This is a genomic window from Streptomyces sp. NPDC001868 (genome assembly GCF_040297125.1).
Taxonomy (GTDB): domain Bacteria; phylum Actinomycetota; class Actinomycetes; order Streptomycetales; family Streptomycetaceae; genus Streptomyces.
The window spans coordinates 1-49724 of sequence record NZ_JBEOYO010000065.1 but is presented as its reverse complement, the minus strand read 5'-3'; the positions used below and the strand labels follow the sequence as shown (position 1 = coordinate 49724).

Genomic DNA, 49724 nt, shown 5'->3' with positions numbered 1-49724 from the left:
CCCCTGAAGGGGCGCGGGGAACTGCGCGGCCGGCCCCCACCCACGCGCACCCGACAACGCACCCATGGGACGGGTAGGGGCGGCGGGGGGCGAGGGGTGTCAGGCGTCGGTGAAGCGCTCGCCCCTCTCCGCCATCTCCACCAGCAGCGCCGGCGGGGCGAACCGCTCGCCGTAGTGGTCGGCCAGTTCCCGCGCGCGGGTGACGAAGCCCGGAAGCCCGCCGTCGTAGCCGTTGATGTACTGGAGGACGCCGCCGGTCCAGCCGGGGAAGCCGATGCCGAAGAGGGAGCCGATGTTGGCGTCGGCGACGGACGTCAGGACGCCTTCCTCCAGCAGCCGGACGGTGTCCAGGGCCTCCGAGAAGAGCATCCGTTCCTGCATGTCCCGGAAGGGAATCCGGTGGCCGGGCCGAGTGAAGTGCTCGCGGAGGCCGGGCCAGAGCCTGGCGCGGCGGCCGTCGGGGGCGTAGTCGTAGAAGCCGGCACCCCCGCTGCGGCCCGGGCGGGCGAACTCGTCGACCATGCGGTCGATGACCGCTTCGGCCGGGTGCTCCACCCACGTACCGCCCGCCTCCTCCACGGCCCGCCGGGACTCGGCGCGGATCTTGCGGGGCAGGGTGAGGGTCAGCTCGTCCATGAGGGAGAGGACCTTCGCGGGGTAGCCGGCCTGGGCCGCCGCCTGTTCGACGGAGGCGGGCTCGATGCCCTCGCCCACCATCGCGACGCCCTCGTTGATGAAGTGGCCGATGACCCGGGAGGTGAAGAAGCCGCGGGAGTCGTTGACGACGATCGGGGTCTTCTTGATCTGGCGGACGAGGTCGAAGGCACGGGCCAGGGCCTCGTCGCCCGTCTGCTCGCCCTTGATGATCTCGACGAGCGGCATCTTGTCGACGGGCGAGAAGAAGTGCAGGCCGATGAAGTCGGACCGGCGGACGACGCCCTCGGCCAGCTCGGTGATGGGGAGGGTCGAGGTGTTGGAGCAGAGCAGGGCGTCCGGTGCCACGATCCCCTCGATCTCCTGGAAGACCTTGTGCTTCAGCTCCGTCTTCTCGAACACGGCCTCGATGACGGCGTCACAGCCCGCGAGGTCCGCCGGTTCGGCGGTGGGGGTGATGCGGGCGAGGAGCGCGTCGGCCTTCTCCTGGGTGGTGCGGCCCTTGGCGACCGCCTTGGCGCAGAGCTTCTCCGAGTAGCCCTTGCCCTTCGCGGCGGCTTCGGGCGTCACGTCCTTCAGGACGACGTCGATGCCCGCGCGGGCGCAGGAGTACGCGATGCCGGCGCCCATCATGCCGGCGCCGAGGACGGCGACCTTGCGGACCGGGCGGGGCTCGATGCCCTTGGGGCGGTTCGCCCCGGAGTTGACGGCCTGGAGGTCGAAGAAGAAGGCCTGGATCATGTTCTTGGAGGTCTGGCCCGCCGCCAGCTCCACGAAGTAGCGCGCCTCGATGATCTGTGCGGTCTCGAAGTCGACCTGGGCGCCCTCGACGGCGGCGGCGAGGATGCGGCGCGGTGCCGGGTAGGGCGCGCCGTTGGTCTGCTTGCGCAGGGTGGCGGGGAAGGCGGGCAGGTTCGCCGCGAACTTCGGGTGCGCGGGGGTGCCGCCGGGGATGCGGTAGCCGGGCTTGTCCCAGGGCTGCTGCGACTCGGGGTTGGCGTCGATGAACGCGCGCGCCTTGTCCATCAACTCGTCCTGGGTGGCGGCCACTTCGTGGATCAGGCCGTTCTCCAGGGCGCGCCGCGGGGTGTACTGGGTGCCCTGGAGCAGCACCTTCAGCAGGGCGTCGGTGATGCCCAGCAGCCGTACGGTACGGGCGACGCCGCCGCCTCCGGGCAGCAGGCCGAGGGTGACCTCGGGGCAGCCGATCTTCGAGCCGGGGGCGTCGAGGGCGACGCGGTGGTGGCAGGCGAGGGCCAGTTCGTAACCGCCGCCGAGGGCCGCGCCGTTGATCGCCGCGACGACCGGCTTGCCGAGGGTCTCGATGCGGCGCAGATTGCGCTTGATCTCCAGGCCTCCGTCGAACAGTGCCTGCGCGGTCTCGGGGGTGACCTTGATGAGGTCGCGGAGGTCGCCGCCGGCGAAGAACGTCTTCTTGGCGGAGGTGATGATGACACCGCGGATGGTGTCCTTCTCGGCCTCCAGGCGGTCGGTGATCACCGCGAGGGAGTCGCGGAACGCCTGGTTCATGGTGTTCGCGGACTGGTCGGGGTCGTCGATGACGAGGGTGACGAGGCCCGTGCGGTCCTGTTCCCAGCGGATGGTGGTGCTCTCGGTCATAACGGGGTCTCCGTAGAAGTCTCTTGGTTCCGCCGGGGTTTCAGACGCGTTCGACGATCGTCGCGACGCCCATGCCGCCGCCCACGCACAGCGTGACCAGCCCGTACCGCTTGTCCTGGCGTTCCAGTTCGTCGATGAGGGTGCCGAGGATCATCGCGCCGGTCGCGCCGAGCGGGTGGCCGAGGGCGATCGCGCCGCCGTTGACATTGACCTTGTCGAGCGAGAGGCCCATGTCGCGGACGAAGCGGAGCACCACGGCGGCGAACGCCTCGTTGATCTCGACGAGGTCGATGTCGTCGATGGTCAGCCCGGCCTTGGCGAGGGCCTTGCGGGTCGCGGGGGCGGGGCCGGTGAGCATGATGGTGGGCTCGGAGCCGGAGACGGCGGCGGAGACGATCCGGGCGCGGGGGCGCAGGCCGTAGCGCTCGCCGATCTCCTTGGTGCCGATGGCGACGAGGGACGCGCCGTCCACGATGCCGGAGGAGTTGCCCGCGTGGTGGACGTGGTCGATCTCCTCGACCCAGTGGTACTCCTGCAGCGCGACCGCGTCGAAGCCGCCGAGTTCGCCGATGTCCGCGAACGACGGCTTCAGCTTGGCGAGGGAGTCGGCGGTCGTGCCCGGCCGCAGGTGCTCGTCGTGGTCGAGGATCACGAGGCCCGAGCGGTCGGTGACGGGGACGACGGACCGGTCGAACCGGCCGTCCTTCCAGGCGGCCGCCGCCCGCTCCTGGGACAGCGCCGCGTATTCGTCCACATCGCGCCGGGAGAATCCCTCGACGGTGGCGATGAGGTCGGCGCCGATGCCCTGCGGCACGAAGTTGACGGCCAGGTTGGTCATCGGGTCGTTGAACCAGGCTCCGCCGTCCGAGGCCATCGGCACCCGGGACATCGACTCGACGCCGCCCGCGAGCACCAGGTCCTCCCAGCCCGAACGGATCTTCGCGGCGGCCAGGTTGACGGCCTCCAGACCCGAGGCACAGAAGCGGTTCTCCTGGACGCCTGCAACCGTGTCCGGCAGTCCGGCGGCGATGGCGGCGGTGCGGGCGATGTCGGAGCCCTGGTCGCCCACCGGGCCGACGACACCGAGCACGATGTCGTCGACGGCGGCCGGGTCGAGGGCGGGGAAACGGCGCCGGACCTCGTGGATCAGCCCGACGACGAGGTCGATGGGCTTGGTGCCGTGCAGGGAGCCGTTCGCCTTGCCGCGACCGCGCGGGGTGCGGATCGCGTCGTACACATACGCTTCGGTGCTCACGAGTCTGGCCTTTCCAGTGGCGGGAGGGTGCGGCCCGGGGGCCGGTGTCCGTCGGTGTCCTTGGCGGGGGCGTCCTTCAGGAGGCCCGCTATGCCCCAGTCGTGGGCCACGTCCGCCGTGTCGGCGCCGGGCTGGGCGGGTCCGGTGCGGACCGAGGCGGGGGTGGCGGAGAAGCGGGGCGCGGGCGCGGGCTGGGTGATGCCGCCGAAGTCGGTGAAGGTGCCCCGGGCCGCGAGATGCGCGTGCCGCGGGGCCTCGCGCAGCGACAGGACGGGGGCCACACAGGCGTCGGAGCCCTCGAAGACGGCCGTCCACTCGTCCCTCGTACGGGTCCTGAAGCGGGCCGCGACCGTCTCGCGCAGCTCGGCCCAGGCAGCCACGTCCTTGCGGGCCGGGGCCCGGTCGCCGATGCCGAGGAGGTCGACGAACTCCGTGTAGAACTGCTGCTCCAGGGCGCCGACGGCGATGTACCGGCCGTCGGCGGTCTCGTACGTGCCGTAGAAGGGGCAGCCGCCGTCGAGGAGGTTGGCGGCGCGGCGGTCCTGCCAGCCGCCGGCGGCGAGCATGCCGTGGATCATCGCGGAGAGGTGCGCGGTGCCGTCGACGATGGCCGCGTCCACGACCTGGCCGGCGCCGGTCGCGCGGGCGTGGTGGAGGGCGGCGAGGACGCCGACGACGAGATAGAGGGAGCCGCCCGCGTAGTCGCCGAGGAGGTTGGCGGGGGCGGGCGGCGGGGTGTCCGGGGAGCCGATCATGCCGAGGGTGCCGGTCAGGGCGATGTAGGCGATGTCGTGGCCGGCGCGCTGGGCGAGCGGTCCCTGCTGGCCCCAGCCGGTCATCCGGCCGTAGACGAGCGCCGGGTTGCGGGCGTGGCAGGTCTCGGGGCCGACGCCGAGGCGCTCGGCGACGCCCGGCCGGTAGCCCTCGATCAGGATGTCGGCGCGTTCGGCCAGGTCGAGGACGGTGTCCGGGCCGTCCGGTGACTTCAGGTCGACGATCACCGACCGCTTGTTGCGGTTGGTGATGTCGTACAGGGGGTTGACGGCGAGGCCCGCCCCGCCCGGCCGGTCGACGCGGATGACGTCGGCGCCGAGGTCGGCGAGGAGCATGGCGGCGAACGGTCCCGGGCCGATGCCCGCGAGTTCCACCACGCGCACACCGGCGAGCGGGCCGTGCCCGGGCGTCTTCGCCACTGTCATCGAGCCCCCATGCTCTGTGACCCAAACGATGCGACACGAACGATGTGACACAAACGATGTAACACCAGTGATGCTAAGAACACGTTCCACCGGGCACAAGCCCCGGGTGAGCAAACGCTTAGTCATTGTGCCCAATGGCGCCGTGCTCGTCAGCCCGCCCTGCCGGGCCCGGCCCGGGCTCAGCCGGCGTCCAGCTCCGCTATGAGCTTCTTCGGGGCGATCACGCGGTAGCTCTCCTCGACCCAGTCGCACAGCAGCTCCGCGGGCGGGGCACCCTTCTCCTCCAGCGGGACGCGCACCCACCCGGCCTTGCCCAGGCCGTACCCGGCGGGCTCGGCGCCGGGGCAGGTCAGGGCGTGGGCATGGGTCTCGTCGTCCCTGAGCTTCAGGGTGACGCCCAGGGGATAGCTGCCGTCGTCCGTCCCGAGGAACACGAACACCTTCTTGTTGACCTTCGCGACGCTCTCGCCCCAGGGGAACTCCTCGACCGCACCGGGCATCCCGAGGGCGAACTCGCGCACCTTCTCCCACTTTTTCAGGGCGTTCTTCGGTACGGTCACGGCCACCTCCGGATCCCGCGCACTCGACTGCTCGTCCCTCACGCTAGCCTCAGCCACCGACAACGGCGCGTGGGCGGGCCGTGGGCGAGGCTTGAGGGGTTACATGAGCAGCGGGCAGGGCAGGGCGGAGCGGGCGTACGACATCGTGCTCTACGGGGCCACGGGGTTCGTCGGGGAGCTCACCGCGGAGTATCTCGCCGCGCACGCGCCCGACGGACTGCGCTGGGCGATCGCCGGGCGCAACGCGGCGAAGCTCGCGGCGCTGCGCGAGCGGCTGCCCGGCGGCGCGGAGATCGGCGTGCTCCGGGCGGACGGGTCCGATCCGGACGCCGTCCGCGAACTCGCCCGGCAGGCACGGGTGGTGGCCACGACCGTCGGCCCGTACGTCCTCCACGGCGAGGAGCTGGTGGCCGCCTGCGCGGACGAGGGCACCGACTATCTGGATCTCACCGGTGAGCCGGAGTTCGTCGACCTGACGTTCGTCAGGCACGACGCACGCGCGCGTGAGACCGGCGCCCGTATCGTCCACGCGGCCGGCTTCGACTCCATACCGCACGACCTGGGCGCGTACTTCACCGTGCGGCAGCTCCCCGAGGACGTGCCGATCACCGTGGACGGGTTCGTGCGCGCCGAGGGCATGTTCTCGGGCGGTACGTTCAACTCCGCGCTCACCGGGTTCTCGCGCGCCCGGCAGACGATGGCCGCCGCGCAGGACCGCAAGCGGCACGAGCCGCGTGTCGTGGGGCGGCGGGCGTACGCGCCGGTGAGCGCGCCCCGGTTCGCCAAGGAGGTCGGGGCGTGGGCGCTGCCGCTGCCGACCATCGACGCGCAGGTGGTGCAGCGCTCGGCGCGCGCCCTGCGGCGCTACGGTCCGGACTTCCGCTACCGCCACTACGCGGCCGTGAAGACCCTCCCCTTCGCGGTGGGCGGGGTGGCCTTCGTCGGCGCGGTCGTCGCCGCGGCCCAGGTGCCGCCCGTGCGGCGCTGGCTGGGCGACCGGCTCAAGCCGGGTGAGGGGCCGAGCGAGGAGAAGCGGGCGAAGAGCTGGTTCTCGGTGCGGTTCGTGGGCGAGGGCGGCGGGCGCCGGGTCTTCACGGAGGTCGCGGGCGGCGATCCCGGTTACGGCGAGACGGCGAAGATGTTCGCCGAGTCCGCGCTCTGCCTGGCCTTCGACGACCTCCCGGCCACGGCGGGGCAGGTCACGACGGCGGTCGCGATGGGCGACGCGCTGATCGAGCGGCTGCGCGCGGCGGGGATCACGTTCCGGGTGGCGGCATCCCAGTGACGCCCGCGCGTCCCTACTGGGCCCACCCCGTCAGCGTGTAGACCATCCCGGCGATCCAGGCCAGTCCGGCGATCACCGCGAGGACCAGTCCGGTCGTCACGGCACGCTCGACGGACTGGGTGGGGCCGGCTGCGGGCTTCGGGGCTCGGTGCGTCGTCATACGGCACAGCCTGCCGATCATGACGGCGCGCCGGCATCCGTACTCGTACTCAGTTCGTACTCAGGTACCCGGTGCGCGCGTACGCGTCAGGTGTGCCCCCGCAGGCCCCGGGGATTCAGCCGGCCGTGCCCTTCAGGGCCCGTCGGCACAGCGAGTCGGCGCGGCGGGTGGTCTCCGGGAGGCGGTAGGCCGGGGTGAGGGCGAGGGTGTGGGCGCAGGCGTTGTCGAGGCTCACCCGGTGGCCCACGGAGACGAAGACCGGCTTGACGCCGTCGCGGGTGCGCAGGGCACGGCCCACCTCCTCGGTGTCCGCGAGGAGCGGGGAGGCGCTGCCGCGCGGGGTGCCGGGGTCGTCGTAGGTGAAGGTGAAGGGGTTCTTGGCGACGCCGACCGTGGGCAGGCCGGTGAGGACGCCGAGGTGCGCGGCGAGGCCGAAGCGGCGCGGATGCGCCAGGCCGTAGCCGTCGCAGACGACGAGGCCGGGGTCGCACGGCAGCGCGTCGAGGGCGGCCAGCACGGTCGGGATCTCACGGAACGCGAGCAGTCCCGGAACGTACGGGAAGGAGACCTGCCCGATCGCCGTGGCCTCGGCGACCACGTCGAGCGTCGCCGCGTCGAGCACGACGGCCGCCGCCACGACGACGTCCCGCTCGTCGTCGTACGCCACGTCGACGCCGGTGACATGCCCGCTCCCGGGCGGCGGCCCGGTCTCGTCGAGGATCACCCGGCCCCGCAACTCGTCCTGCACGGCGAGGGCCTGCTCTTCGGTGGCGGGCCAGCCCGCGGGGATGCGTACGGTCGTCATGGTGCTGACGAGCGTACGCATCCCGGCGCGGGGGCGCGGCCCCGGGCTACTTGTCGCCGAGGGCGCGCTTGAGCTGGCTCTTGTTCATGTCCGAACGACCGTGGACGCCCCGCTTCTTGGCCTCTTCGTAGAGCTGGTCGTACGTGGGCCCCTGGGCACCCTTGTGGGAGCGCTGCCCGCCGCGCCTGCTCGACGACATGTCCTCGGTGGAGGTGCGGCTCGCGGTCTTCGACTCGCCGGACCGGGCGCGTTCCTTGTTGACGGTCCGGGCGGCGATCTCCTTGGCGCGCGACTCGCTCTCGCCCCGGTCCTCGGCGCTCTCCTTGATGTGCTCGTACTGGCGTTCCCTCTTGGGGCTCGAACCGCGTGGCACGGCCGATCACTCCCTTCATGCATGCCGCTCATGACTGGAACACGCCACGGGTACCCCGTTCGGCCGGCCCAACCCGCGCCGGTCAGTTCTCCAGCCTGGCCACCCGCCCCTGCTCCCCCGCCGCCCAGCAGCCCCGGTCCGGGGTGCAGTCGACGGTGTCGTACGAGCCGGTGTCGACCGTGCGCCAGGTGCGGCCGCCGTCGGTGGTGAGGTCGGTGCCGGTGGGGCCGACGGCGAGGGCGGTCGTCCTGCTGTACGGGAGCCAGGCGACGCCGGAGCGGTAGGCGGGCGGCGGCTGTGCGGCGGGCTTCCAGGTGCGGCCGGTGTCGCCGGTGGTGGTCGCCGCCCGCGGGGACGGCTGGTCGGCGCGGTAGTCGCCGCCGACGGCGATGCCGTGCGCCCGGTCGCGGAAGGCGAGCGCGAAGACGCCTCGGGCCGGGTCGCCGGCCGGGACGGTCGTGTCGGCGGCCGTCCAGGTCAGCCCCCGGTCGGCGGAGTGCAGCACCCGCGCGCGTGCGGCGCCTCCGGTCGCCAGCCACACATCGCGCGGGCCGGAGTTCACCAGGCACTGCCCGCTCGCCGCGAACCCGGCCTCGCCCTCCAGGGCCGGGGGCATGCCCTCGTTCGGCAGGACCTTCCAGGAGCGGCCGCCGTCCTTGGTGGACAGGATGCGGAACTTCCCGTCCACCGGGTCGCTCATGGCGAGTCCGTGGCGGGGGTCGAAGAAGGTGAGGCAGTCGTAGAAGGCGCGCGGATCGGTGTTGCGGAACGACTCGGTCCATGTCGTACCGCCGTCGTCCGTGCGGTACACGCGGGAGGCCTCGCCCTCGCCGATGGCCAGGACGACCGCCCTGCGTGCGTCGAATGCCTCGATGTCCCGGAACTGCAGCTCCTGTGCGCCGGGCGGTGAGACGTTGCGCCAGTTCCTGCCCCCGTCGGTGGTCCGCAGCACGGTCCCCGCGGAACCCGCCAGCCACGCGCTGTTCCTGCTGACCGCGGCGAGACCGCGAAAGCGCACGTCAGTGCCGGTTTCCTTCAGTTCCCAGTGCGGTGGACGGCCCTCCCCCCGCGCCTGCGCGGGCACCGCCAGGGCGGCGGCGAGTGCCGCCGCGGCCAGGCCCGTCGTCATCGTCCGACTCGTCCGACTCATCCGTCTCGACTGTCCCAAGCCCCTCATGGCGGGCGAAGTTAGTGCACCGGTCCGGCGCCGTCCAGACGGCCTCGGCCGGGAACCACCGGGCGGCGTCCGGTGTCCTCTCCCATATCCCGGAACACGGGATGAGAAATGGATCACCTCAGTGATTGGGCTCGGTGACAGAGGTCACTCGACTCTCCTGTGCACGGATCGGCCCGATCCGGCGTCTTTGCACATGCCAGGCCCCAGCCATCCGGAATCCGTCCACCCGTCACAAGGGAGCAAGGCGTTGTCCATCGTCATCGAGCAGCCCGTAGAGGCCCGTCTCGTCGCCGCCGCGCCGCGGATGCCGAGCATTCCCGCCACGCTCCACTACGACCGTCGCGATCCCTTCGCCGTCCGTATGACCTTCCCCGCCCCGGCCACGCTGGAGGGGGTCGACGTCTGCTGGACCTTCGCCCGTGAACTCCTCGTGACCGGTATGGAGGAGTCGGTCGGCTACGGGGACGTCCGCGTCCGCCCCTACGGCTACGAGCGGCTGGTCCTGGAGTTCCACGCCCCCGAGGGCACGGCCGTGGTGCATGTCCACGCCGGTGAGATACGGCGCTTCCTGGAGCGCTCGATGGACCTGGTGCCGCTCGGCCTGGAGCACCACCAGGTCGACCTGGACCACGACCTCGCGCAGCTGATGCGGGACGCCTGCTGAGGGCGTGCCCCCTTCGACGCCGCCCCGCCGCGCCGGGGGCGGCCGGTCAGGGCGCCAGTGCCCGCTCGTCCCGGTGCCGCGTTTAATGCGTTGACACCCTTCCGCCCCTCTCCGTACGTTGGTTCACGGTCCTGTTGCCGTCGATTGGAGAAGGACGTTGCTCGTCTGAGGTCCTGAGACACCGCGTCACACACCCTGCCGTTTCCCGGCGTTCCTGTGTGCGTAGCGTGCGACCTCGGCGTACGAGCCGTCCTCCGGCAGCGGGCTTTTCTCTTGTCCTCGCCCGTCCTCGTCGTGTCGCCCCTCGCGGTGTTTCGAACGCGTCGCCCCTGGCCGCTTCCCTCACCCGCGAGGTTCCTCATGTCTACTCCCCTCTCCCTCACCTGCACGTCCCTGTCGTTCGCCTGGCCCGACGGCACCCCCGTCTTCGACGATCTGCAAATCGCGTTCGGCCCCGGCCGGACCGGGCTCGTCGGCGTCAACGGGTCAGGGAAATCAACCCTGTTGAAGCTGATCGCCGGTGAACTCACCCCGGCCGACGGCACCGTCCGGGTGGCCGGCGAGGTCGGCTATCTCCCGCAGAACGTCACGCTCGACACCGGCCTGAAGGTCGACGAGGCTCTCGGTATCGCCGCCGCCCGCGCCGCGCTGCACGCCATCGAGGCGGGCGACGTGGCCGAACACCACTTCGCCGCGGTCGGCGACGACTGGGACGTGGAGGAACGCGCACGGGCGACCCTCGGTCAACTCGGCCTGGGCCACGTCGACCTGGACCGCACCATCGGCGAGATCTCGGGCGGCGAGTCCGTACTGCTGCGCCTGGCCGCGCTGTTGTTGCGCCGGCCCGACGTCCTGCTGCTGGACGAGCCGACGAACAACCTCGACCTGTACGCGCGGCGCCGGCTGTACGACGCCGTCGAGTCGTGGTCGGGGGTCATGATCGTGGTCAGCCACGACCGTGAACTCCTGGACCTGGTCGACCAGATCGCGGATCTGCACTCCGGTGAGGTCACCTGGTACGGCGGCAACTTCTCCGCGTACGAGGAGGCGCTCGCCACCGAACAGGAGGCCGCCGAGCGGATGGTGCGGGTCGCCGAGTCCGATCTGAAGAAGCAGAAGCGTGAACTCGTCGACGCCCAGGTCAAGTTGGCCCGGCGCAAGAAGTTCGGGCAGAAGATGCAGGACCAGAAGCGGGTGCCGAAGATCGTCGCGGGTCTGCGCAAGCGCGCGGCCCAGGAGTCCGCGGGCAAGCACCGCCTCCTGCACGAGGAGCGGCTCGCCGGGGCCAGGGAGCGGCTCGACGAGGCGGTGGAGGCCGTACGGGACGAGGACGAGATCCGCGTCGGGCTGCCGTACACGGCCGTACCGCCGGGCCGCACCGTCCTCACGCTCCTGGACCTGGAGCTGAAGTACGGCGCCCGGGTGCGCGGCCTCGATCTGCGGGGCCCGGAGCGGATCGCGCTGATCGGCCGCAACGGCTCGGGCAAGACCACGCTGCTGCGGACGATCGCGGGCGAGCTGGAACCGGTGGGCGGCGAGACGAAGACGCATGTGCCGATGCGGTTCCTGCCGCAGCGGCTCGACGTCCTCGACGACGGGCTGACCGTCGTCGAGAACGTGGCCCGGTTCGCGCCGGACGCCACCAACAACCGGGTACGGGCCCGGCTCGCCCGCTTCCTGTTCCGGGGCGCCCGCGCCGACCAGCCGGCGGCGACACTGTCCGGCGGGGAACGCTTCCGGGCCGCCCTCGCCGCCCTGATGCTCGCCGAGCCCGCCCCGCAGCTGCTGATGCTGGACGAGCCGACGAACAACCTCGACATGGCGAGCGTGCGGCAGCTGACGACCGCCCTGGAGTCCTACGAGGGCGCGCTGATCGTGGCCAGCCACGACCTGCCGTTCCTGGAGTCGATCGGGATCGCCCGGTGGCTGCTGATGGAGGACGGAGAGCTGCGGGCGACCACGCCGGAGGAGGTCGAGATGTCCGACTGATCCGACCGCTCGGCGGGCGCGCCCGCCCCGGCCCTGGCTACCGCCGAGTATCTCAGGAGGGCCACAGCCTGCCGCCGGGGGTTTTGTCCTCGTGGACCGGGGCTGCATGATGGCGGACCGGCGTCGCTTCACGGGCGCCGGGAAACCGTCGTTCGATTCGGAGTTTCACAGTGCCCAGCAAGAAGGCCCTCGTCCGCCGTCCCAGCCCCCGTCTGGCAGAAGGTCTCGTCACGCACGTCGAACGCACGAAGGTGGACGTCGAGCTCGCGGTCGAGCAGTGGGAGGCGTACGGGGAGGCCCTGCGCGCCCACGGCTGGGAGACGATCGAGGTGGACCCGGCCGACGACTGCCCGGACTCGGTGTTCGTCGAGGACACCGTGGTCATGTACAAGAACGTGGCCCTGATCGCGCGCCCCGGCGCCGAGTCCCGGCGGGGCGAGACCGACGGGATCGAGGAGGCCGTGGCCGCGCTCGGCTGCTCGGTGAACTGGGTCTGGGCGCCGGGCACGCTGGAGGGCGGCGACGTTCTCAAGGTCGGCGACACCGTGTTCGTGGGCCGGGGCGGGCGTACCAACGCGGCCGGGGTGCAGCAGCTGCGGGCCGCGTTCGAGCCGCTCGGGGCGCGGGTGGTGTCCGCGCCGGTGAGCAAGGTGCTGCATCTGAAGTCGGCGGTCACCGCGCTGCCGGACGGCACGGTCGTCGGGCACATCCCGAAGATGGACACCCCGTCGCTGTTCGGGCGCTTCCTGCCGGTGCCCGAGGAGGCCGGGGCGCATGTGGTGCTGCTCGGCGGGGACAAGCTGCTGATGGCGGCGAGCGCGCCGAAGACGGCGGAGCTGTACGCCGATCTCGGGTACGAGCCCGTCGTGGTCGACATCAGCGAGTTCGAGAAGCTGGAGGGCTGTGTGACATGCCTCTCGGTCCGGCTCCGGGATCTGTACGTCTGACCCGGTGATCCCTCACCCTTTCGGCCCCGGGACCTGCGTGTCCACGGGGCCGTCGGCATGCCCACCGACGGCTTGCGGGCCCTGCTGATCAGCGGTCTTTACAGCGTGCTTAACCTACGGCATCGTAACCTACGGGTACGTAGCCTACGATGCCGTAGGTTCAGGTCACCGGTCAGTGACCGCCCACGACAACTCAAGCCCCCTGTTCGTCCCCCTGGAGCGTCTGTGTCGATCACTTCTCCTCACCTCGGCAGCCCGTCCAACGAATGGACCGACGCGCGGCTGCTGTACGCGCTGGAGGAAGTCGTCGAGAACGAACTCAACCGGCATCTCAAGGTCACCAAGGACTGGATGCCGCACGAGTACGTGCCGTGGAGCGACGGCCGCAACTTCCCCGGGTTCTTCGAGGACGGCGAGGCCTGGGAGAAGGGGCAGTCCAAGGTCACCGAGGTCGGCCGGATCGCCCTCGTGGTGAACCTGCTGACCGAGGACAACCTGCCGAGCTACCACCACGAGATCGCCACCCTCTTCGGCCGTGACGGCGCCTGGGGCACCTGGGTGCACCGCTGGACCGCGGAGGAGGGCCGGCACGGCATCGTGATGCGCGACTACCTGCTCGCCTCGCGCGCGGTGGACCCGGACAAGCTCGAACAGTTCCGGATGGCCCACATGGGCGAGGGCTTCGAGTCGGACAACCGCCACTCGATGCTCCACACGGTCGCGTACGTCGCCTTCCAGGAGCTCGCCACCCGCGTCTCGCACCGCAACACCGGCCACCACTCCGGTGACCCCGTGTGTGACCGCATGTTGGCGCGCATCGCGACCGACGAGAACCTCCACATGATCTTCTACCGGAACCTGCTGAAGGCGGCGTTCGAGTTCGCCCCCGATCTCACCATGCAGGCCGTCCGCGATGTCGTCGTCGGCTTCCGGATGCCCGGCCACGGCATGCCCGGCTTCGAGCGTGCCGCCGCGCAGATGGCGATCGGCGAGGTCTACAACATGCGCATCCACCACGACGACGTCCTCGCGCCCGTCATCCGCTTCCTGAAGATCATGGAGATCGACGGCCTCGGCCCCGAGGGCATGAAGGCGCAGGAGGAGCTCGGCCTCTACATGGGCGGACTCGACGCGGAGGCCCGCAAGTTCGACGAGAAGCTGGCGGCGCGCAAGGCGCGGATGGCTGCGCGGGCGGCCGGCGCGTAAGCGCTCCGCGGGCGGCGCGTGAGGCGTTGGGGGCGGGGTCGGCTGGATTCGAACCAGCGTGTTCCAGTTTTGGAGACCGGTGCGACTGCCGCTGCGCTACGGCCCCGCCTTGGGAATGAAGCCTAGTCGTTTGTCTGCGGGTGCGTGGGGGCTGGTCGCGCAGTTCCCCGCGCCCCTGAATGATGGCCCTTCGGGCCGATCATTCCCCTCACCACTCCGCCTCCCGGTAGTCCTTCAGGAACACTCCTGACAGCGGGGCGCCCGCCTCGCCTCGCACGATCGGGTCGTAGACGCGGGCCGCGCCGTCGATGATGTCGAGCGGGGTGCGGAAACCGGCGCCGGCCATGCGGTGTTTCTTCGGGGCGGGGTTCTCGTCGGTGATCCAGCCGGTGTCGACGGCGCACATGTGGACGCCCTGCTCGGCGAGTTCGGCGGCGCTGGTGCGGGTGAGCATGTTGAGGGCGGCCTTGGCCATGTTGGTGTGCGGATGCCCGGCCGTCTTGTTGCGGACGGCGAAACGGCCCTCGACGGCGGTCACGTTGACCACGTAACGGCGGGGCCGGGGCGCGGCGAGCAGCAGCGGCAGCAACCGGTCGCAGAGGAGCGCCGGGGCGAGGGAGTTGACCAGCTGGGTCTCCAGGACCTCCGCCGGGTCGAGCTCGCCGAGCCGCGCCGACCAGGAGTTCTCCGGGGAGGGGTCCGGCAGCAGCCCGGCCTCGTCCGCCTCGCGCAGCGCGACGGGCAGGGCGGCGGCCCCGTCCTCCAGCATCCGCATCGGCGTGAACCCCGGTGCCTGCCGCGCCCCTTCGGGCAGCGCGTCGTACTCCCCGGCGGCCAGCAGCGCGTACGACTCCGGTGGCCGGCGTACCGTCTGGGCCGCGTTGTTCACCAGGATGTCGAGCGGCTCGCCCTCCTGCCTCAACTGCTCGCACAGGCCCAGCACTTGGCGCGGGTCCCGCAGGTCGACGGCGACGACGGTCAGCCGGTCGAGCCACTTCTCAGCTCCGGGCTCGGCACGGAAGCGGCGTACGGTGTCGTGCGGGAAGCGGCTGGTGACGAGCAGGTCGGCGCCGTCGCGCAGCATCATCAGCGCCAGCTGGAAGCCGATCTTCACCCGGCCGCCGGTGAGCAGCGCACGGCGGCCGCTCAGGTCGGTACTCAGGGCGCGGCGCGCGGTGTTGTCGGCGGCGCACTCCGGGCACAGCCGGTGGTAGAAGGAGTCGACCTGTCGATAGGGCGTCTTGCAGACGTAGCAGGTGCGCGGCTTCAGGAAGACTCCCCCGCCGCCGTCCGTCCCGGAGGCCGACAGCGGCGCGTCCTCACGTCGCTCCAGGGCTCCGGTGGCGGTCGTGGCCATCACCGCGGCGTCGGCGGCCGATTTCTCGGCGCCGAGGGCCTTGCGGCGGCGCAGCCGGCCGTCGCGCGCGAAGGACGCGGCGACCTGCTCGGCCCGTAGCCGCACGGGGTCGTCCACGGGCAGCGCCCGCAGCCTGCCGACCGTACGGTGGAAGGCCGCCAGCTCTTCCTCGCTGATCCCGCCGCCGTCGCCCATACGTGCCCCGCCCCGCGTGTCCCGTGCCGTGTCCCCGGTCCCGGCCGAACGTCACGGCCTTCGGATCCGCGGAACGCCGAGCGCGGTGCTCCGTGCGCCGTGCTCCGTGCGCCGTGCTCCGTGCGCCGTGCGCCGTGCGGAAACCGTCGCGCGGTCCGGACGACCGGATTCGAACCGGCGTTTCCGCCCTGACAAGGCGGTGCGCCTGCCTCTGCGCTACGTCCGGACCGCGTCCCCGGATCCTATGCGGCCACCCCGGACGGGGCCCACCGGTTTATGACCCAACCGGCGTGCGGGGCCGGGCGGGTCAGCCGTTGTCGGTGCGCCGGAGCCGCAGTCTCTCCTTCTCGGACAGCCCGCCCCAGACGCCGAACCGCTCGTCGTTGGAGAGGGCGTAGTCGAGACATGCCGTACGCATCTCGCACATTCCGCAGATGCGCTTCGCCTCACGCACCGAGCTGCCGGGCTCGGGAAAGAAGAAATCGGCCCCCGTCTGCGCACACAGGGCCCGGTCCTGCCAGGCGCTGTCGATTGGGGTGATCGTGTCGTTGTGCATGCGCAGCATCGTGCCGGGCGCCGAAAAACGTTCGATCAACGCGACATCAACACGCCCCCCAGGCCCTGCCATGGTCCCGTCGCCCACCCGGGTGACACACGGCGGCGCGCGGGAGGGACGAGGGGAGAAAGCGGGCGGGGCGCGCCCCCGTCGGCGGCGTGCGCCCCGCAGAGGCGCGGACCCGTGCCGATGCGCGGGCGATTGTCCGTGGGCGGTGCCAGACTCGGCAGTACAGGCAACGGGCCTCTCGGACCCCTTCGGAGGAGCGCAGCAATGCTCACCACCCGTTATGTCACCGGCGCACCGAACTGGATCGACCTCGGCACTCCCGACATCGAAGGCGCCGCCTCCTTCTACCACCACCTCTTCGGCTGGGAGTTCCGGTCTGCCGGACCCGACATGGGCGGCTACGGCTTCTTCCAGCTCGACGGCCGTACCGCCGCGGCCGGAATGCAGAACCCCCCGGAGCAGGGCCCGCCGTCCTGGAACGTCTACTTCCAGACGCCGGACGCCGATGCCACGGCGAAGGCGGTCGAGCAGGCGCACGGCTCCGTGCTGATGCAGCCGATGGACGTGGCGGACGAGGGCCGGATGGCGATCCTCGCCGACCGGGCGCGCGTGCCGTTCGGTGTCTGGCAGCCGAACCGCACGCTCGGCCTCGACGTCGTCACGGACCCCGGCGCGCTGTGCTGGCTGGAGCTGTACACCCCGGACCTGCCCGCGGCGGCCGGGTTCTACAACTCCGTGTTCGGCTGGGAGACCTCCGCGATCGACATCGCCGGCGGCAGCTACACCTGTGTGAACCCGGCGGGCACCGAAGCGAGGTCCATGTTCGGGGGCATCGTCCCGCTCGACGAGGACCCCAGCGAGGCCGGCTCCGGGCCGTACTGGCTGCCGTACTTCGAGGTCCCGGACCCGGACGCCGTGGTGAACAGGGCGCGGGAGCTGGGCGGCAGCGTCCGGCTGCCCGCCACCGACCTCGCGGGCGCGGGGCGGTTCGCCAAGCTCGCCGACCCGTACGGGGCACGGTTCGCGGTGATCAGGAGCGAGCAGCCGGAAGGCTGAGCCCGAGTCGGCCGACGGCGGGGGCGCCCCCGTGGGGCGCCCGGACGCCGTTCGGTCTGTCGTCATCTCATGAACGCGGCACATTCCTGAGAGCGCTCTCAGTCATAAGTCTTGACGCCTCAACTCCCCCTGGGAACAGTGGGTGCACCACAGCAGGGGCCCCGTCCGCTGTGCCTCCACTCCCCCACATCCCAGGAGGCCATCGTGATCTCCCGCCGTATGTTCCTGTCCGGAACCGCCGCCGCCGTGGGCGCCACCGCCGTCGGAGGCGCGCTCGGCACACCCGCCCAGGCCGCGCCCGCGACCTGCCAACTCGCCCTGCGGAACGCCTCGTTGCCGGGCACCGTCCGGGCGTACGTCACCGGGCACGAGCAGTCGACCGGTGCCTGGCTGCTGCTGCGGGCCGACGGAAGCGTGTACCGGCCGACGTCGCCCTCGGCGCCGCAGACACCGCTGCCGGTCGACTGCGCGATCCCGCTCGGCGCGGCCGGTTCGGCACCGAAGGTGGTGACACTTCCTCAGATGTTCGGTGCCCGCGTCTACTTCGTGCGGGACACGACACTGCAGTTCTTCCTCAACCCGGGCCCGGCGCTGGTCGAGCCCGCCTTCGCGACGCCCGCCGACGCCAACTACGGCAAGACATGGTCGTTCTGCGAGTTCACGTTCAACCCCACCCAGTTGTTCGCCAACATCAGTTACGTCGACCTGGTGACGGCCCTGCCGATCGGGCTGACCCTGGAGGGCGACGCCACGCACACGGTCGCCCCGCTGCCGAACGGGGCGGTGGACCGGATCGCCGCAGACCTGGTGGCACAGTCGGCGCGGGACGGCCAGCCATGGGACCGGCTCGTCATCCGGGGCGGCGACGGCAAGGTGCTGCGGGTCATCTCACCGCAGAACCTGATGGCACCGTACTTCGACCGGCCCGACCAGATGCCGTTCCGCGCCTACTGGGACTCCTACGTCAACCAGGTGTGGGAGAAGTACCGTTCGACCGATCTGAGGATCGACCTCCAGGGCGGCCGGGGCGTCCTCGCCGGCCGGGTCTCCGGTGACACGCTCACCTTCGCCGGCGGCCACTCCTTCGCCAAGCCGACCTCGAAGGACATCTTCACCTGCAACCACGGCCCGTTCGCGAACAACCCCGGCGACCCCGACGCAAAGAAGGCCCTGCTCGCCCGGCTCGCCGCCGGCTTCAACCGCTCGATCATGCTCACCCACCCCACCCAGCCGAACGGGGCGACGGCGGCCGACTACTACCGGGGGACCGTGACGAACCACTGGTCACGCGTGGTGCACGCCAACTCGCCCATCGGGTACGCCTTTCCGTACGACGACGTGCGTCCGGACGGACAGCCGGACGTGTCGGGCGCGGCGCATGACGGCAATCCGCGGCGGTTCACGGTGACCGTCGGCGCGTAGGCGCTCCGCTGGTTTTGTCGGGATTCGTCTGCGGCCGCGTCGTGGCTGGTCGCGCAGTTCCCCGCGCCCCTTTTGGGGCGCGGGTGTGGGCCGGGGGCTACGCGGAGGCGCGGCGGACCAGGGTGGTCGGGAGGATGACGCTTGACGGGGCGTCGGCCAGGCCTCGGAGGAGTAGGCGGGCCATCAACCGGCCCATTTCCTCTATGTCCTGACGGACCGTTGTCAGCGGTGGATCGGACTGTTCGGCCACCGGCAGCATGTCGTCGAAGCCCACCACGGCGACGTCCTCGGGAACCCGGCGCCCCCGCTCCCGCAGCACGCGCAGTGCCCCGGAGGCGGAGACGTCGTTGGCGGCGAAGACGGCGTCCAACTCCGGGCAGCGGTCGAGGAGTTCCCGCATCGCGCGCTCCCCGCCCGCCGGGGTGAAGTCGCCCTCCACGATCAGCCGGGGGTCGGCGTCCACCATGACGTCCCGGAACCCGTCGAGCCGGTCCACGGCGGAGGTCTGGTCGAGGGGGCCGGTGATGTGGGCGATCCGGGTGCGGCCGAGGCCGACGAGATGGCGTACGGCGTCCCGGGCGCCGCCCCGGTTGTCGCTGTCGACGTAGACGGTGGGCGTGTCGCCGCGCGGGCCGTCGGCCCAGCCGGGCCGGCCGCCGAACACGGTCGGGATACCGGCGCCCCGGATCAGCCCCGGCAGCGGGTCGTCCAGGTGCAGCGAGAAGACGAGCGCCCCGTCGACATGCCCGCCCGCGAGATACCGCCCCACACGCGAGTGGTCCTCCGGGCCTTCGGTGAGCAGCAGGACGAGCTGGGAGTCGTGCGCGGTCAACTCCTTGCTGATGCCCCGGAGTTGGAGGGCGAAGAAGGGGTCCGCGAAGACCCTGGTCTCCGGCTCGGCGATCACCACGGCCACGGCGTCGTGCCGCCGGGTGACGAGACTGCGGGCCGCCTGGTTCGGTACGTACCCGAGCTCCTCGACGGCCCTGCGGACCCGCTCGACCAGTGGCTCCCGAACGCCCTCGCCTCCGTTGACGACCCGCGACACCGTCGCCCTGGACACCCCGGCCCGCGCGGCCACGGCCTCCAACGTGGGGCGCGACGCTGTCTCGGACACTTGGGGACTCTCCTCGGGGCGGCTGCGCTCAGGATAGCCCCGCGAAGGTGCTGTTGAGAGCGCTCCCGAGGCATCCGCGGACGACCTCGGCCGGCGATCGGTCCCGGTCGGCCCCGGTCGGCCCCGCTCGGCCCGTCGGGGTTGACCTTCGAGTTGGTCGAAGCCCGAGGATGGCCGGGTGCCTCCTTCCGAACCGATTCCCGATGCCGAACCGATGCCCATCGGTGTCTTCGCCCGCCGCAGTGGTCTGACCTCCAGCGCGCTGCGGTTCTACGACGACTCCGGGCTGCTGCATCCCGCGGAGGTCGACCCGGCCTCGGGCTACCGCTACTACACCGCCGACCAGCTGGGCCGGGCCACCACGCTGCGTCGGCTGCGCGAGATCGCCATGCCGCTTCCCGTCGTCGCGGCGGTCCTCGACGCCGGGCCCGAGGAGGCGGCCCGACTGATCGACGACCACCTCGCACGGGTCCTCGGGGACGCGGAGGCCGCGCGGCGGACAGCCGTTCTCCTCAAGTCGTCCCTCGGTGAGGCGCCGGGTCTGCCGGTCGCCACGCTGAAGGGATTCGTGCTGGCCGACGCCGTCGAGCAGGTCCTGACCGCGACCGCGCGGGAGCCTGATCTGCCGGTGCTCGGTGGTGTGCGGGTCGAGGTGGACCGGGAGGCGGTCACCCTGACCGCGACCGACCGCTACCGGCTCGCGACCCGGACGCTGGTGCCGTCCGAGCCGCCGGCGACGGCGTGGGCGGGCACGGTCTGCGGTGACGAGCTGCGGGCGGCGGTCGCCGAGGTCCGTCGCAGCGCGCTGGTCCGCGTCGAGGCGACCGCGCACGGGATCCGGCTGCGCATGGCGGACCGGGAGGACCGGTACTGCCGGTCGCTGACGGAGGAGTTCCCGGACTTCCGGTCGATGCTCGCCGCGCTGCCGGAGGTCACCACCCGCGTGACGCTCTCGAAGAGCGTGCTCCTGCGCGCCCTGGAGGAGCACTGCGGCGAGCAGGTCGCCCTGCGCTTCACCGGTGGCGGGACGCACATCCTGACTGCCGGTGCCGGAACGCACCTGCTGATGGCCGGTGGCGGGACGCACCTCCTGACGGCCGGTGACGAGCGCCCCGAGACACGGCTCCCGGCCACCGTGACGGGACGAGAACTCGGCATCCGGTTCGAGCTGACGACGCTCTACCCGGCCGTGAGCACCGCCGTCGGACCCGACGTGATGCTCGATCTACGGGGGCCCGACCAGCCCGTCACGATCCGCTCGGCCGACCACGGCGACCTCACCACGCTGGCCATGCCCGTCAAGCCCGCCCCGGCCACCTGAGCCAACCCCCTTCCCTCCGCTCGACGACGACAAGGACCACGCACATGACCGCCAGCAGCACTCCCACCGACACCCACGACGGCTCTCCCAACGGCGCTCCCATCACCGCCGACCCGACCATGGAAGCCATCGGCCGGGCCGTCGCCGAAGGCCGCGCGGGGGACGTCGCCTCCGCCCGCCGGAAACTCCTGGACCTCTGGAACGAGATCGGCGTCACCGGCGACCCGCTGCACCGCTGCACCCTCGCGCACCACCTGGCCGATCTCTACCCCGCCGACCCCGCCCGGGCGTTGGCCTGGGACGTACGGGCCCTGGACGCCGCCGACGCCATGACCCAGCGGCGCGTCCAGGAGCACGACGCCGGTCTGCGCATCGCCGGCTTCTACCCGTCCCTGCACCTCAACCTTGCCGACACCTACCGCCGGCTCGCGTCCTTCGAAGCCGCCGCCGCACACATCGACGCGGCCGGGAGGCACGCCCCGCACCTGGCCCGGGACGCGTACGGCGACCTCATCCGTGGCGCGATCGACCAGGTGGCCGAGGCCATCGGCCGACGGGACACGGCCGAGCGGACACAGCCCGAGCAGCCGGCCGCCCTGCGCTGACCCCCGCAGCGACTCCTCAATGCCCCTCGATGAACCTCGCTGACCCTTCAGTGATCGTGGGACGCGCCGGACCCGCCTGTGTCATGGGGCTCATGCGGCTCGTACCCCGGGATCGTCCCGTCCTTCCTGCGCACCAGGAACAGGCCGACCATGCCCATGTCGGAGTGGCTCTGGACGTGACAGTGGTACATCCAGGCGCCCGCTCCGACGCCCTCGCCCGCGATGACCTGGAAGCCGAAGGAGTCGGCGGGGCCGACGATCTTGTTGTCGATGACCTGGCTGGGGTCGTCGGGGCCGGTGAGCATGCCGGTGCGGTTGTCGGCCCAGCGATGACCGTGCATATGGAAGGTGTGGTAGTACTCGCCGTGCGTGATGACGACGAACTCGACGCGGTCGCCCACGGTCGCGTCGAAGTTGGGGCCGGAGTGCGCGGGCTTGTTGTTGATGAGCAGGTCGTTGAAGACGACGGTGACGGTCTTGTCGGGCAGGATGTCGCCCTTGCGGCGGACGATGACCGGGCCGTAGAGCCCTTTGCGCAGACCGCCCGTGCCGTGTTCGGTGCCGACGACATGGTCGTGGTAGTGCCAGTAACCGGCGCTGCCCGCCCGCCAGGTGCCGTCCTTGCGGGTGCCGGGGGCGTGGGTGCGCCAGGTGTAGGTGCGGGTGCCGCCGGGCTCGACGTCGCTCTTGTTGAGCTTGGTGCCGTCGCTGGAGATCTCGTAGTCGAGGCCGTGGACGTGCAGGCTCGCCGCCACGTCCATCGTGTTCTCGAACTCGATGTGCAGGGTGTCGCCCTCGTTGAGTTCGATCAGCGGGCCCGGTATCGAGGCCTTGCCCTTCTCGAAGCCGTAGCCCATCTGCCCGTCGGGCAGCTTCTCGGCGTACATCTTGATGTGTCTGACCTCGCCGCCGGCCGGGGCCGTCCGCGCCTGTGTGGCGGCACTCGCGGCCTCGGGGGCACCGACGGTCTCGATCGCCACGGACAACGATGTCGCGGCGGCCGCGCCACCCAGCAGCACCCGCCGGTTGAACCCTCGTCTGTCCATCCCGTCCATGCGGAACTCCCCACGCTGATACGGATCTTGCGGAGACGCACCTACGATCGGCCTGTGATCAACCTGTGAGACGGTAGCGGCCGCGTGACCGTTTTTCCACACCCAGGACAAAGTTCGGACCATTCCGGTCATAGGTATTGGCGAGTCGTGTCAAAGGCGGCTAGCTTCCTTGGCGCTGTTGCTGTGACCGAGGAGGTGCCCATGTACTTACGAGGGTTGAGCGACGCGAAGAGACGGGCCTGGGCGGCCACGCTGACCGCCTCGGTCGTCACCGCGGGGCTCCTGGCGGGCCCCGCGGCCCATGCGGGTCCGGCGCCGGAGCCGCCGCTGACAACGATGTCGATCAAGTCCCCGCCTGGGGGTTCGGGCCCTCAGGTGCTGATCTTCCACGGCTCCGCGGCGGCCGGGGACGAGTCGCCCGTGGTGAACGCCGGGATCGAGGCGATCGAGCGGATCGGGCTCTCCGGGCCGGCCGCCGAACGGTTCGGGGTCATCGCCACCGACGACGCGTCCGTCTTCACCGACGAGACCCGGCTGAGCGCCTTCAACGCCGTCGTCTTCCTCACCGGTGGCGGTGATGTCCTGGATCCTGAGCAGGAAGCGGGACTCGAGACCTATATGGAGGCGGGCGGCGGTTTCGTCGGCGTCCATGACGCGGCCCGCGCCGAGCCGTACTCGGACTGGTTCACGGGCCTGATCGGCGCCCGCCCGGCCGCGTCCAGCCCGACGACCGTGCAGCGCGCGACCGTCGAGGTCGGTGACCGCGGGCATCCGGCCACCAAGGACCTGCCGGTGCAGTGGAAGCGGCCCGACAAGTGGCTCAACTGGACGAAGAACCCGTCCGGCACCGTGCACACGGTGGCCCGGGTGCGCGAATCGACGTACCAGCCGGGTGCGAGCGCCAACGGCTGGGACCACCCGGTGAGTTGGTGCCGTGACTACGACGGCGGCCGTTCCTTCTACACGGGCATGGGCGGGACCGTGTCGGCGTACGACGAGACGGACTTCCGTACGCATCTGCGCGGCGCCCTGCTGTGGACGTCCCGTCTGGCGCGGGCCGACTGCAAGGCCACGATCGACGCCAACTACAAGGCGGAGCGGCTGACCCAGCCCAACCAGCCCGGGCAGAACGACCAGATCGGTGAGCCGCACGGCCTGGTCACCGCACCCGACGGACGCGTCCTCTACATCGGCCGGGGCGGCGCCGACTCGTCCCAGCCCGTGGTCACCGACTGGAACAACCCGGACATCGGCAAGGGCAAGGGCGAGGTCCACGTCTACGACCCGAGGACGAAGAAGGTGACCCTCGCGGGCGCGCTCAACGTCTTCGGCAACAAGGGCGGCGGCGACGAGCTGATCAAGGTCGAAGAGGGCCTGCTGGGCATCGAGTTGGACCCGGGCTTCCAGCAGAACGGCTGGGTGTATCTGCACTACACGCCGCACGAGAAGATCAACCGCGACACGCGGATGGCCGAGCGCCGGGTCTCCCGCTTCACGCTCGATCTCGCGACGAACAAGCTGGACCTGGGCAGCGAGAAGACACTGCTCAAGTGGCCGGTGCAGATCCACAGTTGCTGCCACGCGGGCGGCGGGATGACCTGGGACTCCAAGGGCAACCTGTACATCGCGACCGGTGACAACAACTCCAGCGGATTCAGCGCTGGTTACTCCGGCAACAACCCCGAACCGAACTACAAGGGCGTCTCGTTCGCCGACGCGCGCCGCACCGCCGGCAACACCAACAACCTCAACGGCAAGATCCTGCGCATCCACCCGGAGCCCGACGGCACGTACACACTGCCCACGGGCAACCTGTTCACCGGCAAGGAGACCGCCGAGGGCGGCGGCAAGACGCGCGGCGAGATCTATGTGATGGGCGTCAGGAACCCCGCCCGCATCTTCGTCGACCGGCAGACGGACGTCCTCTACGCCGGCTGGGTCGGCCCGGACGCGAGTGCCCCGTCGACGACGTGGGGCCCGGCGAAGTACGACACGTTCGCCGCCATCACCGAGGCGGGCAACCGGGGCTGGCCGTACTGCATGGGCAACAAGCAGCCCTATCGGGACCGCAATCTGCCGGACCCGTCGAAGCCGCTCGGCTGGTACGACTGCGACCGCCCGAAGAACGAGTCACCGAACAACGACGGGCTCGTCAATCTGCCCCCGGTGACCGGCAACAACATCTGGTACGCACCGCAGGGCGGCGGCCCGGACTTCCCCCGGGACGCGAACGGCATCCCCTCGTACAAGAACGAGGACGCCAAGTATCTGCTGCCGTGGCTGAAGGGCGGCGGCCAGGCCACCATGAACGGGCCCGTCTACCGGTACACCGACTCGGACGGCAACTCCGGCCGCTGGCCCGCCTATTGGGACGGAAAGTGGTTCGTCGGCGACTTCTACGACGCAGACCAGCCGCGTCACGCGGTGGTCATGGACCCGAAGAACCAGGGCAGCGGCGGGCTCCCGGTGCACGCGGAGTCGCTGAAGAAGATCGTGCCGGTCGGGACCGACGGCATCAGGAACCTCATGGACTGGAAGTTCGGGCCGGACGGCGCGCTGTACGTCCTGGACTACGGGCGCGGTTTCTTCACCTCGGACGCCAAGTCGGCGTTGTGGCGCGTCACTTACACGGGCGGCGGTCCGACACCGGCGGCCGACGAGCTGGTGAGGAAGGCGGAGTGATGCGGGAACGACGCTCGACGCGCGAAAGACGTCTGTGGACCGTCCTGTTGGCGGCCCTGCTGATGGTTCTCGGGCTCACCTCGACGCCCGCGTCCGGCCGTTCGCAGGAGGCACCGAACCGGGCCGCCGCCGCCCAGGTGCTCACCTGGACCGCCGGTGACGACATCACCAAGTACCTCACCGCCCCGCAGACCGCGGTGGCGGGTCCGACGACGATCGTCTTCGAGAACAGCAAGGCGACCGGCAACACCATGGGGATGCCCCATACGTTGACGTTCGACGTCTCCGACCCGGAGTACCAGAACGACGTCCCGCTCAACATCCTGGCCAACCCCGGCGACGACCAGGGCGGCCGTCACACCGCCGAGGTCACGCTCACGCCGGGCCGGTACCGCTACTACTGCACGATCCCCGGGCACGGTCAGATGCAGGGCATCCTCGTGGTGACCGAGGGCACCGGCGAGGACACCACCGCGCCGGAGACCTCGGCCAAAGTGACCGGGACGCAGAACTCGCAGGGCGCGTACGTCGGTTCGGCGTCGGTGGCGGTGGCCGCGACCGACACGGGCGGCTCGGGTGTCGAGCGGGTCGAGTACGCGATCGGCGACACCGGCGCCTGGCTGCCGTACACCACCCCCGTGGTCATCGACCAGGTCGGCACGCACAGGGTCCGCTACCGGGCCGTCGACAAGGCGGGCAACACGGCGGCCGAGAAGAGCGTCGGGTTCACGGTCGTGGCACCGCCGACGGACGACACGACCGCGCCGGAGACCTCGGCGACGGTGGCCGGTGAGAAGAACCCGCAGGGCGACTACGTCTCCATGGCGACGGTCACCGTCTCCGCGTCGGACACCGGGTCGGGGGTCAACACCATCGAGTACGCGCTCGGTGACTCGGGGGCCTGGCAGCCGTACACCGCGCCGGTGATGGTGCACGAGGTCGGTACGCACAAGGTGCGGTACCGGGCCACGGACAAGGCGGGGAACGTCGCGGCGGAGAAGAGCGTCGGCTTCAAGGTCGTCGCCCCGCCCGTCGTCGACACCACACCGCCGGTGACGGGCGTGACCGTCGAGGGCGACCGGAACTCCGCCGGCGCGTACCTCAGGAGCGCGAAGGTCACCGTCGCCGCCACCGACCACGGCGGCTCTGGCGTCGCCGCGATCGAGTACTCGCTGGACGGCGGCCCCTATCTCGCCTACACCGCACCGGTGGTGGTGGACCGCGCGGGCACGCACACGGTGGCGTACCGGGCGAGCGACAAGGCGGGCAACACGGCCGCCGCGCGCTCGGTGAGCTTCACCGTCGTCTCGGGCGGCGGGGTTCCCGCACCCAACTGCGCCGAGTACGACGAGCGGTTGACGGTCTTCGTCGGCACGGTCGACTCGGGTGTGCCGAACCGGGTCACCAACAACCGGTGCCGTGTCAACGAGTTGATCGAGGACGAGAAGGAGTGGACGTCCCACGCGCTGTTCCTGAAGCACGTCGACACCGTCCTCGACAAGCTGTTCAGGGAAGGGGTCGTCGACCTGCGCGAGTACACCGCCGTGCGGGAGGCGGCGGAGAAGTCCGGCATCGGCAGGCCCGGCCAGACGGAGGGCTACCGCACGATCCTCGACGGCACCGCCGAGTCGTTCGCCAAGTGGCAGCAGGTGGGCGGCGGTTCGTTCGGGCTGAACGGCGACGGCTCGATCACCTCCGGTACGACGAAGGCCGGGCTGGGCATGCTGTGGTTCCCCGAGCGGAAGTACGGCGACTTCTCGCTGCGTCTGCAGTGGCGGGACGACGCACCCGGCACGGGCAACGCCAACTCCGGTGTGTTCGTGCGCTTCCCCGGCGTCCACGACCACCCCGAGGAGTCACGGCCGGAGTGGGTGGCCATCAAGTACGGCCATGAGGTGCAGGTCCTCGACCGGCCCGACGGCGACATGTACAAGACGGGGTCGGTCTACGGCTTCGACCGGGTGGGGCTCGCCGGTGCGGGCGTCACCCAGAAGGGCACCTGGAACGACTACGAGATCCGCGTGGTCGACCAGCACTACTCGGTCTTCCGCAACGGTGTCCTGATCAACGAGTTCGACAACACAGGCGGCCAGGACTTCACCCCGCCCCGCTCGGACGACCCGGGCACGGACGGCCGCCGGTTCGCCTCCGGCTACCTCGGCCTCCAGGTACACGGCACGACGGATGTCGTCTCCTACCGGGACATCCGGATCAAGGAGTTGTAGCCACCGGCCCACTTCCCCGCGCCCCGTCCTCAGGGGCGCGGGGATGTGACATGTGCGGCTCCGCCGCGTGGGCACGAGAAGCCCCACCGGCCCGCAGCCTGAACCCAACGGATCGCTACGTCTTCTTCGCCCGGCTCGGCTGCACCCGCTTGGGCTCCCCCGGCATCTTCGGATACTCCGGCGGATACGGCAGATCCCCGAGTCCGTGGTCGTGTTCGTCCCGCGCCGCCAGCTCCAGCAGCGCCTCCAGGGAGAACGCGTGGTCGTCCATGTCGGCGTGGACGTCACCGACCTCGGCGAAGCGCGGCGGCATGGTCGCCAGGTCGAAGTCGCGCGGCACGGCGTCGCCCACCTCGTCCCAGGTCAGGGGCGCGGAGACGGGTGCGTGCGGGCGGGGTCGTACGGAGTAGGCGGAGGCGATGGTGCGGTCGCGGGCGGTCTGGTTGTAGTCGACGAAGATCTTCGCGCCGCGCTCCTCCTTCCACCAGGCCGTGGTCACCTGTTCCGGCATCCTGCGCTCCAGTTCGCGGGCGACGGCGATGGCCGCTCGGCGGACCTGGGTGAAGGTCCAGTCGGGCCGGATCGGCACGAAGACATGCAGTCCGCGCCCGCCGGAGGTCTTGGGCCAGCCACGCAGATCGCCGTAGTCGTGGAGGACGGAGCGGAGTTCGTGGGCCGCGCGGACCGCGTCGCCGTAGTCCGTGCCGGGTTGCGGGTCGAGGTCGATACGGAGTTCGTCGGGGCGGTCGACGTCGTCGCGGCGGACGGGCCACGGGTGGAAGGTGAGGGTGCCGAACTGGGCGGCCCAGACGACGGCGGCGACCTCGGTGGGGCACATCTCGTCGGCGCTGCGGCCGCTGGGGAAGGTGATGTGGGCGGTGGGGATCCAGTCGGGCATGTTCTTCGGGGCCCGCTTCTGGAAGAAGTTCTCGCCGGTCACGCCCTCCGGGTAGCGCTCCAGGGTGGTGGGCCGGTCGCGCAGGGCCCGCAGGATGCCGGGGCCCACGGCGATGTAGTACCGGGCGAGGTCCAGCTTGGTGAATCCGCGCTCCGGGAAGAAGATCTTGCCCGGGCTGGACAGCCGTACCGTCCGCCCCGCCGCCTCCAGCTCCACCGCTTCACCCATGCGAGCCACGGTAGGCGGAAGGTTCTTTTGCCGCATACCGGGCGATTCTCGCCGCGCGGTATGCGGAATCGTGGTCGCAGAATCGGAGCATGGATCTTCCGGTGATGCCGCCCGTGAAACCGATGCTCGCCAAGTCCGTGGCGAAGATCCCGCCGGACATGCACTACGAGGCGAAGTGGGACGGGTTCCGGGCGATCGTGTTCCGCGACGGCGCCGAGGTGGAGATCGGCAGCCGTACGGGGAAGACGCTGACCAGGTACTTTCCCGAGCTGGTGGCGGCCCTGCGGGAGCGGTTGCCGCAGCGCTGTGTGATGGACGGCGAGATCGTGATCGTCCGGGACGGGCGGCGGCTGGACTTCGACGCGCTGACCGAGCGCATCCATCCCGCGGACTCCCGCGTCCGGATGCTGGCCGGGACGACGCCGGCCTCGTTCGTCGCCTTCGATCTGCTCGCCCTGCACGAGGAGTCGCTGCTCGACGTCCCGCTCACCGACCGGCGCGCGCTCCTGGAGCTGGCCCTGTCGGAGGTGACGGCCCCGGTGCATGTCGCCCCGGCGACCACGGATCGCGAGCTGGCCGAGCAGTGGTTCGAGCAGTACGAGGGGGCTGGCCTCGACGGGGTGATCGCCAAGCCGCTCGGTCTGCTCTATCGGCAGGACGAGCGGGCCATGTTCAAGATCAAGCACGAGCGGACGGCGGACGTGGTGGTCGCCGGCTACCGCCTCCACAAGAGCGGCCCGGTGGTCGGCTCACTGCTGCTCGGCCTGTACGACGCCGGGGGCACCCTCCAGCACGTGGGCGTGTCCGCCGCGTTCCCCATGAAGCGGCGCGCGGAGCTGGTGGAGGAGCTGGAGCCGCTGCGGATGGAGGATGTCGGGGAGCACCCCTGGGCGGCCTGGTCCGACGAGGCGGCGCACGAGACGGCCCGGCTGCCGGGCGCGCCGAGCCGGTGGTCGACGAAGAAGGACTTCTCCTGGGTGCCGCTGCGGCCCGAGCAGGTCGCCGAGGTCGCGTACGACCATATGGAGAACGGTGTCCGCTTCCGTCACACGGCCCGCTTCCGCCGCTGGCGCCCGGACCGTACGGCCGACAGCTGCACCTACGCACAGCTGGAGGAGCCGGTGAACTACGACCTGGCGGAGATCCTCGGCCACTGAGCCCGGCGCCCGGGCGCGTTCACGGGCGCCCTCGGCGTTCGGTTCAGGGCTCCATCACCACCTTCACGGCCCCGTCCTCCTTGCGCTGGAACATCTCGTAGGCGTGCGGGGCGTCGGTGAGCGGCACCCGGTGGGTGGCGAAGTCGTCGACGCCGAGCGGGTCGTCGTCCGTGAGGAGCGGCAGGATGTCGTCGCTCCAGGTACGGACGTTGGCCTGGCCCATGCGCAGCCGGATCTGCTTGTCGAACAGGGTGAGCAGGGGCAGCGGGTCGACCTTGCCGCCGTAGACGCCGGAGAGGGAGATGGTGCCGCCGCGTCGTACGAGGTCGATGGCCGTGTAGAGGGCGGCCAGCCGGTCCACGCTGAGGTGCTCGGCGAAGCGCGAGCCGACCGCGCGCGGCAGATGTCCGGCCGCGTTCTGGACGAGCCGGGCGGCCGCGCTGCCGTGGGCCTCGGTTCCGACGGCGTCGATCACCGAGTCGGGGCCGCGCCCGGCGGTCCGGTCCTGGATCGCGCCGACCAGTTCCTTCTCGCTGTCGAAGTCCCGCAGGTCGAACGTCTCGACGCCCCGTGCGCGCGCCCGGCGCAGCCGCTCGGGCACCAGGTCTACGCCGAACACCTGCTCGGCGCCGCGTAGCAGGGCCACCCGGCAGGCCATGTCCCCGATGGGGCCGAGGCCCAGCACGGCGACGCTTCCGCCGGGCGGGACGTGCGCGTACTCGACCGCCTGCCAGGCGGTGGGGAGGACGTCGGAGAGGTAGAGGAACCGGTCGTCGGGCGGCCCTTCCGGCACCTTGATCGGCCCGAACTGTGCCTGCGGGACGCGCAGATACTCGGCCTGGGCGCCCGGGACGGCCCCGTACAGCCGGGTGTAGCCGAAGAGGGCCGCGCCCATGCCCTCGCCGGTGCACTGGGTGGTCTCGCACTGGGTGGGGAGCCCGGTGAGACACATCCAGCAGCTGCCGCAGGCGATCTGGAACGGTACGACGACCCGGTCCCCGGCCGCCAGGTCGGGCACCCCGGCGCCGACCTCCTCGACGATGCCCATGGGTTCGTGGCCGAGGATGTCGCCCGGGGTCATGAACGGGGTGAGCACCTCGTACAGGTGCAGGTCGGAGCCGCACAGGCCGGTGGAGGTGATCCTGATGACCGCGTCCGTGGGCTCCTGGATCACCGGATCGGGCACGGTCTCCACGCGTACGTCCCGCTTGCCCTGCCACGTCACTGCCTTCATCGTGTCCACGCTCCGTTCCCACGCCTCGGTCAGCAGGTTCCGCCCGAGTACCCGGCCCCTCACCCCCGAACCAGACAGAAACAATCCACTATGGCCATCCATAAACAGATAAGTGCACAATCGGATGCATCATGGGCTGGATGAGCGGGATGAGCGGGATGAGTACGGTGTGCAGGGGATCGCGGGCGCGGCGGGCGGAGCGCGGCGCGACGGTGGGGGCGCTGCTCGCCGCCGTGGTCACGGGCGCCCTGCTGGCGGGCTGCACCATGACCGGCACGGGCGACGACGGACGCGGGCAGGGAAACGGCCGCCGGGACGACCGGACCAGCGCGCCGCCCGCCGGTTCCGTACTCGCCGTGAAGATCGACAACGTCTCCGCCGCCCGCCCGCAGACCGGTCTCGACGCCGCGGACATCGTCTACGCCGAGCAGGTCGAGGGCGGCCTCAGCCGGCTGATGGCCGTGTACGCGACGAAGTTCCCGGAGGCGGTCGGCCCGGTGCGCAGCGCCCGGGAATCCGACCTGGAGCTGCTGCGCCAGTTCGACGAACCGACGCTGGCGTTCTCGGGCGCGCAGGGCAAGCTGCTTCCGCTGATAGACCGGGCGCCCCTGCACGCGGAGACCCCGGAGGACACCGACGGCGCGTACTTCCGCGGCGACGAGAAGCCCGTCCCGCACAACCTGTATCTGCGCCCCGACGACCTGATCGACTCCCCGCCCGGCCCGGACGCCCTCACCACCGGCTTCCGCTTCGGCCCCGCCCCCTCCGGCGGCACCCCCGAGGACTCCCGCACCGTCCGCTATCCGGCGGCCCGCTTCACCTTCACCTGGTCCGGGGACCGCGAGCGCTGGCTGGTCTCCATGGACGGCACCCCGACGATCACCACGGACGACGTCCGGGTCGCCCCGGCCACGGTGATCGTCCAGCGGGTGACGGTCCGCGCGTCCCGCTTCCACGACTACCTGGGCAACAACACCCCGTACACGGAGACCGTGGGCTCGGGCCGCGCGGAGGTCCTCCGGGACGGCAAGGTCTTCGACGCGAAGTGGGAGCGGAAGAGCGCGACGGACGGCACGACGTTCACGACGACGGACGGCGAGCCGATGAACTTCGCGAAGGGCCAGGTGTGGGTGGTGTATACCGGCGCCCGGTGAGCGCTAGCCGACAGGGCCTAGCGGGCGCCGGCGGACTCGGCCGGGGTGCGCAGTGTCTCCGCCGCGTCGGCCACCCGCCGTATCAACTCGAAGAACACCGTCTGCTCCTGAGCGGACAGCGGCGCCAGGAACACCTGGTTCATCCGGGCCGTCCGCACCGTGAGCCTGCGATGCGTCCGCGCCCCGTCCTCCGTGAGCCGCAGCAGCGACCGCCGCCCGTCCTGCGGATCGCGCACCTTGTCGAGGAGCCCCCGGCGCCCGAGCCGGCTGACGACCTCGGACATCGTCGACCGGTCGAGCCCCACCCGCTCCCCCACCGTGCGCTGGTCGAGCCCCGGCTCGGCGACGAGCGTGTTGAGGACCGCGAACTGCGGTGAGGTGATCTCCTCGGAGACCATCACGTTCCACAGCAGATAGTGGGCCTGCTGCAGCCGTCGGGCCAGGTGCCCGGGGTGGGTGGAGAGGTCCACCGCGGCCATGTTCGCTCCTCGGCTCGGCACAGTGTCGGACATGCTCGGCATTTCGTTCGTGCACTGAACAATACCCGGCCTCCACCGAGACATGTCCAGAACCGTGCACCCACGCGACCTCGTCGTTCTGCCGGCTCTTGACGAGGGAGCCGACGAGTGGCAGCGTGAAGGAAACTTCACTGAAATGCTCAGTGTCCTGATGAACTGGTCACCGGGTGCTCGGACGAGATGGGGCCTCACGGATGGACAAGGTGGTCGCCACAGCCCTTGAGGCAGTGGCCGATGTGCCGGACGGCGCGACACTCGCCGTCGGCGGGTTCGGCCTGAGCGGTGTGCCGAACGTACTGATCCAGGCGCTGTACGAGCGCGGGGTCTCGGGTCTCGGAGTGGTGTCGAACAACTGCGGTGCGATGGAGTCCGGCCTCGCGGTCCTCCTCGCGGCGGGCCGGATCGCCCGGGTGACCGGTTCGTACATCGGAGCCAACAAGGAGTTCGCGCGACAGTATCTCGCCGGTGAGCTGGAGGTCGAGATGATCCCGCAGGGCACGCTCGCCGAGCGGCTGCGCGCGGGCGGCGCGGGCATCCCGGCGTTCTTCACCCCGGCCGGTGTGGGCACCCAGGTCGCCGACGGCGGACTCCCCTGGCGCTACGACGGCAACGGCGGAGTCTCGCTGGCCTCGCCGCCGAAGGAGGTCCGCGAGTTCGACGGCGTCGAGTACGTGATGGAGCGCGGCATCCGTACCGACTACGCGCTCGTCCGCGCGGCCAAGGGCGACCGGCACGGCAACCTGGTCTTCAACAAGTCCTCCCGCAACTTCAACCCGCTCGCGGCCATGGCGGGCAAGGTGACGATCGCCGAGGTCGAGGAACTGGTGGAGCCCGGCGGGATCGACCCGGACGCGGTGCACGTACCCGGCATCTTCGTCCAGCGGGTCATCGCCCTCACCCCCGAGCAGGCGGCCGACAAGAAGATCGAGAAGCGGACGGTCTCCGCCTCCGCGGCAGAGGGAACGGTGAGCGAGTGATGGCCTGGACCCGTGAGCAGATGGCCGCCCGCGCGGCACGCGAGCTGAAGGACGGCCAGTACGTCAACCTCGGCATCGGTCTGCCGACGCTGATCCCGAACTACCTCCCGGACGACGTCGAGGTGATCCTGGAGTCGGAGAACGGGATCCTCGGCACCGGCCCGTACCCGACCGAGGACCAGGTCGACCCCGATCTGATCAACGCCGGCAAGGAGACGGTCACGGTCCTGCCGGGCGCCTCCTACTTCGACTCGGCCCTGTCGTTCTCGATGATCCGCGGCGGCCACATCGACGTCGCGGTCCTCGGCGCGATGCAGGTCTCCGCCGGCGGCGACCTCGCCAACTGGGCCATCCCCGGCAAGATGATCACCGGGATCGGCGGTGCGATGGACCTGGTCCACGGCGCGCGTACGGTCATCGTGGTCATGACCCACACCGCCAAGGACGGCTCGGCGAAGATCCTTGAGGAGTGCGCGCTGCCGCTGACCGGCAAGGCGTGTGTGAACCGGATCATCACCGATCTGGGTGTGCTCGATGTGACCGACGAGGGCCTGGTGCTGGTGGAGACCGCGCCCGGCGTGACCGTCGAGGAGATCGTCGCCAAGACCGCCGCGAAGGTACGTGTCCCCGAGGAGAGCCAGTCATGAGCAGTGCTCCGAGCAACGGTTCGAGCAAGGGTTCCGGCAGGGGCTCTGGCGGCGGGCTGAAGAACGTCTACATCGTCGACGCGGTCCGCACCCCGATCGGCCGCTACAACGGCGCTCTCGCGGGACAGCGCCCCGACGACCTGGCCGCGCACGCCATCCGTGAGCTGCTCGCCCGTACCCCGGACCTGGACCCGGCGCGGATCGAGGACGTGTACTTCGGCAACGCCAACGGCGCCGGCGAGGACAACCGCAACGTCGGCCGCATGGCCGCATTGCTGGCCGGACTGCCGACCTCCGTGCCGGGCGTGACCGTCAACCGGCTGTGCGCCTCCGGCCTCGAAGCGGTCCTCCAGGCGGCCCGCGCCATCGCGGTCGGCGACGCCTCGATCGCCGTCGCCGGCGGTGTCGAGTCCATGACCCGCGCCCCGTACGTCCTGCCCAAGAGCGACCGGGCCTTCCCCGCCGGACACACCGAGCTCTACTCGACCACGCTCGGCTGGCGCATGGTCAACCCGAGGATGGACCCGCAGTGGACCATCCCGCTCGGCGAGTCGGCCGAACTCATCGCCGACAAGCACAAGATCAGCCGGGAGCAGCAGGACGAGTTCGCGCTCGCCTCCCACCAGAAGGCCGCCAAGGCGCAGAGCGAAGGGCTGTTCGACGGGGAGCTGGCGCCCGTCTCCCTCCCGCAGCGCAAGGGTGACCCGGTCGTCTTCGGCGCCGACGAATGTGTACGGGCCGACGCGTCCCTCGCCGCCATGGCCAAGCTGAAGCCGTCGTTCCGCCCCGACGGAGGGACGGTCACCGCCGGCAACGCCTCGCCGCTCAACGACGGGGCCGCCGCGCTGCTGCTGGTGGACGAGGAGGGGCTCGCGGCCACCGGGCGTGAGCCGCTCGCCCGGGTCTCGGCGTCGGGTGTCTCGGCGATCGACCCGCAGTACTTCGGGCTGGCCCCCGTCGAAGCCGTGACGCGTGCGCTGGCCAAGGCGGGCAAGGGGTTCGGTGACCTGGACGTCCTGGAGCTGAACGAGGCGTTCGCCGCGCAGGTGCTCGGCTGTGTCGCCGAGTGGCCCGAGTTCGACCCCGCGATCCTCAATCCGCAGGGCGGGGCGATCGCGCTCGGCCATCCGCTGGGCGCCTCCGGTGCGCGGCTGGCCGGGACGGTCGCGCACCAGTTGGCCCGGAAGGGCGGCGGGGTCGGTGTCGCCACGCTGTGCATCGGGGTGGGGCAGGGACTCGCCCTCGTACTGGAGCGTTGACGCTCCGCATTCGCGCCGTCCGAAAACTGCGGGCCGTATGTGGCTGGTCGCGCCCACGCGGCGGAGCCGCACATCGATACCGCCCCGCGCCCCTTACGGGGCCCCCGACTTCGACGAGACCGCCAGAACCACTCAGGAACCCCCATGACACTCACCCAGCACGACATCGACCAGGAAATCGCGGCCGAACACGCCGCCTACGAGAAGCGGATCGCGGACGGGGCTCCCGTCGAGCATCAGCCGCGCCGGGACTACGCCCCGTACCGGTCCTCGGTGCTGCGGCACCCCAAGCAGCCGCCGATCTCCATCGACGTGACCAAGGACCCGGAGCTGGTGGAGCTGTCCTCCCCCGCGTTCGGGGAGCGGGACATCACCGAGATCGACAACGATCTGACCCGGCAGCACAACGGCGAGCCGATCGGTGAGCGCATCACCGTCTCCGGCCGGCTCCTCGACCGCGACGGGCGCCCGCTGCGCGGCCAGCTGGTGGAGATCTGGCAGTCCAACGCGGCCGGCCGCTACGCCCACCAGCGCGAGCAGCACGACGCGCCGCTTGACCCCAACTTCACCGGCGTCGGCCGCACCCTGACCGACGCCGACGGGCACTACCACTTCACGACGATCCAGCCGGGCCCCTACCCGTGGCGGCAGCACCTCAACGCCTGGCGGCCGGCCCACATCCACTTCTCGCTCTTCGGCTCGGCGTTCACCCAGCGGCTCGTGACGCAGATGTACTTCCCGAGCGACCCGCTGTTCCCGTACGACCCGATCATCCAGTCGGTGACGGACGACGCGGCCCGGCAGCGGCTGGTCGCCACCTACGACCACGGCCTGTCCGTGCCGGAGTTCTCGATGGGCTACGTCTGGGACATCGTGCTCGACGGCCCGCAGGCCACCTGGATCGAAGAAGGACGCTGACCCGCCATGACGAAGATCGACACGAGCCGCCCCGAGACGGTGCTCCCGACCCCGTCGCACACGGTCGGCCCCTTCTACGGCCACGCCCTGCCCTTCCCCGGCGGCGGCGACATCGCCCCCGTCGGCCACCCCGACACCGTCTCCCTCCAGGGTTACGTCTACGACGGCGAGGGCAACCCGCTGCCGGACGCCTTCCTGGAGCTGTGGGGCCCGGACCCGGACGGCAACCTCTCCCAGGTCGACGGCTCCATGCGGCGCGACCCGGCGAGCGGCGGCTTCCTCGGCCGCAACGGCGTGGAGTTCACCGGCTGGGGGCGCGTCCAGACCGACGCCAACGGGCACTGGACGGCGCGTACGCTACGGCCCGGCGCGCGCGGGCGGAACGCGCCGTACCTCAGCGTGTGCGTCTTCGCGCGCGGCCTGCTCGTCCACCTCTTCACCCGGATCTACCTGCCGGGCGACGAGGCCGCGCTCGCCGCCGACCCGCTGCTCTCCCGGGTGGACGAGGCGCGCCGGGGCACACTGATCGCCGAGGAGCAGGGCCCCGGCACCTACCGTTTCGACATCCGCCTTCAGGGCGAAGGCGAAACGGTCTTCCTGGAGTTCCAGTGACTTCTGCTGACGCCGACACCGGTCTGCTCGCCCCCGGGTGGACCGGTTCCCCGGCCGCGGCCGCGACGAGCGACACCGCCTATCTGCGGGCGCTGCTCGACGCCGAGGCCGCGCTGACCCGCGCCCAGACCGCGCTGGGGCTGGTCCCCGCCGGGGCCGGGCCCGCGGTGACCTCGGCGGCGGATGCCGCCCCCTTCGACGTACGGTCCCTCGCGGAACGCGCCCGTGGCGGCGGCAACCCGGTGATCCCCCTGGTCGCGGACCTCACCGAGGCGGTCGGCGCCGAGTACGGCCCGTACGTTCACCGGGGCGCGACCAGCCAGGACATCATGGACACGGCGACGATGCTGGTCGCCGCACGCACCCTCGACCTGATCCTCGCCGACCTCGGCCGTACGGAATCCGCGCTGGCCGCGCTCGCCGCCGCGCACCGGGACACCGCGATGCCGGGCCGCACCCTCACCCAGCACGCCGTCCCCACGACCTTCGGGCTGAAGGCGGCGGGCTGGCGCTCGCTGATCCTCGACGCCCGGGACCGGCTCGCGGTCGTACGGGCCGGTCTGCCCGCCCAACTCGGTGGCGCGGCGGGCACGTTGGCGGCCTTCACGGTCTTCGGGGCGACCGACAGCCATACGCCCGACAGCCGTACACCCGGCACCCATGCGATCGACACCCGCGCACTGAGTGCCGCGTACGCCCGTGAACTCGGCCTTCATGAGCCCGAGTTGCCCTGGCACACCCTGCGCACACCGGTCGCGGACCTCGCCGGAGTGCTGGCCTTCACGGCGGGCGCCCTGGGGAAGCTCGCGGTGGATGTGCTCACCCTGGCCCGTACGGAGATCGCGGAGGTCGCCGAGGGCAGCGGGGGCGGTTCGTCGGCGATGCCGCACAAGGCGAACCCCGTACGGTCGACGCTGATCGCGGCGGCGGCCCGGCGGGCGCCCCAGCTGGCGGCGACGCTGTACGGCGCGCTGGCCGCCGAGGACGAGCGTCCGGCGGGGGCGTGGCACGCGGAGTGGGAGCCGTTGCGTGATCTGCTCCGGCTGGTCGGGGGCGCCGCGCGGGACGCGGTGGAGCTCACGGGCGGTCTCCGGGTGGACGCCGACGCGATGCGCCGCCACCTGGACCTCACCCACGGGCTGATCGTCTCCGAGCGGCTGGCGGCCGAGCTGGCACCCGTGCTGGGCCGGGCCCGCGCCAAGGAGCTGCTCACCCGGGCCGCGAAGCGCGTCTACGCCGAGGGCCGTCCGCTGGGCGAACTGCTCGCCGAGGAGCCGGAGTTGAAGGACCTCGACCTCGCGGACCTCACGGACCCCGCCCGCTACACCGGCTCCGCCGGAGCCCTCACCGACCGCGCCCTGGAGCGACGTTGACCGACAAACTGCTCAACCACCGTGCGGAGGGCCCGACTTCGGCTCCCCCGCTGCTGCTCGGCCCCTCCCTCGGCACCTCCACGAAACTGTGGGACAAGGTGGCGCCCGAGCTGTCGATCACTCACCGGGTGATCCGCTGGGATCTGCCGGGGCACGGCGACTCGCCCGCCGGTCTGATCGCCCCCGGCGCGACGGTCGCCGATCTGGCCGGACTCGTCCTGACGCTGGCGGACGCGCTCGGCATCGAACGGTTCGCGTACGCGGGGGTGTCCCTGGGCGGCGCGGTCGGTCTGTGGCTGGCCGCGCACCACCCGGAGCGGGTCTCGTCGCTCGCCGTGATCTGCTCCTCGGCACACTTCAACGGGGAGAGGCCGTGGCGGGAGCGGGCGGAGCTGGTGCGGCGGGAGGGGCTGGCCGGGCTCGCCGAGTCGGCCGACGCCCGTTGGTTCACCCCCGGCTTCACCGTGCCGGAGCTGGTCGACGACCACCGGCACGCCGACCCGGAGGCGTACGCCGCCTGCTGCGACGCGCTCGCCGCGTTCGACATCCGCGAGGAACTGGCCGGGATCTCCGCGCCCACGCTTCTCGTCGCCGGCCGCCAGGACCCGGCGACACCGCCCGCGCAGCTGCGGGAGATCGCGGACGCGGTGCCCGGGTCGTCGCTCACGGAGATCCCCGGCGCGTCCCATCTCGCCCCCGCCGAGCGCCCGGAAGCCGTACTGGCCGCGTTGCGGGGGCACTTCGACGGATACGCCGCGCGCGGGATGGAGGTGCGCCGCCAGGTCCTCGGCGACGCGCACGTGGACCGCGCCCAGTCCCGGCAGACGCCCTTCACGGCCCGCTTCCAGGACTTCATCTCCCGCTACGCCTGGGGCGAGATCTGGACCGACCCCACGCTGTCCCACCGCGAACGCAGCATGATCACACTGACCGCGCTGGTCGCCCACGGCCACTACGACGAACTGGCCATGCACATCCGAGCGGCCCGCCGCAACGGCCTCACCCCGGACGAGATCGGCGCCGTCCTCCTCCAGACCGCCGTGTACTGCGGCGTCCCGGCGGCGAACTCCGCGTTCGCGACGGCACAGCGGGTGTTGGAGGAGGAGGGCGGGGAGGGGGGCTGAGCTATCCGAGCCGGGCCAGTGCCTCCTTCGCCCGCTTGACCAGCCCGTCCGCGCCGCAGGAGTCGGCCAGGGTCAGGCCCCGGTTGAGTTCGGAGGCCGAGCGGATGGCGATGCCGTAGTCGACTCGGGCCGCCGCGTGCTCGTAGGCGGACGGCGAGGCCGCCAGGTAGGTGACCGCCTTGGCGTACAGGGCGGCGGCCTGTTTGCCGGTGGCGAGGAAGGCCTCGACACGCAGGGCCTCACCGATGGCGGTGTCCGTGCCGAGGCGTTCGGCCCGGCGGCGGACGCTCATGGCGAGTTCGGCGGCGCGACGCGGGTCCTCGGAGGCGAGGGCCCGGGCGAGGTCGCCGCCCCAGGGGGCGATGACCGTGTTGTGGTGGCCCCGGGCGGCCGCCGCCTTCTCCGCGGCCTCCAGTTCGTTGATGCCGTCCTTGGTGCGGCCGACGGCGAGCAGCAGCCGGCCCCGTACGGAACGGGGGTCGGGCAGCACGACCGTGGACGGATACGGAGGCGCGAAGCCGTGCTCCTCCGCGACCGCCCAGGCTTCCTGGACATGGCCGCGGGCGAGCAGCGTGTCGACGAGGTTGCAGGTCGACGACCAGTGCAGGGGCAGCCCTCGGCCGACCCGCTCGGCGAAGGCCAGCGACTTGCGCAGGGACTCCTCCGCCTCCTTGAGCCGGCCCCGCATGCGATGCCCGTGCCCGACGTAGGCGTGGGCCAGGGCGAGATGGCCGCCGCTCCACCCGGCGGTCTCATAGGTGCGCAGGGCCTCCGTGTAGAGGCTCTCCGCCCGGTCGAGCCGGTCCGCGTAGGCGTACGCGATGGCCAGCATCAGCGGCAGTTCGATGTCCCACTCGCTGGCGGTCCAGCCGAGGCCCGGCGCCAGCCGTCCGTTGACGAGGGCGCGGTCGCAGAACTCGACGACCTCCTCGGCGCTCTCGCCGCGCACCACCGCGTCGAAGCCACGCAGGATGAGCAGCGCGCGCTCGGAGTTGTTGCTTCCCGTGCAGGCCGCGGCGAGGGCGGACAGTTCCTGGGAGTGGGTCGGTGAGAACTCCACGTCGGCGTGGATGACCTCCCACATGTAGTGCGCGGCCTGGAGCCGCATCCGGGCCGGGCCCGGTTCCAGCCGGGCGGCCTCCGCGTCGACCGTGCGGACGGCCTCCTCCAACTGGTCGTTGTGGAGGAGTGCCTGGGAGAGGCGGAAGACCGCGTTCACGCGCTCGTCGTCGTCGAGGCCCGGCTCGGCGAGGGCCGAGCGGAGGTACTCGACGGTGGTGGCGGGCGAGGTGAGGAGGGTCGCGCAGCCCAGTTCGTAGAGCACGCGGACCCGGACCTCCTGCTCCGGCGGCTCCTTCAGCGCACGCTCCAGACAGCGCCGGGCGGCGTCCGGGGCGCCCACGGCGAGATGCTCGCGCGCGGCGGCGCGCAACTGCTCGACCAGGTCGGGGTCGCCGTCGGCATGTACTTCGACGAGGTGGCGTGAGGCCGCGGCGGCGCCCCTCCCGGACTCGCTGACGACCGTCGCGGCCACGCCGTGGAACGCGGTGCGGATGCCCGGCGGGATCGACTTGTAGACCGCTGTGGCGATCAGCGGGTGCACGAACTCCAGGTCGCCGGCCCCGGCCCTGCGGTTGACCGGGCTGGGTTCGGTGAGGATGCGGGCGTCGGTCAGCAGGTCGGCGCACTCCTCCGCCGTCTCCAGGCTGAGGGAGGCGAGCCGGGCCACGATCTCCACGGAGATGCCGGTGTGCAGGATGGCCGCCGCCCAGGCGAAGCGGGTGGCGTCGACGCCGAGCGTCTCCAGGCGGGCGACGAGGCCTCGGCCGCGTGCCGTCTTGTTCAGGGCGCGCAGTTCGGCGGCGGAGCCCTCGGCGGGTTCCAGCTCGCTGTCCTGCACCTTGGCGAGGAGTTCGACGGTCTCGTAGGGGTTGCCGCCGGTCACCGCCCACACCTCGCGGCAGAACGGGTCGTCGGCGTGCTCCCCGACCGTGGCGCGGGTGAGCCCGGCGGTGGCCTCGGGCGTGAGCAGTTTGAGCGCGGGCATCGGGCGGGCCTTGGCGGCGACGCGGGCGAGATGGCGGGTGCCCTCACCGGTGGCCTCACCGGGTCGGCGGGCCACCACGACGAGGACGCACATCTCCGTCAGACGATCGACGACGCCGGACAGCCAGTGCAGGGTCTCCTGGTCGGCCCAGTGGGCGTCGTCGATCAGCAGCACGAGCGGCCAGCTCACCCGGGACAGCCGGTTCATGACGGCGACCAGTCCGTCGCACACGACCTGTGGGTCGGCGGGCCCGTCACCCGGCTCCGTGAGCCCCAGGGCGGGGCCGGCGATGTCGTACCAGTCGCCCAGGTACTCGCGGATCTCCTCGTCCAGCAGCCCGACCAACACGGGTTGCAGCAACTGCCGTACGACGTTGAAGGGGACGGACGTGACCGTCTCGCCACCGCGTGCGTACCAGGCCCTGCAGCCGCGTTCCTCGGCGATCCGGCGGGTCTCGGCCAGCAGGGCGGTCTTGCCGATGCCCGCCTCGCCGCTGAACACCAGAACACTGCCCGGAGACGCCTTGTCGACGCGGAGTTCGTCGATCGCCTGTGTGATGGCGGCGATCTCCGCGTCGCGCTCCCACAGGGAAGCCGAGGCGGCCTCATGGGGCCGTCCCTCCGTCATCCCGCTACCTCCCCGGTCGTCGCCCGAACGACGTACAGGTGATTGAGCGTAGCCCTCCGACTGCCGAAGTGGAGGCTGGTCCGGGCACCTATTGCCGTGTCGGGTGACATCGGACGGCTCCGGGGCGACGCATCCGGCCGCCCACCTGCCGCGTTGAAAGTGATGGGCAGTCAACTGCCCGTGATCCGCCACCGATTCTCCGGCGTCGACCGGGCTTCACCCCCTCAGGAGACGGCATGACCGCACCCGGACCCGGCCAGGACCCGCGCCCCGCCCGGCCCGAGCGGTCGCGTCGGGCCCTGTTCGCGGGGTCGGTCGGCAACTTGATCGAGTGGTACGAGTTCGGTGTCTACGGCTACTTCGCGACGGTCATCGCGGCCCGGTTCTTCACGCCGGAGGGCGGCGGTGAGGCCGAGGGACTGGTGAAGACGTACGCCTCGTTCGCGCTGGCGTTCTTCTTCCGGCCGGTGGGCGCCGCGCTGTTCGGCAGGCTCGGTGACCGGATCGGACGGCGTCCGGTGCTGATCCTGGTGATCGTCCTGATGACAGTGGCGACGACCTTGATCGGCGCGCTCCCCACGTACGACACGGTCGGCGCCCTCGCCCCCTGGCTGCTGACCTTCCTCCGGGTGCTCCAAGGTCTCTCCGCGGGAGGGGAGTTCGGGGGCGCGGTGTCGGTGATGACGGAGTTCGCGCCGCCGGGCAGACGGGGTCTTTACGGGTCGTGGCAGTCGTTCACGGTGGCGCTGGGGCTGCTGGGCGGGGCGGGGGTGGCCGCGCTGCTGGCGTCCGTCCTGTCCGCCGGGGAACTGGAGTCGTGGGGGTGGCGGCTGCCGTTCCTGTTGACGCTGCCGCTCGGCCTCGGCGCGCTGTGGCTGCGGTTGCGGCTGGAGGAGACGCCTGCCTTCCAGCGGGAGCGGGAGAAGGAGAGGGAGAGGGAGAAAGAAGGGGAAAGGGGGCAGCGGGGAGGGGCAGGGGAGGAGCAGGAGGGCGCAGGGGAGGAACGGGAAGGGGTAGGGGGCTCGGTGCGGCCGCCGGGCCGCGAGGTCGCGTGGGCCGTCGCGCTCGGCGCCGGTCGTGTCATGGGCTGGGCGGGGGCCGGTTACACGTTCCTGGTCGTGCTGCCCTCGTATCTCCAGAGCAGTCTGAACGCCACCTTTCACCAGGCCCTGCTGGCCACCGTGCCGGCCAATCTCGGTTTCGCGGTCACGATCGTCCCGGCCGGCCGGCTCAGCGACCGGGTCGGACGGCGGCCCGTGATGCTCACGGGCGCGCTGTCGGTGACGGTTCTGGCGCTGCCGTTGCTCAACCTGCTGCAGAACACGGGCACTTCGAACACGGCGAAGGGCGTCGCGGTCTTCGCGGCGGGCGCGGTCGTCGGGCTGATGGCGGGTCCGGGCCCGGCCATGCTCTCCGAGATGTTCCCGACGAGCGTCCGCTACACCGGGCTGGGACTCGCCTACGCCCTGTCCAATGCCGTGTTCTCGGGCTGCGCGGGCCTCATCATCACGGAGACGATTCTGCGGACGGGCAGCGTGGACATCCCGGCGTACTACGCGGCGGCGACCTGCGCGGTCAGCGCCCTCGCGCTGCTGACGCTCCGTAAGCCTGGGGAGGAACAGGGAAGTTGAGTGCGCGATGCGAGTGATCGGGCTGATGTCCGGGACGTCGTACGACGCCGTCGACGCCGCGGCGGCCGACCTGGACCTCGACGGGGACACCCTCACACTCAGGCCGCTCGGGCTGATCAGCAGGGCGTACGACGACGGCCTCCGCGAGGCGCTGCGCCTGGCACTCCCTCCGGCACCCACCACCGTCGCCGAGGTGTGCCGCCTGGACACCCGGATCGGACAGGCGTTCGCGGCACTGGCGGTCGAGGCGGACCGTGAACTCTGCGGGGGGCGAGCCGAGTTGGTGGCCTCGCACGGCCAGACGGTGTTCCACTGGGCCGAGGGGACCAAGAAGGCCGGGGGGACCGAGGTGCTCGGCACGTTGCAGCTCGGGCAGCCCGCCTGGATCGCCGAGGCGACGGGGCTGCCCGTGGTGGCCGACTTCCGGCCCCGGGACATCGCCGCCGGTGGCCAGGGCGCGCCGCTGGTGAGCCTCGTCGACCTGCTGTGGCTGCGCGGCCGTCCCGGCACTCCGGTCGCCCTCAACCTGGGTGGCATCGCCAACCTCACCGCGCCCGACGGCACCGCGTTCGACACCGGGCCCGCGAACGCCCTGATCGACGCGGCGGTGCGGGACGCGACGGGCGGGCGGTTGTCGTACGACGTGGACGGCGCCCTCGCCGCCCGTGGCACCGTTCACGAACCGCTGCTGCGCCGGCTGCTCGCCGAGCCGTACTACGCGCTGCCCGCGCCGAAGACCACCGGCAAGGAGTTGTTCCACGACGGCTATCCGCGCGCCGCGCTGGCCGAGTTCCCGGGGCTGCGTCCGGCGGACGTCCTCGCGACCCTCACGCTCCTCACCGCCCGCACGGTCGCGGACGCGAGCCGCGCGGTGCGGGCCACCGAGGTGATCGCGGCGGGCGGCGGCACCCGCAATCCGACGCTGATGCGGATGCTGGGCGCGGAACTGGCGGACGTCCCCCTGCGGATGTCGGACGAGTGGGGCCTCCCGGCGGACGCGAAGGAGGCCTACGCCTTCGCCGTCCTGGGCTTCCTGACCGTCCACGACCTCCCGGGCACCGACCCGTCGAGCACCGGCGCCCGACACGCGAGCGTCCTGGGCTCGGTGACCCCGGGCCGCCGAGGTCTGCCCCGACCGGGTCGCGATGCCGGGCCCGGCGGCCGATCGCCGCTGGCGCGCTCGGGGGCGGCGAGCGCCGTACGGGCACCGGTTCGGCTGGTCATCCGGTGAACCGCCGGAAGCCCTGGGCGCCGGGCCCAGAGGCCGGGCGCCGCCGGGGCATTCAGGACATTCGGGGCCGGTGCGTGTGCTGCGGGCGCCGGTTCGGCTGGTTGTCCGGTGGGACGGCGGGCGGGTCGGGGGTCCGGGGTGCCGTCCTCCGTACAGGTCGCCACAGTGGGTGTTTTCGTCGAACTCGGGCGGGCGGCGGGGGAAACGGGCTGTGGGGGTGCGAAAAACCGTCCCCTCTCATCCGGTTTTCACTCCGGCCTCATACGGTGGGCCCATGACGCAGGTGACTCCTCCCGGCTGGTACCCCGACCCCGGCCAGACGAATGACGCGCCCGCCACCGAGCGCTGGTGGGACGGCAAGGCGTGGACGGACCAGGTCCGGCCCGTGGGCAGCCCGGCCGGGGGGTTCGGGCCGCCGGCCTATCCGCCGGCCGCGGGCTCGTACCCGCCGGCCGCAGGCCCGTACCCCCCGGGCGCGGGATACCCCGGATACCCGGGATACCCGGCCGCGGCTCCGAAGCGCGGTCTGCGCACCGGGATAGCCGTGGCCGTGGCGGCGGCGGTGCTGGCCAGCATCGGGGTGGGGGTGTACGCCCTGGCCGGCAACGACAGTGGTGGTGAGGGCAGCGCGACGTCGCAGGGGCCCAACGGCCAGGGCGGTGCCGACGGCGGCCAGGGCGGGCCGGGCGGCAACTCCGGCGGCCAGGGCGGACCCGGTGGATCGGGCGGCTCCGGTGGCTCCGACGGCCAGACACCGGCGCCGGACGGGTCCGGGCAGCCGCCGCGGAGCGAGGAGGGGTACGCCACCGACACGACCAGCGGCATCAGCATCCCCGTGCCCGACGACTGGGTCGGCTCGGCCCTGCAAGGCGGCGCGCAGGTGACGACGGAGGCCTCGTACGAGTGCCCGGTCGACCCCACGAAGACCTGCACGCGCGGTGGCGCCTACTCGACGCCGGCCGAACTGCTGAAGCTGAAGGCCACCACCGCCGAGGCCGCCGCAAAGGAGGACATCTCCCAGAACGCGGAGGACGCCTACGGCAGCGAGGGCTACGGGAAGATCACCTCGCACGAGGAGCTGGCCTCCAAGGCGGTGACCGTGGCCGGTGAGAAGGGCTACTACGTCCGCTGGAAGGTGATCACGGGCAAGGGCGACGACGGCTATGTCGAGTCGCTCGCCTTCCCCTCCCCCGCCGACTCCTCACGGCTCGTCGTGGTCCGCTTCGGCATCGACGTGAGCGACGAGGCGCCCAAGCAGACGGTCATCGACGAGATCACCAAGGGCATCAAGAAGGCGTCGATCAGCGGCGGGGGCGGCAGCGGTCAGGACGTGTGATCCTTCACATCGATCCTGCGCGTTGATCCTGTGCGTTGCTCGTGCGCGTTGATCCTGCGCGTTGATCCTGTGCGTTGCTCGTGCGCGTTGATCCCGCGCACCGGCCCTTCGTACTGCCGAGCTCGCCCGCGTCCCGAAAGGCCGGCCGGGTGGGATTCCTCTCCGCTCCAGAGGAAGCCCACCCGGCCGGGGTACGCGCCGCCCCCGTCCCCACGGTGCGGCGCGATCAGGTCGTCGTCCGGTTCAACCCACGGACGGCGGCCCGAGTCTCACGCGAGGCCGAGCGTCGGTAGCACGGCCGCCTCGATGAACTTGATGATGTACGTCTCGTCCGCGTCCTGACCCTCCAGGACCGGGCGGGCCCGCAGTACGCCGAAGATCTGCGCCGGGATGAACTCCAGTGCCGGGTGGTCCGCGGGGACCTCGCCCCGGGCCACCCCTCGGCCGATCATCGTCCTGAGGGCCTCGATCTCCGGCTCCACCAGGGCGTCCCGCAGGGCCGACTGCAACTCCTCGTCCTGCACGACGGCATGGCCGAGGGCCTGGAAGAGCCGACCCTCCAGAACGTAGCCCTCACCGGCGTGCCGGGCCACTTCGCGCAGATCACCGGCGAGGGTGCCGGTGTCGATCCCCGCGAAGCGGACACTGCGCCGTGCGCGCAGCGCGGCGGCCACGAACTGAGGCTTGGTCCTCCACTGCCGGTAGAGCGTCGACTTGCTGCACCGCGTGGTCGCGGCGACGCCCTCCATGGTCACGGAGTCGTATCCGCACTCACGGATCTGTTCGAGCACAGCGTCGAAGAACTCCTGCTCACGCTCGGGCGTGAGTTTGGAGCGGCGCGAGGCGACGGCCGTCTCCGGCCCGTCCGCTGCCTGCGACGTCATGGCCCCTGTCTCCTTCGGTCGTCCCCATGCCGAAAGGCCTGTCGATACGCCACTGTACCGGAACGCCGCCGTATCGGTACCCTGCCGTATCGATACCCACTCGTTTCGGTACAGTGGCGTATCGGTACACTCTCGTATCGGTACCAGCACGTATCGGTACTCGTGCGTGTCGGTACCACCGCGTGTCGGTACTGCCGCGTGTCGATCGTCTGTGCCGCCAAGGGAACCAGCGCCACCAGCGCCGTCAGTGAAAGGGCCGGGGGATGGAATGCCGCACCGAGCCTGCGAAAGAGCCGGCAACCGCGATGGCGCGGCCGCCGCTCGTCCGTGAGTTCCTGCTCGTCGCAGGGCTCTTCCTCGTCTACAAGTTCGGCCGGACGCTGGCCGACGGCCACACCGCCGAGGCCTTCCGCAACGCCCACCACGTGTGGGACTGGGAACGCGCCCTCGATCTGCCGGACGAGGGTTCCGTGCAGTCCGCGCTGCTGCACGGCGACACGCTGGTCCACGTCGCGAACGTCTACTACGCGACCGTCCACTTCCCGGCCACCGCGACCTTCCTGGTCTGGCTGTATCTGCGGCGCCCCGCGCACTACGTCTGGGCGCGCCGGGTCCTGGCCGCCCTCACCGCCGCCGCCCTGGTGCTGCACCTCGCGTTCCCGCTGGCGCCGCCGCGGATGCTGGACGTGGCGGGCCTCGTCGACACCGGACAGGTGTACGGGCCGACGGTGTACTCGGCGACGCCGACGACCGACACCATGGCGAACCAGTTCGCGGCGATGCCCTCACTGCACTTCGGCTGGGCCCTGATGGTCGCGGTCGGACTGATCGCCGCGACCCGGTCGCGGTGGCGCCTGCTGTGGCTGCTGCATCCGCTGGTGACCCTGGTCGTGATCGTCGGTACGGCGAACCACTACTGGCTGGACGCGATCGTGGCGGGCACCCTGCTGGCCGTCGCCCTCGCCGTGATCCAGCTCCCGCACCGGACGGCCACGACCGCCGGGCAGCACGCCAAGGCCCTCGTACCGGCCGAGGAGCCCGTCCTGGTGGGAGCGGGCCGATGAACGCCACCCTCGTCGCCGTCGCCCTGTCCCTGGTCTCCGCCGTCGCCTACGCGGGCGCCGCCGTGGCCCAGGAGCGGCTCGCCTCCCGCAGCGCCGACACGGGCGTACGGCGGATGCTCGTCAGCGGTGCGTGGTGGGGTTCGGTCGCGCTGAACGCGGGCGCCGCGCTGCTGCACGTCGTGGCGCTCAAGTACGGCCCCCTCACCGTCGTGCAGCCCCTCGGCGCGCTCACCCTCGTGGCCGCGGTGCCGCTCGGGGCGCGGGTGGCCGGGCGGCGGGTCACCGCGACGGAGTGGCGGGGCACGGCGCTCACGCTGGCCGGGCTCGCCGCGATCCTGATCGTCGCGTCCGGGCCCGCGCCCGACGACGTGCTGAGCGTTCCGGAGGCCGTCGGGGTGGCCGGGGCGACCGCCGCGCTGATCGGCTTCCTCTCCCGGCCCGGCGCCAGGCCCGGGCTGCGCCATGCCGGTGCCTCCGGTATGGCCTCGGGTGTCGCGTCCGCGCTCACCCAGACCGTGACGGTCGCCGCGACCGACCGCTCGGGCTCCCTCCTCGACGTCGAGGTCGTCGTGGTGGCCCTGCTGGTCGCCGCGTTCGCCGTGGGTGGTCTGCTGCTCTCCCAGACCGCCTACCGCGGGGGCCTGGGCGCGCCCCTCGCGGTCGTGACCCTGTCCAACCCCCTGGCCGCCGCCGCGATCGGCCTCTCCCTCCTCGGCGAGGGCCTGCGGGGCGGGGTCGCCGGGGTGCTGCTCGCCGTGGCGGGAGCGGTGGTGGCGGCGCGGGGTGTGGTGCTGCTGACCCGGGTGACCCCGGAGGCCGGGATCCGGCCGGTGGATACGGCGGCGCGGCCGGTGGATGCGGCGGCGCGGCCGGTGGATGCGGCGGCGCGGCCGGTGGATGCGGCGACCGGGCTGGTGGATGCCGCTCCGCCGGTGGGGACTGCTCCGGTGGACGAGGACCACCCGGTGGCTGCCGTCCTCGCCCTGGAGCCCCACCACGCTCCGACGGAACCGTCGTTGCTGCCCCGTCGGCCAGGCTCCCCGGCACCTGGACACCTCACCCCCCTCTGAGCAGGCGGGGCCGGGAGACGCTCACCGGCGCTGACAGGGTGCCGCCTGCGCCCACCCGTGCCGCCCCAGCGGCACGACTGCCCGCAGCTGGGAGCGGCGCGAACGGCGGCACCCGGACGCGCCCCTGAAGCCGCAGGCCTTCAGACACCCGGACGCGGGGCCGGGGGGCGCGGGCGGGGGCGCGCCCGGGGGGGCGGCGGGCGCCGCCCAAACAGCCCCCACCCCCCCCCCCACCGCCGCC

At 71.6% G+C, this 49724-nt stretch carries 42 protein-coding genes and 2 tRNA genes; 25 read left to right on the top strand and 19 right to left on the bottom strand.

The window, feature by feature from the left end; translation table 11 throughout:
- Positions 1 to 99 precede the first annotated feature (99 nt).
- The 4 genes from ABT147_RS41225 to ABT147_RS41210 all read right to left on the bottom strand — a co-directional run bounded on the left by ABT147_RS41225 (position 100) and on the right by ABT147_RS41210 (position 5288).
- Positions 100 to 2274 carry a 3-hydroxyacyl-CoA dehydrogenase NAD-binding domain-containing protein gene (locus ABT147_RS41225; protein ID WP_351416328.1) on the bottom strand — a complete coding sequence of 725 codons (2175 nt, stop codon included), beginning with the start codon at positions 2272 to 2274 and terminating at the stop codon, positions 100 to 102.
- A gap of 40 nt (positions 2275 to 2314) precedes the next feature.
- Entirely contained in the window at positions 2315 to 3529 is a 1215-nt protein-coding gene (locus ABT147_RS41220; protein ID WP_351416326.1) for an acetyl-CoA C-acetyltransferase, read from the bottom strand.
- Complete coding sequence (locus ABT147_RS41215; protein ID WP_351416324.1) at positions 3526 to 4728, bottom strand: CaiB/BaiF CoA transferase family protein; 1203 nt, start codon at positions 4726 to 4728, stop codon at positions 3526 to 3528. The genes ABT147_RS41220 and ABT147_RS41215 overlap by 4 nt, the downstream gene beginning before the upstream one ends.
- 179 nt (positions 4729 to 4907) lie before the next feature.
- Complete coding sequence (locus ABT147_RS41210; protein WP_351416322.1) at positions 4908 to 5288, bottom strand: MmcQ/YjbR family DNA-binding protein; 381 nt, start codon at positions 5286 to 5288, stop codon at positions 4908 to 4910.
- A gap of 103 nt (positions 5289 to 5391) precedes the next feature.
- Between ABT147_RS41210 and ABT147_RS41205 the strand changes: the two genes are divergently transcribed.
- The gene (locus ABT147_RS41205) at positions 5392 to 6573 is read left to right on the top strand and encodes a saccharopine dehydrogenase family protein (protein ID WP_351416320.1); all 1182 of its coding nucleotides are present in this window, start codon (positions 5392 to 5394) and stop codon (positions 6571 to 6573) included.
- 13 nt (positions 6574 to 6586) lie between these two features.
- Here the strand turns inward: ABT147_RS41205 and mmpA are convergent, their stop codons facing one another.
- From mmpA to ABT147_RS41185, 4 genes are all read right to left on the bottom strand, one after another.
- On the bottom strand, positions 6587 to 6733 hold the full coding sequence (gene mmpA, locus ABT147_RS41200) for a morphogenic membrane protein MmpA (protein WP_351416344.1): 147 nt from the start codon (positions 6731 to 6733) through the stop codon (positions 6587 to 6589).
- Positions 6734 to 6848: 115 nt separating this feature from the next.
- Complete coding sequence (locus ABT147_RS41195; protein ID WP_351416318.1) at positions 6849 to 7538, bottom strand: endonuclease V; 690 nt, start codon at positions 7536 to 7538, stop codon at positions 6849 to 6851.
- A gap of 46 nt (positions 7539 to 7584) precedes the next feature.
- Complete coding sequence (locus ABT147_RS41190; protein ID WP_351416315.1) at positions 7585 to 7911, bottom strand: plasmid stabilization protein; 327 nt, start codon at positions 7909 to 7911, stop codon at positions 7585 to 7587.
- 82 nt (positions 7912 to 7993) lie between these two features.
- Positions 7994 to 9040 carry a WD40/YVTN/BNR-like repeat-containing protein gene (locus ABT147_RS41185; protein ID WP_351416342.1) on the bottom strand — a complete coding sequence of 349 codons (1047 nt, stop codon included), beginning with the start codon at positions 9038 to 9040 and terminating at the stop codon, positions 7994 to 7996.
- A 295-nt stretch (positions 9041 to 9335) separates the two neighbouring features.
- Between ABT147_RS41185 and ssgD the strand changes: the two genes are divergently transcribed.
- The 4 genes from ssgD to ABT147_RS41165 all read left to right on the top strand — a co-directional run bounded on the left by ssgD (position 9336) and on the right by ABT147_RS41165 (position 13894).
- Positions 9336 to 9752: a spore wall synthesis regulator SsgD gene (gene ssgD / locus ABT147_RS41180; RefSeq protein ID WP_351416313.1), complete on the top strand. Its 417-nt coding sequence runs from the start codon at positions 9336 to 9338 to the stop codon at positions 9750 to 9752.
- A 360-nt stretch (positions 9753 to 10112) separates the two neighbouring features.
- On the top strand, positions 10113 to 11741 hold the full coding sequence (locus ABT147_RS41175; protein WP_351416310.1) for an ABC-F family ATP-binding cassette domain-containing protein: 1629 nt from the start codon (positions 10113 to 10115) through the stop codon (positions 11739 to 11741).
- Between the two features lie 170 nt (positions 11742 to 11911).
- Positions 11912 to 12688, top strand: coding sequence for a dimethylargininase (ddaH, locus tag ABT147_RS41170; RefSeq protein ID WP_351416308.1), 777 nt, complete (start codon positions 11912 to 11914; stop codon positions 12686 to 12688).
- Between the two features lie 225 nt (positions 12689 to 12913).
- Positions 12914 to 13894: an acyl-ACP desaturase gene (locus tag ABT147_RS41165; RefSeq protein ID WP_351416305.1), complete on the top strand. Its 981-nt coding sequence runs from the start codon at positions 12914 to 12916 to the stop codon at positions 13892 to 13894.
- Between the two features lie 27 nt (positions 13895 to 13921).
- Here ABT147_RS41165 and ABT147_RS41160 read toward each other — a convergent pair.
- From ABT147_RS41160 to ABT147_RS41145, 4 genes are all read right to left on the bottom strand, one after another.
- Positions 13922 to 14003, bottom strand: a tRNA-Trp gene (locus ABT147_RS41160).
- 99 nt (positions 14004 to 14102) lie between these two features.
- The gene (locus ABT147_RS41155) at positions 14103 to 15446 is read right to left on the bottom strand and encodes an SDR family NAD(P)-dependent oxidoreductase (protein ID WP_351416303.1); all 1344 of its coding nucleotides are present in this window, start codon (positions 15444 to 15446) and stop codon (positions 14103 to 14105) included.
- Positions 15447 to 15600: 154 nt separating this feature from the next.
- Positions 15601 to 15672: transfer RNA gene (locus ABT147_RS41150), tRNA-Asp, on the bottom strand.
- 81 nt (positions 15673 to 15753) lie between these two features.
- Complete coding sequence (locus ABT147_RS41145) at positions 15754 to 16002, bottom strand: WhiB family transcriptional regulator (RefSeq protein WP_351416300.1); 249 nt, start codon at positions 16000 to 16002, stop codon at positions 15754 to 15756.
- 273 nt (positions 16003 to 16275) lie between these two features.
- Between ABT147_RS41145 and ABT147_RS41140 the strand changes: the two genes are divergently transcribed.
- Positions 16276 to 17067 carry a VOC family protein gene (locus tag ABT147_RS41140; protein ID WP_351416298.1) on the top strand — a complete coding sequence of 264 codons (792 nt, stop codon included), beginning with the start codon at positions 16276 to 16278 and terminating at the stop codon, positions 17065 to 17067.
- Positions 17068 to 17286: 219 nt separating this feature from the next.
- The gene (locus ABT147_RS41135) at positions 17287 to 18489 is read left to right on the top strand and encodes a glycoside hydrolase family 64 protein (RefSeq protein ID WP_351416339.1); all 1203 of its coding nucleotides are present in this window, start codon (positions 17287 to 17289) and stop codon (positions 18487 to 18489) included.
- Positions 18490 to 18586: 97 nt separating this feature from the next.
- On the opposite strand, the gene ABT147_RS41130 is transcribed toward ABT147_RS41135, so the two are convergent.
- Positions 18587 to 19606: a LacI family DNA-binding transcriptional regulator gene (locus ABT147_RS41130; RefSeq protein ID WP_351416296.1), complete on the bottom strand. Its 1020-nt coding sequence runs from the start codon at positions 19604 to 19606 to the stop codon at positions 18587 to 18589.
- Between the two features lie 214 nt (positions 19607 to 19820).
- On the opposite strand from ABT147_RS41130, the gene ABT147_RS41125 reads away from it, so the two are divergent.
- Both ABT147_RS41125 and ABT147_RS41120 read left to right on the top strand, forming a co-directional pair.
- Positions 19821 to 20927: a DNA polymerase III subunit beta family protein gene (locus tag ABT147_RS41125; protein ID WP_351416293.1), complete on the top strand. Its 1107-nt coding sequence runs from the start codon at positions 19821 to 19823 to the stop codon at positions 20925 to 20927.
- Positions 20928 to 20971: 44 nt separating this feature from the next.
- Positions 20972 to 21532: a hypothetical protein gene (locus ABT147_RS41120; protein ID WP_502983252.1), complete on the top strand. Its 561-nt coding sequence runs from the start codon at positions 20972 to 20974 to the stop codon at positions 21530 to 21532.
- A gap of 47 nt (positions 21533 to 21579) precedes the next feature.
- On the opposite strand, the gene ABT147_RS41115 is transcribed toward ABT147_RS41120, so the two are convergent.
- On the bottom strand, positions 21580 to 22587 hold the full coding sequence (locus tag ABT147_RS41115) for a multicopper oxidase domain-containing protein (RefSeq protein ID WP_351416292.1): 1008 nt from the start codon (positions 22585 to 22587) through the stop codon (positions 21580 to 21582).
- Between the two features lie 201 nt (positions 22588 to 22788).
- Between ABT147_RS41115 and ABT147_RS41110 the strand changes: the two genes are divergently transcribed.
- Together ABT147_RS41110 and ABT147_RS41105 are read left to right on the top strand one after the other, a co-directional pair.
- Positions 22789 to 25269 (top strand): ThuA domain-containing protein, encoded by a 2481-nt coding sequence (locus ABT147_RS41110; protein WP_351416290.1) that lies wholly within the window; start codon positions 22789 to 22791, stop codon positions 25267 to 25269.
- On the top strand, positions 25269 to 27494 hold the full coding sequence (locus ABT147_RS41105; RefSeq protein ID WP_351416288.1) for an OmpL47-type beta-barrel domain-containing protein: 2226 nt from the start codon (positions 25269 to 25271) through the stop codon (positions 27492 to 27494). Before ABT147_RS41110 ends, ABT147_RS41105 begins: the two co-directional genes overlap by 1 nt.
- Before the next feature lie 115 nt (positions 27495 to 27609).
- On the opposite strand, the gene ligD is transcribed toward ABT147_RS41105, so the two are convergent.
- Positions 27610 to 28620 carry a non-homologous end-joining DNA ligase gene (ligD, locus tag ABT147_RS41100; protein WP_351416286.1) on the bottom strand — a complete coding sequence of 337 codons (1011 nt, stop codon included), beginning with the start codon at positions 28618 to 28620 and terminating at the stop codon, positions 27610 to 27612.
- 89 nt (positions 28621 to 28709) lie between these two features.
- Here ligD and ABT147_RS41095 point away from each other — a divergent pair, with 89 nt between their 5' ends.
- Positions 28710 to 29777, top strand: coding sequence for an ATP-dependent DNA ligase (locus ABT147_RS41095; RefSeq protein ID WP_351416284.1), 1068 nt, complete (start codon positions 28710 to 28712; stop codon positions 29775 to 29777).
- A gap of 43 nt (positions 29778 to 29820) precedes the next feature.
- Here the strand turns inward: ABT147_RS41095 and ABT147_RS41090 are convergent, their stop codons facing one another.
- Entirely contained in the window at positions 29821 to 31011 is a 1191-nt protein-coding gene (locus tag ABT147_RS41090; RefSeq protein WP_351416281.1) for a zinc-dependent alcohol dehydrogenase, read from the bottom strand.
- A 149-nt stretch (positions 31012 to 31160) separates the two neighbouring features.
- On the opposite strand from ABT147_RS41090, the gene ABT147_RS41085 reads away from it, so the two are divergent.
- A complete protein-coding gene (locus ABT147_RS41085) occupies positions 31161 to 32165 on the top strand; it encodes a DUF3048 domain-containing protein (RefSeq protein WP_351416333.1) in 1005 nt (334 codons plus the stop codon).
- Positions 32166 to 32182: 17 nt separating this feature from the next.
- Here the strand turns inward: ABT147_RS41085 and ABT147_RS41080 are convergent, their stop codons facing one another.
- Entirely contained in the window at positions 32183 to 32644 is a 462-nt protein-coding gene (locus ABT147_RS41080; protein ID WP_351416278.1) for a MarR family winged helix-turn-helix transcriptional regulator, read from the bottom strand.
- A gap of 233 nt (positions 32645 to 32877) precedes the next feature.
- Here ABT147_RS41080 and ABT147_RS41075 point away from each other — a divergent pair, with 233 nt between their 5' ends.
- The 7 genes from ABT147_RS41075 to pcaDC all read left to right on the top strand — a co-directional run bounded on the left by ABT147_RS41075 (position 32878) and on the right by pcaDC (position 39593).
- Positions 32878 to 33660 carry a CoA transferase subunit A gene (locus tag ABT147_RS41075; protein ID WP_351416275.1) on the top strand — a complete coding sequence of 261 codons (783 nt, stop codon included), beginning with the start codon at positions 32878 to 32880 and terminating at the stop codon, positions 33658 to 33660.
- Positions 33660 to 34307, top strand: a complete 648-nt coding sequence (locus tag ABT147_RS41070; protein WP_351416273.1) for a CoA transferase subunit B — start codon at positions 33660 to 33662, stop codon at positions 34305 to 34307. The genes ABT147_RS41075 and ABT147_RS41070 overlap by 1 nt, the downstream gene beginning before the upstream one ends.
- A 56-nt stretch (positions 34308 to 34363) precedes the next feature.
- On the top strand, positions 34364 to 35566 hold the full coding sequence (locus ABT147_RS41065; RefSeq protein WP_351416331.1) for a thiolase family protein: 1203 nt from the start codon (positions 34364 to 34366) through the stop codon (positions 35564 to 35566).
- Between the two features lie 144 nt (positions 35567 to 35710).
- The gene (gene pcaH, locus ABT147_RS41060; RefSeq protein ID WP_351416271.1) at positions 35711 to 36484 is read left to right on the top strand and encodes a protocatechuate 3,4-dioxygenase subunit beta; all 774 of its coding nucleotides are present in this window, start codon (positions 35711 to 35713) and stop codon (positions 36482 to 36484) included.
- A gap of 6 nt (positions 36485 to 36490) precedes the next feature.
- Complete coding sequence (pcaG, locus tag ABT147_RS41055) at positions 36491 to 37096, top strand: protocatechuate 3,4-dioxygenase subunit alpha (RefSeq protein WP_351416268.1); 606 nt, start codon at positions 36491 to 36493, stop codon at positions 37094 to 37096.
- Positions 37093 to 38469, top strand: a complete 1377-nt coding sequence (pcaB, locus tag ABT147_RS41050; RefSeq protein WP_351416266.1) for a 3-carboxy-cis,cis-muconate cycloisomerase — start codon at positions 37093 to 37095, stop codon at positions 38467 to 38469. Before pcaG ends, pcaB begins: the two co-directional genes overlap by 4 nt.
- The gene (gene pcaDC, locus ABT147_RS41045) at positions 38466 to 39593 is read left to right on the top strand and encodes a bifunctional 3-oxoadipate enol-lactonase/4-carboxymuconolactone decarboxylase PcaDC (RefSeq protein WP_351416263.1); all 1128 of its coding nucleotides are present in this window, start codon (positions 38466 to 38468) and stop codon (positions 39591 to 39593) included. The genes pcaB and pcaDC overlap by 4 nt, the downstream gene beginning before the upstream one ends.
- Before the next feature lies 1 nt (position 39594).
- On the opposite strand, the gene ABT147_RS41040 is transcribed toward pcaDC, so the two are convergent.
- Positions 39595 to 42267 carry an ATP-binding protein gene (locus ABT147_RS41040; RefSeq protein ID WP_351416261.1) on the bottom strand — a complete coding sequence of 891 codons (2673 nt, stop codon included), beginning with the start codon at positions 42265 to 42267 and terminating at the stop codon, positions 39595 to 39597.
- A gap of 236 nt (positions 42268 to 42503) precedes the next feature.
- Between ABT147_RS41040 and ABT147_RS41035 the strand changes: the two genes are divergently transcribed.
- From ABT147_RS41035 to ABT147_RS41025, 3 genes are all read left to right on the top strand, one after another.
- The gene (locus ABT147_RS41035; protein ID WP_351416258.1) at positions 42504 to 43898 is read left to right on the top strand and encodes an MFS transporter; all 1395 of its coding nucleotides are present in this window, start codon (positions 42504 to 42506) and stop codon (positions 43896 to 43898) included.
- A 7-nt stretch (positions 43899 to 43905) separates the two neighbouring features.
- Complete coding sequence (locus ABT147_RS41030) at positions 43906 to 45129, top strand: anhydro-N-acetylmuramic acid kinase (RefSeq protein WP_351416256.1); 1224 nt, start codon at positions 43906 to 43908, stop codon at positions 45127 to 45129.
- Between the two features lie 274 nt (positions 45130 to 45403).
- Positions 45404 to 46465, top strand: a complete 1062-nt coding sequence (locus ABT147_RS41025) for a DUF2510 domain-containing protein (protein ID WP_351416253.1) — start codon at positions 45404 to 45406, stop codon at positions 46463 to 46465.
- Positions 46466 to 46734: 269 nt separating this feature from the next.
- On the opposite strand, the gene ABT147_RS41020 is transcribed toward ABT147_RS41025, so the two are convergent.
- Entirely contained in the window at positions 46735 to 47349 is a 615-nt protein-coding gene (locus ABT147_RS41020) for a TetR/AcrR family transcriptional regulator (RefSeq protein ID WP_351416251.1), read from the bottom strand.
- A 263-nt stretch (positions 47350 to 47612) separates the two neighbouring features.
- On the opposite strand from ABT147_RS41020, the gene ABT147_RS41015 reads away from it, so the two are divergent.
- Positions 47613 to 48413, top strand: a complete 801-nt coding sequence (locus ABT147_RS41015) for a phosphatase PAP2 family protein (RefSeq protein ID WP_351416249.1) — start codon at positions 47613 to 47615, stop codon at positions 48411 to 48413.
- Positions 48410 to 49483, top strand: a complete 1074-nt coding sequence (locus ABT147_RS41010) for a DMT family protein (protein ID WP_351416246.1) — start codon at positions 48410 to 48412, stop codon at positions 49481 to 49483. Before ABT147_RS41015 ends, ABT147_RS41010 begins: the two co-directional genes overlap by 4 nt.
- Positions 49484 to 49724: the final 241 nt, after the last annotated feature.

What these genes read in the sequence shown, in the direction of transcription:
- ABT147_RS41025 (WP_351416253.1), top strand. Translation starts at nt 45,404, where the DNA reads ATGACGCAGGTGACTCCTCCCGGCTGGTACCCCGACCCCGGCCAGACG.
- ABT147_RS41110 (WP_351416290.1), top strand. Translation starts at nt 22,789, where the DNA reads ATGTACTTACGAGGGTTGAGCGACGCGAAGAGACGGGCCTGGGCGGCC.
- ABT147_RS41175 (WP_351416310.1), top strand. Translation starts at nt 10,113, where the DNA reads ATGTCTACTCCCCTCTCCCTCACCTGCACGTCCCTGTCGTTCGCCTGG.
- ABT147_RS41205 (WP_351416320.1), top strand. Translation starts at nt 5,392, where the DNA reads ATGAGCAGCGGGCAGGGCAGGGCGGAGCGGGCGTACGACATCGTGCTC.
- ABT147_RS41070 (WP_351416273.1), top strand. Translation starts at nt 33,660, where the DNA reads ATGGCCTGGACCCGTGAGCAGATGGCCGCCCGCGCGGCACGCGAGCTG.
- ABT147_RS41075 (WP_351416275.1), top strand. Translation starts at nt 32,878, where the DNA reads ATGGACAAGGTGGTCGCCACAGCCCTTGAGGCAGTGGCCGATGTGCCG.
- ABT147_RS41215 (WP_351416324.1), bottom strand. Translation starts at nt 4,728, where the DNA reads ATGACAGTGGCGAAGACGCCCGGGCACGGCCCGCTCGCCGGTGTGCGC.
- ABT147_RS41115 (WP_351416292.1), bottom strand. Translation starts at nt 22,587, where the DNA reads ATGGACGGGATGGACAGACGAGGGTTCAACCGGCGGGTGCTGCTGGGT.
- ABT147_RS41120 (WP_502983252.1), top strand. Translation starts at nt 20,972, where the DNA reads ATGACCGCCAGCAGCACTCCCACCGACACCCACGACGGCTCTCCCAAC.
- pcaG (WP_351416268.1), top strand. Translation starts at nt 36,491, where the DNA reads ATGACGAAGATCGACACGAGCCGCCCCGAGACGGTGCTCCCGACCCCG.
- ABT147_RS41035 (WP_351416258.1), top strand. Translation starts at nt 42,504, where the DNA reads ATGACCGCACCCGGACCCGGCCAGGACCCGCGCCCCGCCCGGCCCGAG.
- ABT147_RS41080 (WP_351416278.1), bottom strand. Translation starts at nt 32,644, where the DNA reads ATGGCCGCGGTGGACCTCTCCACCCACCCCGGGCACCTGGCCCGACGG.
- ABT147_RS41015 (WP_351416249.1), top strand. Translation starts at nt 47,613, where the DNA reads ATGGAATGCCGCACCGAGCCTGCGAAAGAGCCGGCAACCGCGATGGCG.
- ABT147_RS41010 (WP_351416246.1), top strand. Translation starts at nt 48,410, where the DNA reads ATGAACGCCACCCTCGTCGCCGTCGCCCTGTCCCTGGTCTCCGCCGTC.
- pcaH (WP_351416271.1), top strand. Translation starts at nt 35,711, where the DNA reads ATGACACTCACCCAGCACGACATCGACCAGGAAATCGCGGCCGAACAC.
- ABT147_RS41155 (WP_351416303.1), bottom strand. Translation starts at nt 15,446, where the DNA reads ATGGGCGACGGCGGCGGGATCAGCGAGGAAGAGCTGGCGGCCTTCCAC.
- ABT147_RS41095 (WP_351416284.1), top strand. Translation starts at nt 28,710, where the DNA reads ATGGATCTTCCGGTGATGCCGCCCGTGAAACCGATGCTCGCCAAGTCC.
- ligD (WP_351416286.1), bottom strand. Translation starts at nt 28,620, where the DNA reads ATGGGTGAAGCGGTGGAGCTGGAGGCGGCGGGGCGGACGGTACGGCTG.
- ABT147_RS41125 (WP_351416293.1), top strand. Translation starts at nt 19,821, where the DNA reads ATGCCCATCGGTGTCTTCGCCCGCCGCAGTGGTCTGACCTCCAGCGCG.
- ABT147_RS41140 (WP_351416298.1), top strand. Translation starts at nt 16,276, where the DNA reads ATGCTCACCACCCGTTATGTCACCGGCGCACCGAACTGGATCGACCTC.
- ABT147_RS41135 (WP_351416339.1), top strand. Translation starts at nt 17,287, where the DNA reads ATGTTCCTGTCCGGAACCGCCGCCGCCGTGGGCGCCACCGCCGTCGGA.
- ABT147_RS41020 (WP_351416251.1), bottom strand. Translation starts at nt 47,349, where the DNA reads ATGACGTCGCAGGCAGCGGACGGGCCGGAGACGGCCGTCGCCTCGCGC.
- ABT147_RS41040 (WP_351416261.1), bottom strand. Translation starts at nt 42,267, where the DNA reads ATGACGGAGGGACGGCCCCATGAGGCCGCCTCGGCTTCCCTGTGGGAG.
- ABT147_RS41090 (WP_351416281.1), bottom strand. Translation starts at nt 31,011, where the DNA reads ATGAAGGCAGTGACGTGGCAGGGCAAGCGGGACGTACGCGTGGAGACC.
- mmpA (WP_351416344.1), bottom strand. Translation starts at nt 6,733, where the DNA reads ATGACGACGCACCGAGCCCCGAAGCCCGCAGCCGGCCCCACCCAGTCC.
- ABT147_RS41030 (WP_351416256.1), top strand. Translation starts at nt 43,906, where the DNA reads ATGCGAGTGATCGGGCTGATGTCCGGGACGTCGTACGACGCCGTCGAC.
- ABT147_RS41085 (WP_351416333.1), top strand. Translation starts at nt 31,161, where the DNA reads ATGAGCGGGATGAGTACGGTGTGCAGGGGATCGCGGGCGCGGCGGGCG.
- ABT147_RS41195 (WP_351416318.1), bottom strand. Translation starts at nt 7,538, where the DNA reads ATGACGACCGTACGCATCCCCGCGGGCTGGCCCGCCACCGAAGAGCAG.
- ABT147_RS41225 (WP_351416328.1), bottom strand. Translation starts at nt 2,274, where the DNA reads ATGACCGAGAGCACCACCATCCGCTGGGAACAGGACCGCACGGGCCTC.
- ABT147_RS41145 (WP_351416300.1), bottom strand. Translation starts at nt 16,002, where the DNA reads ATGCACAACGACACGATCACCCCAATCGACAGCGCCTGGCAGGACCGG.
- ABT147_RS41185 (WP_351416342.1), bottom strand. Translation starts at nt 9,040, where the DNA reads ATGACGACGGGCCTGGCCGCGGCGGCACTCGCCGCCGCCCTGGCGGTG.
- ABT147_RS41105 (WP_351416288.1), top strand. Translation starts at nt 25,269, where the DNA reads ATGCGGGAACGACGCTCGACGCGCGAAAGACGTCTGTGGACCGTCCTG.